This is a genomic window from Sulfitobacter sp. TMED3 (assembly GCF_002167505.1).
Classification (GTDB): domain Bacteria; phylum Pseudomonadota; class Alphaproteobacteria; order Rhodobacterales; family Rhodobacteraceae; genus Sulfitobacter; species Sulfitobacter pontiacus.
This window is the reverse complement of the sequence record NZ_NHBI01000017.1, coordinates 114,362-156,621: the sequence shown is the minus strand read 5'-3', so window position 1 is coordinate 156,621 and position 42,260 is coordinate 114,362. Positions and strand designations below refer to the sequence as shown.

The following is a 42,260-nucleotide window of genomic DNA, read 5'->3' as shown; positions in this document are numbered from 1 at the left end:
ACCTCGCGCGCGCCGACGGGCGCCCACGCGTCGTCGGCGCCGTCCGGCCGCGGCTCGTCGAAGAAGAGGAAGAGCGTCTCGAAGCCGACGGCGAGGTGATCTATCAGGTCAAGGACATGAAGGTCGCGCTGAGCGAGAGCTAAGCCCACCCGTCAGATCATCGCTCGGATCACCTTGCTGATCATCCAGACAGACTGATGACTTGATTTGTCGCCCCATAGGCGGCAAACGGGAAACGAACGTGCGGCCCCGCGACAAGCGTGCGGGCCGCGCAGCATCAAGAGGGCACCCGCCCCACACAGATCAAGGGAGTGCAGCCCATGCGCCGCGTCGTCGTCACAGGATTGGGAATTGTCTCGTCCATCGGAAACAATGCAGAAGAAGTTCTGGCATCGCTGAAAGACGGGACCAGCGGCATCGTCGCCAGCCCCGAAATGGCAGAGCACGGCTTTCGCAGCCGCGTTGCAGGGACGCTCAAGATTGATGTGGCCGACCACATCGACAAACGCGCGCTGCGTTTCATGGGCGGCGGTGCGGCTTATGCCTATATCGCCATGCAGCAGGCCATCGCGGATGCGGGCCTGAGCGAAGACCAGATTAGCAACCCGCGCACCGGCCTTGTGGCGGGCTCTGGCGGGCCGTCGACATCGGCGCTGTTCACCGCGCATAACGTGGTGCGTGACACCGGCGCGACCAAGCGGATCGGGCCGTTTGCCGTGCCGAAATGCATGTCGTCCACCGTCAGCGCGAACCTGTCGACCGCCTTCAAGATCAAGGGCATCAACTATTCCATCACCTCGGCCTGCTCTACCTCGCTGCATTGCATCGGCAACGCGGCGGAACAGATCATGCTGGGCAAACAGGACGTGATGTTCGCGGGCGGCGGCGAAGAGCTTGACTGGACGCTGTCGTGCCTCTTCGACGCCATGGGCGCGATGAGCAGCAAATATAACGACGCCCCCGAAACCGCGAGCCGCGCCTTTGACGCCAACCGCGACGGGTTCGTCATCTCGGGCGGCGGCGGCATGCTGGTGCTCGAAGAGCTTGAGCACGCCAAGGCGCGCGGTGCCACGATCTATGCCGAAGTCACCGGCTATGCGGCCACATCTGACGGTCACGACATGGTAGCGCCCTCTGGCGAAGGCGGCGAACGCGCTATGCGTCTGGCGCTGGAAACCCTGCCCGAGGGCCGCAAGGTCGGCTACATCAACGCGCATGGCACATCCACACCCGTCGGCGACGTGGGCGAGATCGAAGCGGTCCGCCGCGTTTTTGGCCAGGGCAGCACGCCGCCCGTCAGCTCGACCAAGTCGATGACCGGCCACGCCCAAGGCGCTGCCGGCGCGCTCGAGGCGATCTTCTGCCTGCTGATGCTCAAGAATGACTTTATCGCCAAATCCATCAACGTCGTTGATCTGGACCCGAAACTGGACCCGTCCGAAATCGCGCTGGAGCGTGTGGACAATGCCGGTCTGGATTCGGTGATGACCAACTCCTTCGGGTTCGGCGGCACCAACGGATCGATGATCCTTTCCAAATTCCAAGAGTAAGGGCAGCAGATGTCAGACATGCTTAAAGGAAAACGCGGCCTGATCATGGGTGTCGCGAACGAACGCTCCATCGCTTGGGGCATTGCCAAGGCGATGGCCGAAGCCGGTGCGGAACTGGCCTTCACCTATCAGGGCGAGGCCTTTGGGAAGCGTCTTGAACCGCTGGCCGAAAGCGTCGGGTCGGACTTCATGGTCGATGTCGATGTCACCGACGACGCCTCGCTTGATGCCGCGTTCGAGCAGTTGGGCGCGCGTTGGCCCACGATCGATTTCGTCGTCCACGCCATCGCCTTTTCCGACAAGTCCGAGCTGACAGGCCGATTCCTGAACACCAGCCGCGCGAACTTCAAGAACTCGATGGATATCTCGGCCTATTCCTTCATCGAGATCGCCCGCCGTGCGCACCCGCTGATGATCGAGAATGGCGGCACCCTGCTGACGCTGACCTATATGGGATCAAACCGCGTGACGCCCAACTACAACGTCATGGGCGTGGCAAAGGCCGCACTGGAAAGCGCCACGCGCTATCTGGCGAATGATCTGGGCCCCGAAGGCATCCGCGTCAACGCGATCAGCCCCGGCCCGATGAAAACGCTTGCCGGTGCCGCGATTGGCGGGGCGCGCAAGACCTATAAACACACCGACACAAACGCCCCCATGCGCGCCAATGCGACACTGGAAGCGGTTGGCGGCACGGCGGTCTATCTGGCCTCGGATGCCGGTGCTTGCACAACGGGCGAGATCATCCGCGTGGATGGCGGGTTCCATGTGCTGGGGATGCCGCAGGCGGAGAACCTTTGACAGGACTGGCGGACCGGGGCGCTGCCACAAATTCTACTTCCGGGGCGCTGCCACAAAGTTCTATTTACGGGGTTCTGCCCCGGACCCCGGGATTTCAGACCATTTGGAAATGGCGCGGCGCGTCTGGAAAGGGCCGTCGCGTTTAGCGTAGGGGCGGGGTTTGGTAGAGCCAGACCTTCATGCCGCCGTGGGCGATAGCGGGGCCTTGGGGTTTCCACGGCAGGCCGGTAGCTTTGGCCAAGGGCGGCTCGGACGTGACAAGGCCGACGCGCCAGCCTTTAAAGCGGGTCAGCAGCGTTTGGCCGAGCGTACCATACAGCGGATAAAGCAGTTTCTTGTTGCCGATGCGCCCGCCGTAGGGCGGGTTCACCATGACAAGGCCCGGGGGGCCATCGGGCGGGGTCAGCTCGCCCGCGGCATGGTTTTCGAAGGTCACGGCATCGGCCACCCCTGCCCGTTCGGCATTCATACGGCTCATCCGGACGGCACCCGCGTCACGGTCAGAACCATAGAAACGCAGCGGCGTGGATGTGGTGGGGGTGTCGCGCATGGCGGCCCATTGGGCAGCGTCAAAGCTCGCGAGGTCTTCGAAAGCGAAATGGCGCGAGCGGCCGGGGTTGAGGCCCATGGCGATCTCGGCCGCCTCGATTACGAAGGTCCCTGAGCCGCACATCGGATCGACCACCGTCTCGGTGCCCGTGTACCCCGCCTGACGCAGCATCAGATAGGCCAGATTTTCGCGCATCGGCGCTTTGCCCACGGCTTCCTTGTGGCCGCGTTTGTGCAGCGCATCGCCCGAGGTATCGAGGCTGATGGTCACCACATTGTCGTCGATCCGGACCTTGAGCACGAGAGCCGCCTCGGGCGAGATCGTAACCCCGAGGCTTTCGCGCAAGGCGGTTTCAATCCGCTGGGTCGCGGCACCGGCGTGATAGATTTTAGAGGCTTTCGTGGTCACCTGCACCCGCAGCGGCACATCGGCCCGCAGCACATCGCCCCAGGGGAACTTGCGCGCGCGTTTGTCCAGCTGCGCCAGATGGAATGCCATGAAGGACCCGATCCGCGCCAGCACGCGCGAGGCACCGCGCAGTTGCAGGTTCGCGCGCCAGACCTCGGGCCAGCCGCCCTGCACCGTGATCCCGCCGGGCGAGGCCACAGGATTGGCAAAGCCTTTCTCTGTCACCTCGGCGAGAAGCATATCTTCCAGACCGGGGGTGGCCACGATAAAAATGTCGAAGGTGTTTTGACTGTCCATAACCGCTGCTTACTGCGCGGCGCGCGAGGTTTCGAGCGGTTTCTTGGAGCAAGACAGTCCGGCGCGATCAAAAGCGCCGGACAGTATGGGCCTGGTTCAGGCGATTTTTACCAGTTCGATGTCGAACTGCAGGTCTTTGCCCGCCAGTGGGTGGTTGGCGTCAAGGGTCACAGTGGCGTCGTCAACCTCGACAACCATCACCGGCATCGCCTGCCCGTCCGGGGTTTGCATCTGCAACTGCGTGCCGATTTCCAGCGGGATATCCGCAGGGATGCCTTCGCGTGGCACGGCCTGACGCATCTCGGGGTTCACATCGCCGTAGGCCTCTGCGCTGCCGATCTTGACGACTTTCTTGTCGCCGACTTCCATGCCGGGCATCGCGCTGTCGAGGCCGGGGATGATCTGGCCGGACCCGACCGTGAACTCCAAAGGCTCGCGCCCTTCCGAGCTGTCGAAGGTGCTGCCGTCAAGCAGGGTACCAGTGTAGTGAATAGCAACAGTATCGCCGGATTTAACCTGCGTCATAGAAAGCTCCGATCCATAAAGGGAAAATACAGGAGGCCGCGTATCTGCGCGGGTGCTCCGGGTTCGGCGCGCAGTGTTTCAAGCCTGCGTCCCGTCGTAAACCCCCATGAGGCCAGTTTTTCGGCCTTTTCTGTCGTGACGGGTCGTGACAGTCTCGCGGCAGGATATTTCAGGGGGGAAAATCATGGCGATAACAACATGCGTGTTCGATGCATATGGCACCTTGTTCGATGTGGCCGCAGCCGCACGACAAGCCGCGTCAGAGCCGGATTTTGCAGCGATAAAAGACAGCTGGCCGCAGGTCGCCGAACATTGGCGGCAAAAGCAGCTTGGCTATTCCTGGCTGCGCGCTGTCACCGGTGCACACGATGATTTCTGGCAGGTCACTCAAGACGGGTTGGACTGGGCTTTGGCCAAGACCGGAAACGATAACGACCCTGCCCTGCGCGAACGCCTGCTGGCACTTTACTGGGAGCTTCAGGCCTTCCCCGAAGTACCCAAGATGCTGAAAACGCTGAAGGAAGCTGGGTTGAATACCGCGATCTTGTCGAACGGATCACCAGCCATGCTGGACGGTGCGGTTTCCTCCGCCAATCTGGGTGACACGCTGGATGCGGTGCTGTCGGTGGAAAGCGTCGGCGTCTTCAAACCACATGCCAAAGTCTATGAACTGGTCGGACAGCGCTTTGACTGCGCGACCTCCGAGGTGTTGTTTGTCTCGTCCAACGGATGGGATGCGGCGGCGGCCACAGGCTTTGGCTTTACCACCGCTTGGGTCAACCGCGCGGGAGAGCCGATGGACCGGCTGCCGTGGCAACCGGCCCATGTGCTGCAGGACCTCAACGGCATCCCAGAACTGGCAGGCGTATAATGGCTCATTTCACCACATCCGACGGGCTATCGCTCTATTTCACTGACGAAGGGGCGGGTCTGCCGATTCTCTGTCTTGCAGGATTGACCCGGACCACAGCGGATTTCGACTATGTCACCCCCCATTTGAAGGGCGTGCGGCTGATCAAGATGGACTATCGCGGGCGCGGGCAATCTGACTTCGACCCTGACTGGTCACACTATTCCCCCCCTATTGAATGTCGTGATGCGCTGGAACTGCTGGATCATCTTGGCATCGATAAGGCCGCCGTGCTTGGTACCTCGCGCGGGGGGCTGAATGCATTAGGGCTGGCCAAGGGAGCCAAGGATCGGTTGCTGGGCGTCGCCTTTAACGACGTTGGCCCGCATATTGACCCGCAGGGGCTGGATTTCATCATGGGCTATATCGGCCGCAACCCTGCTGCCAAGACCCATGCCGAGGCCGCCGCCGCTATGCCGCGTGTGTTTCCCGAATTTGACGGCGTGCCCGACAGCCGGTGGATGGAAGAAGCGCAAAAGCATTACACCCAGACCGAAAGCGGCTTGCAGATCACGTATGACAAGCACCTGCGCGATGCGGTGGCCAAGGCGTTCTCCGCCCCCTCCCCCGACCTGTGGCCGTTCTTTGACGCGCTTGACGGGCTGCCGATTGCCTGCATCCGTGGCATGGCGTCCAATCTGCTGAGCGAGGAAACTCTGCAAGAGATGGAACGCCGCCGCCCCGATATGGTGGTCGCGCGGGTGCCGGGACGTGGGCATATTCCGTTTCTGGACGAACCAGAGGCGGTTGCGGCCTTGAACGAATGGATCGGGAAGATGCAATGAATATCGACATGATCCGCGCGGCAGCGCGGCGGCTGGAGGGGCACGTGCGGCGCACGCCTTTGCTGAACTCTCCGTTTCTGGATGACATCGCGGGGCGGCGCGTTTGGGTAAAGCCAGAGTGTCTGCAACATACCGGCAGCTTCAAGTTTCGCGGCGGCTGGTCGGCGGTGTCAGCACTGGAGCCCTCCGTGCGCGCCAAGGGGGTTATCGCCTTTTCCAGTGGCAATCATGCCCAAGGGGTCGCCTATGCGGCCAAGCTGCACGGGGTGCCTGCAGTCATCATCATGCCCGCCGATGCGCCGCGGCTGAAGATCGCCAACACCCGCGCACTTGGGGCCGAAGTCGTACTTTATGACCGCATGACCGAGGACCGCGACGCCATCGGCGCGGCTATGGCGGAGGAACGTGGGCTCACGTTGATCAAGCCTTTTGACGACCCGCTGGTGATCGCCGGTCAGGGGACAACGGGGCTCGAAATCGCGCAGCAGGCCGCCGAAGCGGGGATCGCCCGCGCCGATGTGATCGTCTGCTGTGGTGGCGGGGGGCTGACCTCTGGCATCGCGCTGGCGCTTGAAGCCGAGGCACCGGGGCTGCGCGCGCGCACCGCCGAGCCCGAAGGCTTTGACGATGCTGCACGGTCGCTCGCCGCAGGAGAGATCACGCGCAACGCCGCCCTTGGCGGGTCGATCTGCGACGCCATCGTCACACCGCAACCGGGCGATCTGACATTCCCCATCCTCAAGCGGCTGTGCGGCCCCGGGCTTGTGGTCAGCGACGCAGAGGCACTGCAGGCGATTGGCCATGCGTTCAACCGTCTCAAACTTGTGGCCGAACCCGGCGGGGCTGTGGCCCTTGCCGCCGCGCTGTTCCGGCAAGACGAGATCGACGGCGACGATGTGATCGTCACCATCTCGGGCGGGAATGTAGACAGTGATATTTTCTCGCGGGCGCTTGCCACGCTTGACTGACGCCCCACAGGAGGTTCTGACATGAAGATTTTCGATACTGGCGACGTGCGTCTGCATTACCGTGTGGATGGTCCCGAGGATGGCGCGCCTGTGGTCTTTGCCAATTCACTGGGGACTGATTTGCGCCTGTGGGATCCGATCCTGCCGCTGCTGCCCAAGGGCCTGCGCATCATCCGTTTTGACAAACGCGGGCATGGGCTGTCGTCCTGCCCGCCTGCGCCCTATGCGATGGGGGCGCTGATTGGCGATACGGAAAAGCTGCTGGATCATCTGGGGGTAAAGGACTGCGTCTTTGTCGGGCTGTCCATCGGCGGGATGATCGCCCAAGGGCTCGCCACCAAACGGCTGGACCTGATCCGCGCCATGGTGCTGTCCAATACCGCTGCCAAGATCGGTACCAAGGATATGTGGGCAGACCGCGTGCGCGCCGTGCAAGAAAGCGGGATCGAACCGATGGCAGATACCATCATGGAACGCTGGTTCGCCGCCCCCTTCCGTGCCACGCCCGAGCTTGAGCTTTGGCGCAATATGGTCGTACGCCAACCGGCCGAAGGCTATGCCGGTTGCTCTGCCGCGATTTCGGGAACCGATTTCTACACGCCCACGGCGGCGCTGCGCCTGCCAGTGCTGGGGATTGCGGGCTCCGAAGACGGGTCAACGCCCCCTGATCTGGTGCGCGAGACCATCGAGCTAATCCCGGGATCCAAGTTCAAGATCATCCGCAAGGCCGGCCATCTGCCCTGCGTCGAACACCCGCAGGAATATGCGACGCTGCTGACCGAGTTTTTGCAAAGCGTTGGCCATGTCTGACATCCTTTTGGTCCACGGCTCGTGCCACGGCGCGTGGTGCTGGCGTGATCTGATCCCTGCGTTGCAAGAATTGGGCCACAGCCCCCGTGCGATTGACCTGCCCAGCCACGGCGACGACACGACGCCGGTCAACGCGGTCACGCTCGACAGCTATGCCGATGCGGTGCTTGCGGCCTCTACCCCCGATACGGTGGTGGTGGGTCATTCGATGGGCGGTTTTGCCATCGGGGCGGCGGCACAGAAAGATCCAAGCGCCATAGCGCGGCTGATCTATCTATGTGCCTACGTCCCTGCGGCAGGGCTATCGCTGGCCGAGATGCGCAAACAGGCCCCGTCGCAACCGCTGATGCCCGCTGTGTGCCTCGCCCCCAACGGCAAAAGCTTTACCCTTGATCCCGCGATGACAGAGGCGCTGTTCTATCACGACTGCCCGCCGGATGTCGCAGGTTTTGCCGCACCGCGCCTCTGCGCGCAGGCCGTGGCCCCGACGATCAAGCCTCTGCCAAATACTGCCCGTGCGGACGCCATGCCGCGCAGCTATATCCGCTGTATGGACGACCGCACCATCCCGCCCGCCTATCAGGTCACGATGACGAAAGACTGGCCAAGCGCGGATGTTCATGAGATGGCCTGCGGGCATTCACCCTTCTTTACCGATCCCGCCGGTCTGGCGCGGATCATTGACGACATTATCCCGAGGTAACCCATGGCCGCCAGCGTCTTTGACAGCCCCCTGTTCGCACAGATCTTCAACACCGGTGACGCGGGCCGCCTGTTTTCGGACAGCGCTGCGATCCGCGCGATGCTGCTGGTCGAAGGGGCGCTGGCCAAGGTGCAGGGCAGCCTTGGTGTCATCCCCGAGATGAGCGCCGCCGCGATCCACCGCGCCTCTCTCGAGATACAGGTCGACCCCGGGGCGATCGCCGCCTCTACCGGAGAAAACGGCGTGTCCGTGCCGGGTCTTCTGGCCCAATTCCGCGCCGAGATGCAGGCACCGGAATTTGCCCAGCACGTCCATTGGGGCGCGACCAGTCAGGACATCATCGACACGGCGCTGACGCTGCGCCTGCGTCAGGCGCTCAAGCTGGCGGAAACCGATCTGCGCGAGATCATCGCGGCCCTTGCGGCAGGGGCCGAACAGCACCAATCCCTGCCGATGCCTGCCCGCACCTATGGCCAGCACGCCACCCCCACCAGCTGGGGCGCGGTGCTGGCGGAATGGGGCATGCCGCTGTGCGATGCGGTCGACCAGCTTGAGGCGCTGCGAGAAGGGGCGCTGTTCGTGTCCCTGTCGGGGGCGGCGGGGACGGGCTCTGCTCTTGGTCCCAAGGCTGCCGAGACCCGCGCGCAGCTGGCCCAAGCGCTTGGGCTGCAAGACCCCGGGCGCAGCTGGCATGTGGACCGTGGCCCCGTGCTGCGCATCGCCGATTGGCAGGGCCGCGTGATGGCAGCGCTGGCGCATATCGCACACAGCACGCTGGCGCTAACCATGACCGAAACCGCCGAGCTTGCCCTTGGGGCGGCAGGCGCGTCGTCGACCATGCCGCAAAAACAGAACCCCGTGGGGCCCTCGGCGATTGTCGCCCTCGGGCACCAGTTCACCGGCCAGCGCGCCACGCTACAGGCCGCCGCGGCGCATCAGCATCAGCGTGATGGCGGCGCGTGGTTCGCGGAATGGATGGCCGTGCCTCAGCTGGCACTGAGCCTTGCCGCCGCGCTGATCCACACGAAAAGCCTTGTCGCGGGGCTGACGCCGCACCCTGTGAAAATGCACAGCGCGCTGACGGATGGGCTGGGCCTGATCCACGCCGAAGCGCTGAGCTTTGCCCTGGCCGAGACGATGCCCCGCCCCGCGGCCCAAAAGGTCACCAAACAGCTTTGTCAGGACGCGCTGGCCAAACAGGTGCCGCTGGCCGATCTGGTCCACGCGGATTACCCCGACGTGGCCGAGACCCTCTTTGACCCGTCAACCCAGTTGGGACAGGCCCCCGCAGATGCAGCCGCTTTTGTGGCCCGTGCGCGTGCGCTGTAACCGCGCAACCGGCGCGCGATAGCCCATGCGTCCGGCGGTCATATTTATCATCCTGACCGTCATGATCGATGCCATGGGCATTGGTCTGATCATCCCTGTGATGCCGGACCTGATCGCGCAGGTCCAATCCGCCGATCTGTCACGCGCCGCGCTGTGGGGCGGTGTGTTGGCGACGACATTCGCGGTGATGCAATTCCTGTTCAGCCCGCTGGTGGGCAGCCTGTCCGACCGCTTCGGGCGCAGGCCGGTGCTGCTGACCTCGCTGACCGTAATGGTCTGGTGGTCGCCTTGGTGCTCTTCCGGCGCGTGTGTATAAATCCCGCGCATGTGGACTGACATAACGTAAGCCTGACGCAGCGCGGCGCATATAGGCTTGCGGGAGGGGGCAGAGCTTGCCACCCTCCCCAAAACTCACGCGCCCGGAAGGACCCGTTATGCCGTTGATCAAAGCCGCCGTTTGCCATGAATTTGGGGCTCCCCTGAAAATCGAAGATGTAGCACTCCGCGCCCCCGAGGGGGCCGAGGTCGAGGTGACGCTGGATGCCGTAGCGATCTGCCATTCGGACATTTCCTTTGCCAGTGGGGGCTGGGGCGGATCGCTGCCCGCGGTCTATGGTCACGAGGCCGCGGGACGGGTGTCCGCTGTGGGCGACAGCGTAAGCGGTGTCTCGGTCGGGGATAGCGTCGTAGTCACGCTGATCCGCGCCTGCGGCAGCTGCCCCAACTGCGCCAGCGGTCGACCTGTGATCTGCGAAACCCCCTATGACGGCGACACCGGCCCGCTGAAAACCAAGGACGGCGGCAAGCTGCATCAGGCCATGGCATCGGGTGCCTTTGCCGAAAAAGTCGTTGTGGATCAGGCGCAGGTCGTCAGGATCAGCGCCGATATTCCCAAGGATGCCGCCAGCCTGATCGCCTGCGGGGTGATTACCGGCGTCGGTGCGGTGGTCAATGCTGCGCAATTGCGGGCTGGTCAGGACGTTGTGGTCATCGGCGCCGGTGGCGTCGGGCTGAACGCCATTCAGGGCGCGCGCATCGCCGGGGCCCGCCGCATCGTCGCCGTGGATATGAGCGCCGAGAAGCTGGAGATCGCCAAGGAGTTCGGGGCGACGGATGGTATCCTTGCCACCGAAGACAAACCGTGGGGGCAGTTGGAACAGGCGATTGGCCGCAAGGGCGTGGATGCGGTGATCGTGACCGTTGGGGCGATCCCTGCCTATAACGACGCGCCGAAATACCTTGCCGCGGGGGGGCGTGTGGTCATGGTCGGCATGCCTCATATCGGCGACGGCGCGACCTATGATCCCGGCACATTCGCCGCAATGGGTCAGGGCACGGTCGGCTCCAAAATGGGCGACGTGGTGATCCAGCGCGATATTCCGTGGATGGTCGATCTATATGCCCAAGGACGGCTGAAACTGGACGAGCTGATCTCGGGGCGGTGGTCGTTGGAGCAGATCAACGACGCGATCGAGGATACCAAGACCGGTGCCGCGCGGCGCAATGTCATCCTGTTTGACCACTAGCGCCACGGGGGCCAGCCCCCGTACCCCCGGGATTTTGAACCATTTGGAAAAGAGGATCACGCGATGAAATTGCAAGATCTTGAGGTTATCGTCACAGCGCCCCCTGCCCCCGGTTGGGGCGGGCGCTATTGGATATTGGTCAAGCTGATCACGGATACCGGCATTGTGGGCTGGGGCGAATGCTATGCGGCGTCGGTCGGGCCGCAGGCCATGCGCGCAGTGATCGAGGATGTTTTTGCACGGCATATGCAGGGCGAGAATCCCGAAAACATCGAGCTGATGTACCGCCGCGCCTATTCGTCAGGCTTTACCCAACGACCCGACCTGACCGTCATGGGCGCATTTTCGGGGCTGGAAATCGCCTGCTGGGATATTCTGGGCAAGGATCGCGATCGTCCTGTCTATGCCTTGATCGGCGGCAGGATGAACGAACGCGTGCGGGGCTATACCTATCTTTATCCGCTGCCGCATCACGATATGACCGCCTTCTGGACCTCGCCCGAGATGGCGGCGGAATCGGCGCTGGACTGTGTGGCGCGTGGCTATACCGCGATCAAGTTCGATCCGGCGGGGCCCTATACCATGCGCGGCGGGCATATGCCGGCGATGACCGACATCTCGCAATCTGTCGCCTTTTGCAAAGCGATCCGCGCGGCGGTTGGCGACAAGGCCGATCTGCTGTTCGGCACCCACGGGCAATTCACCACCGCAGGCGCAATCCGCTTGGGGAACGCCATCGCTCCCTATAGCCCGCTCTGGTACGAAGAGCCGATCCCGCCGGATGCGGTCGAGCAGATGGCCGCCGTGGCGCGGGCCGTGCCGATCCCGGTCGCAACCGGGGAGCGGCTGACCACCAAGGCCGAGTTCGCGCCTGTGCTGCGGTCCGGGGCAGCCGCGATCCTGCAGCCTGCCTTAGGCCGTGTCGGTGGCATCTGGGAGGCCAAGAAGATCGCCGCCATGGCAGAGGTCTATAACGCGCAAATCGCACCACATCTTTATGCGGGCCCGGTGGAATGGGCGGCCAACATCCATCTGGCCGCGTCGATCCCCAATATCCTGATGTGCGAATGTATCGAGACGCCGTTCCACGACCAGTTGATCAAGAGCACGATCAAGGTGGAGGACGGGTTCATCACAGCCCCCACCGCAGCCGGTTTGGGGCTAGAGGTGGACGAGGCATTGGCCCGCGCGCATCCCTATACCGGCAACGGGCTGCACCTGGAAATGCAGGAAGCGCCTTGTGATTACGTCAACGGGAATGCGTTTGAAGGTGGGGCACCGTCGGTCAAATCCTGACGGGTCCGGTGGTATGAGGGGGCCGAGGCCCCCTCTGCCAGAGATTTAGAAGAACGCCTGCAGGCCGGTCTGGGCGCGGCCCAGGATCAGCGCGTGCACGTCGTGCGTGCCTTCATAGGTGTTCACCGTCTCGAGGTTCATCATGTGGCGGATCACCTGGAATTCGCCGCTGATGCCGTTGCCGCCGTGCATGTCGCGGGACATGCGGGCGATGTCCAGCGCCTTGCCGCAGTTGTTGCGCTTGACGATAGAGATCATTTCCGGCGCAGCGTTGGCGTTGTCCATCAGACGGCCCACTTGCAACGAGGCTTGCAGGCCAAGCGCGATTTCGGTCTGCATATCAGCAAGTTTCTTTTGGAACAGCTGTGTTTGCGCCAGCGGCTTGTTGAACTGTTTGCGGTCCAGACCGTATTGGCGCGAGGCGTGCCAGCANAATTCAGCGGCCCCCANTGCNCCCCAGCTGATGCCATAGCGGGCGCGGTTAAGACAGCCGAACGGGCCTTTCAGACCTTCGACATGGGGCAGCAGGGCATCTTCGCCGACTTCGACGTTGTCCATCACGATCTCGCCTGTGATCGAGGCACGCAGCGACAGTTTGTTGCCGATTTTGGGCGCGGACAGTCCCTTCATGCCTTTTTCAAGGATGAAGCCGCGGATCTTGCCGCCGTGCTCTTCNGACTTGGCCCAGACCACGAAGACATCCGCGATCGGCGCGTTCGANATCCACATTTTNGAGCCGGTCAGCTTGTAGCCNTTGGCGGTTTTCACCGCACGGGTTTTCATGCCCGCAGGNTCNGAGCCCGCATCAGGTTCTGTCAGNCCAAAGCAGCCGATGAATTCGCCGCTGGACAGTTTGGGCAGATACTTCATGCGCTGCTCTTCCGAGCCATAGGCNTAGATCGGNTACATGACGAGGCTGGATTGCACGGACATCATCGANCGATAGCCGCTGTCCACACGTTCNACTTCNCGNGCNACNAGACCGTANGANACATANNTNCCNCCCANNCCGCCNTANTGNTCGGGCACNGTGACNCCCAGAAGGCCCATGTCGCCCATCTCGCGGAAGATCGCGGGGTCGGTGGTTTCGTTGGCAAANGCGTCGATCACGCGGGGCTGCAGCTTTTCCTGCGCATACGCGCGGGCACTTTGCTGGATCATACGCTCGTCTTCGGTCAGCTGTTCGTTCAGGCGAAACGCATCCGCCCAATCAAAGCTGCCCATGTCGGGGGCGTCTTTGGCTTTCAATACGGGCAATTCGGTGCTCATGGTATGTCCTCCTCGGGGTTCGGATTTGGGCGCAGTATTGCAAAGCCCGGCGGCAATGACTATCGCTGGATACTCCTGAACCTATGAGTCAAAGTCATATGATCGCCCCGCGTCGCTTCCTTCCGTCGGTCAACGCCCTGCTCGCATTCGAGGCAGTGGCACGCTTGGGCAGCGCCACATTGGCGGCGCAGGAACTGTCCCTGACGCAAAGCGCGATCAGCCGGCAGCTCAAGACGCTAGAGGCGCAGTTGAATGTGNCGCTGCTGGATCGCCAGGGGCGTCAGCTGGTGCTGACAGAGGCGGGAAAAAGCTATGTTATTCAGGTGCGTGACGTGTTGAACAGGCTGGCTCAGGCATCCATCACCGCGCGCACGAACCCGATTGCNGGGGCGCTGAACCTTGCCATTCTGCCGGGGTTCGGCATGCATTGGCTGGCCCCGCGGCTGCGCGACTTTGCCCAGTCCCACCCGGAGGTGACGGTGAACCTCAGCACGCGGCTGCATCCATTTTCCTTCCAGAACAGCCCCTTTGACGCTGCAATACATTTTGGCAAGGAAGACTGGCCCGGTGTGCGCTATTTGCCGCTNATGCCCGAGACGGTGGTCCCCGTCTGCGCGCCCGANCTGCTNACCGAACCGCTGGAGGATCCCAGCCAGATCCTGCGNTATGCGCTGCTGCATCTGGATACCCGCCCGCGCGGCTGGTCGCGGTGGCTGAGCGCGCTTGGTGTCACGCAAGAACCCCCNGCCGGCATGATGTTCGACCAGTTNTCNACCATGGCGCAGGCGGCGGTGCACGGNTTNGGCGTGGCGCTGCTTCCTACCTTTTCCGCCGAGCCCTATCTGCGCGACGGGCAGCTTGTGCTGGCATCAACGCAGACGACACAGAGCATCGGGAATTACTACCTCGTCTGGCCCGAGGACCGTGCCGAAACCGCGGCCTTGCAGTCGTTCAAGACGTGGCTCGACGGGCAGACGGGTCAGGTTCTTTAGCATAGGCCAAGGTTCTGANGCATATNCGCCCTATTTCCGCCGCAATCCTGNATTAGCACACCCTTCATCAGTTTTAAGGGGGGGGCCCCTTTTGAAAGGGAGCATGGATATGCCAATTTCACTTACCAAACTCGTTTCTGCNGGCGCGACAGCGGTCACACTTGCGGCTGCCACCGCAGCGACCGCGCAAACCCACGACGTCGTGATCTTTGACGACGCCTTCTTTCCTGCCGTGATCTATGTCGATGCCGGGGACGAGCTCCGNTTTGTCAACAACGCCAGCGCCGCGCGCAACGTCAGCGCGGGTGACGGGTCGTGGTCATCCGGCACGCTGGAAACCGGCAGCAGCTTTAGCCAAACGGTAGAGGCAAACAGCCAAGTGACCTTTATCGGCACATCGCTTGGGGAAAACCCCAAAAGCTACTCCGGCGAGATCAGCTTTGACCCCGCACCGCTGAGCGAGTGATCGGGTCCATCCCTGCGATTGTCGCAGGTGCTTGAAATAAAAACGGCGCGCCCCTGTTTCCAGCGGCGCGCCGTTTCGCATTGATATGGCGATGTGGCTTACTTCACCGTGATGCGGCCATCGGTATAGGGCGTATAGGCCCCGTTGGCGGCGATGAATTCAGCCGTCACATCCGCCAGATCGGGACCGTANTCATAGGCGTTCTGCGCAGAGGTAAACGGCGCATAGCCGTCGCCGCCATTGCGCACATAGTTGTTGGACACGACGCCATAGGTTTTTTCGGGATCAAGCGGCATGCCGGATACGGTGACATCGCTGATGCGGCTGCCCGGCTCGGCGCTGGTGTCCACGGTGAAGGTCATGCCCGCCACTTGCGGGAAACGACCTGCGACCTCTTCGATCTGGCTCACGCCATTTTCCAGCGCCTCTACCANTGCCGCACCGGTGACCTGAAAGGTCGACAGGGTGTTCTGGAACGGCAGCACCGCCAGCACTTCGCCCATGGTCACCTCTCCGGCGTCGATGGAAGAGCGCAGGCCGCCGCTGTTCTGGATCGCGACCTCGATCCCCTGATCCGCCACACGGGCCAGCATCGCATCGGCGACGAGATTGCCCATCTGACATTCCTGCACGCGGCAGACCGACCGGTCGCCCTCGATCGGCTCGGTGGTTTCGGCGACGACCTTGCTGCGCAGTTCNTCCAACGGTTGNGCCAGNTCGCCGATACGGGCGACNGTGGTCTCATCCTCTGCGACGCCTGCGTCGATCAGGATCGGATCNCCCGAGGCTTCCTTGATCTTACCNTCGTCATCGAAGGTCACGTTCAGCTCGCCCAGATATTTACCGTAGGCATAGGCCTGCACGATCGCCGTATCCTTGACCATCGTCGGATAGGCCCCTTCGGCTTTTTCATCGGTATTAGACAGCAGCGTATTGGTGTGCCCGCCGACGATCACATCAACACCTGTGGTATTCTCGGCGACCATCTGNTCGACCCCATAGCCNGAGTGGCTGAGCACGATGATCTTGTTGATACCCTGCGCGGTCAGCAGATCGACCTCGCCCTGNACGGCAGCNACGGAATCGGTNAAGACNACGTTGTCTCCGGGGCTCGATAGTTCGTGGGTGTCCTCGGTGGTCAGCCCGATCAGGCCGATCTTTTCACCGCCACGCTCGATCACGGCAGATTTCGCCAGCTTGTCCGCCAGAAGCGGTTCGGCAGAGACATCGGCATTCGACATCAGGATGGGAAAGTCGATCGCCTCCATGAAACCGGCAAGCACTTCAGGGCCATCGTCGAATTCGTGGTTGCCCACAGTCATGCCGTCATAGCCCAGCATGTTCATCATCTCGGCTGCCATCTTGCCCTTGTAGTGGGTGTAGAACAGCGAGCCCTGAAACTGGTCCCCGCCGTCGACCAGCACATGGTTGTTGGTGCGGGCCTTGGCGTCCTTGATCGCGTTGACCAGCCGTGCGGTACCCCCGAAACATTCACCGGCGGTATTGTCCTCGGCGGAACAAGGGCCATCGTATTTGCTGATCGGTTCAAACCGCGCGTGGAAATCATTGGTGTGCAGAATGGTCAGACTATAATCCGCCGCTGCCATGCCCGAGGTCAGCGCAAGCGCTGCCGTGGCTGTCAGGAATCGTTTCATGATGGGTCCCCCCTTTGGGTTGAATTATGCACCTATGGTGACCCCCAGTTTGCCCCCTTGTCAAAGACCATCTGAGCGCAAACCCGCCCTTCCCCAAGGTCACCGCCCTGCGCTGCGGCAAAGCGCACAGCCCTTGACCGTTTGCACCGACCAAGGCATCACAGCGGCTATGTTGATTTACAAAATTTTCCGCTCCGATGAATGGCAGGCCCTGCGCCGCGACGGCTCTACCACGGGCGCGCCGGTTGATGTCGCCGATGGCTATGTGCATTTCTCGACCTCTGAACAAGCGGCTGAAACGGCCGCGAAACACTTTGCCGGTGAGGCAGACCTGTTTCTTCTGGCCGTAGAGACCGACCGTCTTGGCGATGCGCTGAAATGGGAGGTGTCGCGCGGCGGCGCCGAGTTCCCGCATCTGTACCGCATGCTCATGCTAGAGGATGTGGTTTGGGCCCAGCCCCTGCCCTTGCTGAACGGGGCGCATGAATTTCCCGCTGGCTTTAAGGAAGCTTAATGATGACAGGATATATCGACCCGGATCGCGCACAGTTCGACGCCTTCAAGGGGCTGGACCGCGACACGCCGCTGAATATGGTGAACCTTGTCAAACTGCGCGACAAGGCCGCTTACCCCGACGATCACGCGCTGGCCGCCAAGGCGCTGACAGGGGCGCAAGCCTATAAGAACTACGGTGCCGAAAGCGGTCCGGTGCTGGCGGATGTCGGCGGATCGATCCTGTGGCGCGGCCAGTTCGAGGCAACGCTGATCGGCCCCTCGGACGAGGATTGGGATGTGATGTTCATCGCGCAATACCCCAACGCCCACGCCTTTTTGCAGATGATCTCGGACCCGCGGTACAAACAGGCGGTGGTGCACCGTCAGGCCGCGGTTGTGACATCGCGCCTGATCCGCAGCGCACCGCTGCCCCTGACGGATGAATTTGCATGAAGCGCATGGCCGAGCAGCTGGGGCTGCGCGCCCTGCATCAGGTTGACCCCGAAACGGCCCATGGTCTGGCAATCACCGCACTGCGGCTTGGCCTTGCGCCCGCGCCCGGTCCGGTCACATCGAAACGGCTGAAAACCTCGCTTGCCGGGATGAGCCTGCCCAACCCTGTCGGCCTTGCCGCGGGGTTTGACAAGAACGCCACCGCCGTCGCGCCGCTGTCCAACGCGGGTTTCGGCTTTATCGAGGTCGGGGCCGCCACGCCCCTGCCCCAACCCGGCAATGACAAACCCCGACTGTTCCGCCTGACCGAGGACCGCGCGGCGATCAACCGCTTTGGCTTCAACAACGAAGGCATGCAGGCGATCTGCACGCGACTGGCGCGCCGCGGCGCGGGCGTGCCCGTGGGGCTCAACCTTGGGGCCAACAAGACCAGCACCGACCGCGCCGCCGATTTCGCCCGCGTGATGGAGCTTGCCCGCGATCACGTGGATTTCGCGACGGTCAATGTATCCTCGCCCAATACCGAAAAGCTGCGTGACCTGCAGGGCAAGGCCGCCCTCGCAGCACTTCTGGCCGGCGTGATGGAGGTGCGCGGAGATACGCCCGTGTTCCTGAAAATCGCCCCCGATCTCACCGAGGCGGAAATCGCCGATGTGGCAGAGGTCGCCAATGACGCAGATGTTGCCGCGATCATTGCCACGAATACAACGCTGGACCGCACCGGCCTGAAGAACGCGCAGCGTGACCAGATGGGCGGGCTGTCGGGCGCGCCCCTGTTCGAAAAGTCCACCCGCGTGCTGGCGCGCCTGTCGACGCTTACCGATATTCCGCTGGTGGGCGTCGGGGGCATCAGCTCGGCCGAGGATGCCTATGCCAAGATTTGCGCAGGCGCTTCGGCGGTGCAGCTTTATACGGCGCTCGTCTATGGCGGGCTGTCACTGGCGGCGGATATCGCCAAGGGGCTCGACAAACTGCTGAAGCAGGACGGGTTCGATACCGTGGCCGATGCCGTGGGCAGCAACCGCAGCGCTTGGCTTTGACAGGACGCACAGACGGAGATCGGGGCGCTATCCGCGTGACTTCGCCCCGACCCTGCGCGGGCGGGGCCTATCCCGCCGCACGCTCCAACGCGGGGTAGCGCAGCGCCAGCGTGACCCCACGCGCGACAAAGGACACCAGCAGCGAAATCCACAGCCCGTGGTTGCCCAGCCACGGCACCAGCAGCGCAGCACTTGCACAGTAGATCACAAACGACACTGCCATCATGTTGCGCATGTCCCGCGACCGCGTGGCCCCGATAAAGATCCCGTCCAGCATCCATGACGCCCACCCCAGCAGCGGGGCCGCGACCATATAGGGCAAGAACACCCGCGCCTCTTCGCGCACAAGCGGGGCCGTGGTCATGAGGTCGATGATCATACCCCCGCCCCACGCGAAGCCCAGGGTCATCAAGGCACAGGCCAGCAGACCCCAACCGCTGGTCAGCACCGCGCCGCGCCGCAGGACATCACGCTGCTTGCCGCCCATAGCCCGCCCGACCAGCGCCTCGGCCGCAAAGGCGAAACCGTCAAGCGCAAAGGCCGTGATCATCAGAAATTGCAGCAGCACCTGGTTGGCGGCGAGCTTTACATCCCCCAACCCCGATCCCAGAAACAGGAACGAGACGAACACCGCCTGCAACAAAAGCGACCGCACAAGGATGTCGCCGTTGACCTTCATCATGTTGATCCAGCGCGGCCCGTCGAACACCTGCGCCCAGTCCCGCCATGCGGGCACTCCGAAAGCCGCACGGCAGAACCACAGCCCAAGCGCCGCACCCGACCATTCCGCCAGAAAGGTCGCGATGGCGACGCCCTGGATACCCCAGCCGAGCCCCAGCACGAACCACAGGTCCAGCGCGATATTCAGCCCGTTCATCCACAGTTGNACCACCAGCACGGCACGGGTGCGTTCCTGCGCGATCAGCCAGCCGGTGATCGCGTATATCGCAATCGCCGCCGGGGCGGACCAGACGCGGATCCCCATATAGGACCGGGCGAGGTTTTCGACCTCGACGCTGGCAGGAGAGACCTGAAACGCCGCCCAGAACAGCGGTATCTGCAGCATCACCAGCGCAAGGCCCGCCAGCCCGCCGATCAGCAGCCCGCGTGTCAGCAGNGCCGCGACCTCTGCCGCGTCGTTGTTGCCTGCCGCCTGCGCGGTCAGCCCGACGGTGCCCATCCGCAGAAANCCGAANACCCAGTAGAGCGATGACAGGATGATCGCGCCGATGCCCACGGCTCCGATAGGGGCCGCCAGCCCGATCTGCCCGACNACGCCGGTATCCACCGCGCCCAAGATGGGCACNGTGGCGTTGGAGATAACAATCGGGATGGCGATGTTCAGCACGCGGCGGTGGGTCACCACGTCTTTCGCGGATAGTTTGCCTTGGGCGACGGCGCTGACTTCGCCCTTGGGAATCGCGTCAGTCACGGCGTTGGGGCATCAGGAAATGGCCCGTTGCCTGCGCGAAAAGCTTGCTGCGGTTGTCCTGCCACGCCTCGACATGCACCGAGGCATAGCGCCGCCCCGACCGGTTGATCCGCGCGCGCGCATAGGCATCGCGCGGCANGCCCGAGCGCAGNTAATCGACGGTAAAGTCGATGGTCTTGGGCAGNCGTGGCANATGCGTNGCATCCATCTTGTCGACGGCNAGCGCACCGGATTCAAGATCCTCCCACAGGTATTCCCAGCTNAGCGTGATGATCGACGTGACCTCAAGGAACGAGGCCGTGGCCCCACCGTGCAGCGCCTGCANCAGCGGATTGCCGATCAGCTTGTCGGAAAACGGCAGAACGCCGGTCAGCTCGTCGCCACGGCGGTCGAACTCGATCCCCAGAAAGCTGATGTAGGGCACGCCGTCCACCAGCGCGCGCAGTGCCGCATCGCGACGCTTTTTNACGACCTGTACCGCCTCNGGTTTGCTCCGTGTGCTCATCGTTTGCCCTCCACCGTGAAACTGCCGGTGGCGGTGGCGACCGGGCTGCCGTCTTCTTCGTCCTGTGCCGTGGCGCGCACAAAGGCGACATTCCGCGTCACGTGATAACATTCCGCCCGCGCCGTGATCCGTTGACCGGGCACAGCCGCGCGCAGATATTCGATGCGCAAATCAATCGTCGCCGTCCCNCCGGGATTGCTGGGGTGGCTCATCACCGCGGCCCCGCAGCAGGTATCCATCAACGCCGACACGGCCCCGCCATGCAAGACACCNGTGCGCGGNTCGCCGATCAGCCGTTCATCATANGGCATGTCGATCACGGCGACGCCGCCNTCCAGCTCTTGCAGTTCCATCCCCAGGGCACCGCTGTAAGGCAGCGCCGCGATGAACTGCTTGGCGATGCGAAGTTTGTCTGACATTTTTTACTTCCTTGGCGTTATTCTCCCCATATCAACCGAGCGACCAAGCAAGAGCAACCCCAGTGTTGCGCTTGGAAAGTGAACCGCATAGTTTCCGAACTTGAGGAGACCAAGATGACAGACAAACGCCTGAACTTTAAAGAAATGTGTGCGGAGTTTGACGTCACGCCGCGCACGCTGCGCTATTACGAGTACATAGAATTGCTCCACCCCGAGCGCGAAGGCCGGTCCCGCAGCTATGGCGCGCGGGAAATCGCCCGCATGAAGCTGATCATGCGGGGNCGNAAGTTCGGGTATTCGCTGGAAGGCATCCGCCAGTGGCTGCTGATCTATGAAAACGAAGGCACCGAAGCGCAAATGCGCGCTTGGGTCATTAGCGCGGACCGCCAGTTGGGAGAGCTGGCAGAACAGCGCAAGCAGTTGGACGAAGCCATCGCAGAGCTGCAGAAATCTCGCGACGATACAGAGGCCGCATTGGCCAAGCGCGACTGATATTTGCGTAGCGCTTTGGGTTTACGGGGCGCTACCACATCTGACAGCCGCTGGCTGGATGACGCCGTCGTTGGCAGCATCAAGCTATGGTATGAGAAACCGATGCGATGCGGGCCGGCTTACGCCTGCCGCGCGGCCATCCGACCCATCACATCGGAAAGACGGGTAAGATCTGCGGCTGTCACAATCAGTTCTGACAGTGAATCAGCGTCGAGACAGGCAGCAAATTCATACGCCACGTCTTCAACGAGCTTGGCCGCATCCTTGAGCCCCCGCGATGCGGAAGACGCGGAAATCACGGGCCCCTGCGCAAGATCATAGATATTCGGTGTCGTTGAGGGTTTCGGGGGTTTGTTCTGCGCCACGGCCTGTCCACTTACGGTTGAGAATTCGCCACGACTATGCGTCCGACAGGTGATGCGCACGTCCCGTAAGTGCGCGACATCCGGTTGCGCCCCCTTGTATTACGACAGGTTATCCAGCGACGGATCGATCAGCCCAAAGGCCAGCCCCCGCACCGCCGCGCGAGTCCGGTCGGTCACATCCAGTTTGCCAAACAGACGCCGCATGATCGTATCGACCGTGTGNCGCGACACCCCCATGATCTGCGCGATCGAGGTGTTGCTCTTGCCNCGCGCGATCCAACGCAGCAATTCCAGCTCGCGCGGGGACAAGCGCCGATTGGGNGCAGCAGGNCCTGCCACAAGCGCGCAGAACCGCATATGGGCAAACTGGCTGGCGACGTGCAGGTCCAGAACCTCTGCATCGGTCGGGCGCGGCCTGTCGTGGTGGAAGCCGATACTGACCAACGCATTGCGCGCCTGTGGCCCAAAGACCTGACAGACCAGNCCATCGGCAAAGCCGAATTCTCTCGCTNTGTTCAGATAGGCTTTCTGCTTTTCGGTCAAGGTGGTTAGCTGCGGCAGGTCACGCCAGAANAACGGGGTGATCTGTGAGGCCGCAAAGGGGGGNAACGGATCGTCCAGATACAGGTGCTCTTCGGTATACATCCGGTGAAACTCTGCCGGGATACCGATCGCGACAGCGCCAAAGCTGGTGTCCCCAAGCGATTGCACATCGATACTGTGATAGGTGACCGTGCGAAAATCCTGCGCTTTGGCAAAGCGTTGCACCAGCAGCCATAGCGCCGAAACGCTGCTGACCTCGCGCAGACACTCTGTGAATAATCGCGGATCCATATCCTNGGNCATATCACCCCCCCGGCCGATANAACTTGCTNCCCCACATCACTTAGTCGGCGCGAGATACCTATCAATGACCGTCTCGGGAAAATCCCCGTGGGGTTACGCAGATTTACTCAACGTAAAGCAAATGTTTGACGTAGCGTCCAACTTACGTAAGCTTGTTTCTGGGTTATACCGCTCCCAGTTTAGGTGAAGTTGACCGTTCTACAGCAGTGATAGAATAGCGAGTAACTGATATGTCCAACACTACGATGACCATCCGCGAGATGTGCACCGCCTTCGATGTGACCCCGCGCACCNTGCGGTTCTACGAAGCGAAAGAACTGCTTTTCCCCGAACGTCAGGGACAAAAGCGCCTGTTTACCAAACGGGACCGTGCGCGGCTGAAACTGATCCTGCGTGGCAAGCGCTTTGGCTTCAGCCTCGAAGAAATCCGCCAGTTGCTGGACCTGTACCACATGGGCGACCAGCAACAGACCCAATTGGCGCGCACCTATGACATCGCGCGCGAACGTCTGGCCGACCTCGAAGCACAGCGCGAGGATCTGAACAACGCCATCGACGACCTGCAAAACCAGTTGAAATGGGGGGAGAAAATGATCGCCTCCATCAACAGCGCCCGCAACGCGGCAGAATAGGCCCGCAGTCCGGCGCACCCGAACACCTGATACACCGACCCAGATATACTGACCAAACGACGGCCAGATGGCCAAGGGAGAACACCACATGCCGAGCTACACCGCCCCGATCAAGGATATGCAATTCGTCCTGCACGACGTGCTGAACGTCACCGCGTCGTCCACCCCCGGNTACGACGAGCTTGAGGCGGATTTCACCTCTGCCATTCTGGAAGAAGCAGGCAANCTGACCTCCGAAGTCCTCGCNCCGCTGAACGCGGTNGGTGATCAGGAAGGCTGCCGTCTGGAGAACGGCGTCGTCTACACCCCCAAAGGGTTCAAGGACGCCTTTGCGAAGGTCAAGGANGGCGGCTGGACCGGTCTGGACATGCCAGAGCAATACGGCGGCCAGAACATGCCCTATATCCTCGGCACCGCCGTGGGCGAGATGTTCTCGGCGTCCAACCAGGCGTTCACCATGTATCAGGGCCTGACCCACGGTGCGGCCTCGGCGATCCTCGCNCACGGCTCTGACGCCCAAAAGGATACATATCTGCCCAACATGGTGTCCTGCGAATGGACCGGCACCATGAACCTGACAGAGCCCCACTGCGGCACCGATCTGGGCCTGATGCGNACCAANGCAGCGCCNCAGGAAGACGGCAGCTATAAGATCACCGGCCAGAAGATCTTTATCTCGTCCGGTGAACACGACATGGCCGATAACATCATCCATCTGGTGCTGGCCAAGATCGAAGGCGGCCCCGAAGGCATCAAGGGCGTATCGCTGTTCATCGTGCCCAAGTTCATGGTCAAGGAAGACGGCTCGCTTGGNGAACGCAACGCGGTGTCCGTCGGCTCCATCGAAGAGAAAATGGGCATCCACGGCAACTCTACCTGTGTGATGAACTATGATGGCGCGGTCGGCTACCTGCTGGGNGACGAACACAAAGGCATGCGCGCGATGTTCACCATGATGAACGAAGCCCGCGTGGGCGTCGGCATGCAGGGTCTGGCGCAGGCCGATGTGGCCTATCAGAACGCGCTGGCCTACGCNAAGGACCGCCTGCAAGGCCGTGCCGTCACNGGNACAGAGCACCCCGACAAGCCTGCCGATCCGTTGATCGTGCACCCCGATATCCGTCGCAGCCTGATGGAGCAGAAATCCTTTGTCGAAGGGGCGCGGGCGTTCATCCTCTGGGGGGCCAGCCTGATCGACGCGGCACACCGCGCGGANGACAAGGATGCCGACGGGCTTGTCTCGCTGATGACCCCCGTCATCAAAGGCTTCCTGACCGACATCGGCTATGACATGACGGTCAAGGCNCAGCAGGTCTATGGCGGCCACGGCTATATCGAGGAATGGGGCATGTCCCAGTTCACCCGCGACGCCCGNATCGCCNNGATCTACGAAGGNGCNAATGGCGTTCAGGCGCTNGACCTCGTGGGCCGCAANCTGGCGCAGGACGGNGGCAAACANGTNATGGCNTTCTTTGATNTGGTCAANNNCTTCATCAAGGAAAACGCAGGCCAGGACGCCGAGTTCGACGCCAGCTTTATGGAGCCTCTGAAGGCTGCCAGCAAAGACCTGCAGTCGGCGGGCATGTACTTCATGCAGAACGGCATGAAGAACCCCAACAACGCGCTCTCGGGGTCGAATGACTTCATGCATATGTTCGGGCATGTCTGTCTGGGCCTGATGTGGGCAAAAATGGGTCTGGCCGCGAAGAAAGCGCTGAAAAATGGCACCGGCGACGCGTCCTTCTACGAGACCAAGCTGGAAACCGGCCGTTTTTACATGGCCCGCCAGCTGCCCGCGACTTCGCTGCACCTCAAGCGGATCGAAACCGGCGCGGATACTGTGATGGCGCTGGACGCGGCAAACTTCTAGGTTGCACCGGGGTGGGGACATCCCCCACCCCGATGATGACTGAAAGGACGCCCGATGCCCAAACGTTTCCGCCTGACCCGCCGCTTCCCTGTCGCCATGACCGAAGACGGCTACCGCCGCCTGAAGAAATTCGCGGCAGAGGCCGGATTGGATGAAGGCGAAGCGCTGTCGTTTCTCTTCGAGAACTTCAACAGCGTGATCGACGAAGAGAACCTGACCGCGCGACTGCGGCTGTTCAACGCGGAACTGGACGGACGAAAGAGGTAGCACACCACCACACCCCGAACGCCCTGCCGAACCCGACCCTTCGGGGAGAGTTTAAGGGCAAAATGAAGCGCGAACACCCTGCCCTGATCCTGCGACCCGCACGACCAAAGCAGGGCTTCACTTTGCACGCGGCTCAGCTCTCCAGCCTGCCGCGCGGGGGTTGAATACGACAGGATGATTAGTAACTGATTAACGCAAACCCGCGCATCTTCATTTTGCCGGATAAACTCCACGGGGGTGTGGGGGTGTGAAACCCCCACGGGACGACGATCGATACACAGGACTTGAGGGAGGGTTCAGATGACCATCAAACTGCATTGCTTCGGCGAAAGCGGAAACGCCTATAAGGCGGCGCTTGCGCTGCAGCTGTCGGGGCTCGACTGGGAGCCAGTGAAAGTTGATTTCTTCGGCGGCGAAACCCGCACGCAGGATTACCGCACGACGATCAATAACATGGGCGAAGCGCCGGTGATGATTGATGGTGACATCCGTCTGACCCAATCCGGCGTGATCCAGGATTATGTCTCGGAACAATCCGGCAAATTCGGCGGGGGCAATCCCGAAGAGCGCCGCGAGATCCTGCGGTGGGTGCTGTGGGACAACCACAAGCTCAGCTCGAACGCCGGTATGACGCGTTTTTTGATGAACTTCCTGCCTGAAGACAAGCAACCCAAAGAAGTCATCGGCTTTATGCAGGGGCGTTTGTCTGCGGCCTATGCCGTGCTGAACGACCATCTGAACGGCCGCGACTGGATTGTCGGCGACGGGATCACCAACGCCGATCTGAGCTGCTGCGGCTATCTGTATTACCCCGAGCCTTTCGGCTTTGTCCGCAAGGACTGGCCCCATATCGACGCGTGGCTCACGCGTCTGAGCGACACACCGGGCTGGAAAGCCCCCTACGACCTGATGCCCGGCAGCCCTGCTGACCGCGCCTGACCCAAAGGGAGACACCACATGACCGAAGCATATATCTACGACGCCCTGCGCACCCCGCGTGGCAAGGGCCGCAAAGACGGCGCCCTGCACGAGCTGACTTCGTTGCGCCTGTCCGCGCTGACGCTCAACGCTGTAAAAGAGCGCAACAATCTTGAAGGCCATGCCGTCGAGGACGTGATCTGGGGCAACGTGACCCAGGTGATGGAGCAAGGCGGCTGTCTGGCGCGCTCTGCCGTGCTGGCGTCCGATCTGGATGAACGCATCCCCGGCCTTGCCATCAACCGTTTCTGTGCCTCTGGCATGGAAGCTGTGAACCTTGCCGCCAACCAGGTGCGCGGTGGCGCAGGCATGGGCTATATCGCCGGTGGCGTTGAAATGATGGGCCGCGTGGCCATGGGCAGCGACGGCGCGGCGATTGCCGTTGATCCCTCGCTCGCGATGGAGCGGTATTTCGTGCCGCAGGGCATCTCGGCTGACATCATCGCGACCGAATACGGCTTTACCCGTGACGAGGCCGACAAGCTGGCGATGCAGTCGCAGCAGCGTGCCAAGAAAGCCTGGGACGAAGGGCGCTTTGATAGATCCGTGATCGAGATCAAGGACCAGAACGGTCTGTCGATCCTCAGCCATGACGAATACATGCGCCCCCAGACCGACATGCAGTCGCTCGGGTCTCTGAACCCTGCGTTCCAGCAGATGGGCGAGGTCATGCCCGGCTTTGATAAGGTCGCGCTGATGAAATATCCGCACCTCGAGAAGATCAACCACATCCACCACGCGGGGAACTCCTCGGGCATCGTGGACGGTGCGGCGGCTGTGCTGATCGGGAACAAGGAGTTCGGCGAGAAACACGGTCTCAAGCCACGCGCGCGTATTCGTGCGACCGCCAAGATCGGGACCGACCCGACCATCATGCTGACCGGCCCAGTTCCCGTGACCGAAAAGATCCTTGCCGACAATGGCATGAACATCAACGACATCGATCTGTTCGAGGTCAACGAGGCCTTTGCCGCTGTGGTCATGCGCTTCATGCAGGCGTTCGACGTCGATGAAAGCAAGGTCAACGTGAACGGCGGGTCGATCGCCATGGGTCACCCCTTGGGGGCCACCGGCGCGATGATCATCGGCACGCTGCTGGACGAGCTTGAGCGTTCGGACAAGGAAGTCGGGATGGCCACGCTTTGCATCGCCTCCGGCATGGGTGCCGCCACCATCATCGAGCGCGTTTGATGGGCGACCAGCCGCATCCTTTCCACGCCGTGGCCGTTCTGGCAGCGCGGCGTGGGCTGAGGGACCTTAAGCTCGCAGAGGACCGCGGGGGGCAATATGTGCGCCTGTATCAGGCCACGCCGCCGCTGTTCTTCAAGCATCGCAACGATCCAAGCGACAGCTATGACCGCGAGCGGTTCAAGGACTTCAAACGGATACTGCTAAGCGAGGAAGACTGCGACAAAGGCCCCGAAGCCACCATCGCCTTGATCCGCTCACTGCTTGAAAAATTCGCTGACTATACGCCTCAGCGCTCGTAACACACTCCAAATCAGGGAGAGATTTAAATGACCGATTTCACCATGAAGACAGACGCCGACGGCGTCGCCATCATCACCTGGGACGTGCCCGGAAAATCCATGAACGTCATGTCGATCGAGGGCCTGTCCGAGCTGGACAGCGTCATCGACACGGTCCTGTCCGACGACGCCATCAAGGGGGCCGTGATCACCTCCGGCAAGGACGGGTCTTTTGCCGGTGGTATGGACCTGAACCTGCTTGCCAAGATGCGCGAAGACGCAGGCGATGATCCGGCGCAAGGGCTGTTTGACGGCACGATGAAAATGCACGCCCTGCTGCGCAAGATCGAACGCGCGGGCATGGACGCCAAGACCAACAAGGGCGGCAAGCCGATTGCCTCTGCCCTACCCGGCACCGCCGCGGGCATCGGGCTTGAACTGCCGCTGGCCACGCACCGCATCTTTGTCGCAGACAACCCCAAGGCGCGTATCGGCCTGCCCGAGATCATGGTCGGTATCTTCCCCGGCGCGGGCGGCACCACCCGTCTGGCGCGCAAACTCGGCGCGATGGCCGCATCGCCCTTCTTGCTGGAAGGCAAGATGGTTGCCCCTGCTGCTGCGAAATCTGCCGGTTTGATCGACGAAGTTGTCGCTGATCCGGTAGCCGCCGCGAAAGAATGGGTGCTGAATGCCAAGGATGCGGACATTCTGAAACCCTGGGACGCCAAGGGCTACAAGATGCCCGGTGGTGCCCCCTATCACCCTGCGGGCTTCATGACGTTTGTCGGGGCCAATGCGATGGTCAACGGCAAGACCCAAGGTGCCTTCCCTGCAGCCAAGGCCCTGCTGAGCGCCGTTTACGAGGGCTCGCTTGTGCCCTTCGATACCGCGCTGAAGATCGAGGCGCGCTGGTTCACCAACATCCTGCTGAACCCGTCCTCCTCTGCCATGATCCGGTCGCTGTTCCTGAACAAGGAAGCGCTGGAAAAAGGCGCGGTACGTCCCGAAGGCGTTGCCGATCAGCGCGTCAAGAAACTGGGCGTTCTGGGGGCTGGCATGATGGGTGCGGGCATCACGCTTGTTTCCGTCCAAGCCGGGATCGAGGTCGTGTTGATCGACCAGACCCAAGAAGCCGCCGACAAGGGCAAAGCCTATTCCGCCAGCTTCTTTGACAAGGGAATCGCGCGCAAGAAATCCACCGAGGAAAAGAAAGCCGCAGCCCTTGATCTGATCACCGCGACCACCGATCTGGACGCGCTGAAAGGCTGTGACCTGATCATCGAAGCCGTCTTCGAAGACCCTGCCGTCAAGGCCGAGATGACCAAGAAGGTCGAAGCCGTGATCCCCGAGGATTGCATCTTTGCCTCCAACACCTCGACCCTGCCGATCACCGAGCTGGCCAAAGCCTCCAGCCGCGCGGATCAATTCATCGGCATCCACTTCTTCTCGCCCGTCGAGAAAATGGCGCTGGTCGAGATCATCAAGGGTGCTGAAACGGGCGACCGTGCGGTAGCCAAATCGCTCGATTATGTGCGTCAGATCCGCAAGACGCCGATCGTGGTCAACGACGCGCGGTTCTTCTATGCCAACCGCTGCATCATCCCCTATGCCAACGAAGGCGCGCGGATGATCACCGAAGGGGCGGCACCGCAACTGGTCGATCACGCGGCGCAGCTTTTGGGCTTCCCTGTGGGGCCGGTGCAGCTGACCGATGAGACCTCGATCGATCTGGGGGCCAAGATTGCCCGCGCGACCAAGGCGGCCATGGGCAATGCCTATCCTGCCAGCCAAGCGGATGATCTGATCTTCTGGATGGAAGATCTGGGTCGTCTGGGCCGCAAGGCGAACGCGGGCTTCTTTGACTATGACGAAAAGGGCAAGCGTCAGGGCTATTGGAAGGGGATGCACGACAAGTTCCCGCTGGCCGAAGAACAGCCCGACCTGCGCGATGTGCAGGACCGTCTGATGTTCGTTCAGGTGCTCGAAGCGGTACGTGCACTGGAAGAAGGCGTGCTGGAAGACATCCGCGAAGGCGATGTGGGCGCGATCCTTGGCTGGGGCTTTGCGCCCTGGTCCGGCGGCCCGTTCAGCTGGCTCGACATCATCGGCACGCCCTATGCCGCGGAACGTTGTGACCAGTTGGAAGCGCAGTTCGGCGAGCGGTTCAAATGCCCTGACCTGCTGCGTGAAATGGCCGAGAAGAACCAGACCTTCTATGGTCGCTTCGGGCCGGACGCCAAAGCCGCTTAAGCCGGAAACGCCCGATAGAGAAAACGGAAACGGCCAGCAGATCTTGCTGGCCGTTTTGCTTTGCTGGGTGATGTACCGCCCGCGCTCTCAGCCGTCGAAACTGTAGCCGAAACGCGCGATATCCTCGGCGCAGGTCGTGGCGATCAGGTCGCGTGTTTCGGGGGTATAGTGGTCCCGATAGCCCGCCGCGCGGTCCGACGCATTCGCATGCGGCAACGTCAGATCAAAGCCCAGATGGTCGAACAGCGGCTGCGCGTCCTGCGCGAAATGCTCGATCCGGATGAACAGGTTGCTTTGATCCTCGCCTGCGCCGTCACGCAGATATGACCCGTAGGGAGAGGCCAGAAGGCTGCCCTGCACGGTAGGCGTCTGCACGAAGGCGTCAAACGCCAGCGACTTGGCAAGCCCCACGGCGGGATGATCGAACCCCTGCGCGCGCAGCCAATGGTAATAGCTGACCATCCGGTCCCACGGGTTACGCACCAGCGCAAAGGCGAACATCCGGGCAATCTCTTGGCGGGTGACCACGCCTTCGATATCGGCGATGGTCGCGTGTTTCCAAAGCCGCCCTGCCGACGCTGCCCCTGCCAGACGCTTGCGCCGCTTGACCGCCTTGGGCGTGTCGCCCAGCATCAGATCGTCCTTCATCGCCCGTGCTTCCAGCGCGAGAGCAAGGGACGTGCCTCCGGTCTTGGGGATATGCACAAAGATATAGTTGCGCCCGCGGCTGATGATCATGACCGCCCCGCCGCATCTGTGATTGGCCGCTTTACGCTCGTGCCCATATCCTGCCTTTGCCTTGCTTTTATCATCCTTCCCAAAACGGGGGATGCTGCGCAATAGTAACCGGGACAAAGCGAAAAAAGACAGGGTGCGCCATGGGCTGGATGACGAACGAAGACGGGTTGGACAAATGCGCCGCGAATTACGTGCCGCTCACGCCACTGTCGCACCTGAAGCGCGCGGCCCATGTCTTTGCCGATGTGACAGCGGTGATCTACGGCGCGCATCGGGTGAGCTATGCGCAGTACCATGCGCGCTGTTCGCAGCTTGCTTCGGCCTTGGCGGCGGCGGGGGTTGAACCGGGTCAGGTTGTGGCGACGATCCTGCCCAATATCCCCGCGCAGGCAGAGGCGCATTTCGGCGTGCCCGCCTGCGGTGCCGTGCTTAACACCATCAACACGCGGCTGGATGTGGATACGGTGGGCTACATTCTCGACCACGGCGAAGCGCGGGTGCTGCTGGTCGATACGCAGTTCGTCGATCTGGCAGAGGCGGCATGTGCAACCCTCGACGGCCCGCCCCCGCTGCTGATCGAAGTCCCTGATCCCGCGGCGGGGTTTCCGGCAACGGGTCGCCACACCAGATATGATGATTTCATCGCCACCGGCGACCCTGCGTTCAACTGGATCATGCCGCAGGACGAATGGGAAAGCCTTGCGCTCAACTATACCTCTGGCACGACGGGGCGTCCCAAAGGCGTGGTCTATCACCATCGCGGGGCCTATCTGATGACCATGGGCACGGTGGTCAGCTGGCGTATGGTGATGCGGCCCGTGTTCATGCAGATCGTACCGCTGTTTCACTGCAACGGCTGGAACCACACCTGGATGATGCCCCTCTTGGGGGGCACACTGGTCTGCTGCCGCGACATCACTGCCGCCGCGATCTATGACGCCATTGGCGACGAAGGCGTGACCCATTTTGGCGGTGCCCCCATCGTGCTGAACATGATGGTGAACGCGACGGAAGCGGAACGCCGCGCCTTTGACCATCAGGTGGAGGTCTTTACCGCCGGTGCGCCCCCTGCCCCTGCCACCCTGTCCAAGATCGAAGCTTTGGGGTTCAACGTCACACAGGTCTACGGGCTGACCGAGACCTACGGCCATGTCACTGAATGTCTGTGGGACCCCGCATGGGACAGCGCCCAAGGGGCCGAGCGCGCCGCGATCAAGGCCCGTCAGGGCGTCGCCATGCCGATGATGGAAGAGATCACCGTCATGGATAGCAAAATGGCCCAAGTCCCGCTGGACGCTGCCACACAGGGAGAGATCATGATCCGCGGCAATTCGGTGATGAAAGGGTATTTCAAGAACCCCGCCGCCACGCGCGCGGCCTTTGCGGGCGGGTATTTCCATTCGGGCGATCTGGCGGTGCAGCATCCAAACGGACATATGCAGATCGCCGACCGCGCCAAGGACATCATCATCTCGGGCGGCGAGAACATCTCGTCCGTCGAGGTCGAAGGCGTATTGATGGGCCATCCGGATGTGAACCTCGCCGCCGTTGTCGCGCAACCAGACGAGAAATGGGGCGAAGTGCCCTGTGCTTTTGTCGAGCTGAAACCGGGCCGGAGCGGAGATGAAGCCGCCATGATCGCCTTTGCGCGCGACACGCTTGCGGGGTTCAAAGCACCCAAACGCGTGGTGTTTCGAGAGCTGCCGAAGACCTCGACCGGGAAGATCCAGAAATTCGAACTGCGCGCGCAGGCCGCCAGGCTTTAGTGCGGTCTACATCGCGCGCTGCGTGACAACCGGATCGGCGACGATCACCGCCTCTGCCTGCTCTTGCGGGCCGAGCCGTTTTTCGTACCGCCAAACGTCGATCTGCAACGGCCCCTCGCCGGTTTCGACCTCGTAGGGGATCGTGCCCGCCTGCACCCAGCCGCAGGCCTCATAGAACCGCGCGGCGCGGGTGTTGCCAACCGAACAGGCCAGCCATTTCAACCCATGCCCCAGTTCTGCTTCGGTCGCCGCCATCATCTGCTGCGCCAGACCGCTGCCCTGAAAGGCATCGCTGACGTAGAACTGGTAGATCTCGTCATGGTCCACCATGAAGAACCCCGCGATCTGCCCTTCGACCCAGACCACCTGCGTATGCTTAAGGTGCACACGCATCCGCATCGTGAACTCTTCGAAACTGCGCAGGGCGGTCAAGGCGGGCGGCACGACATCGGCATGGGCCTGATGCCAACCACGATACCATATCTCGACAAGTCTGGCGGCATCATCGGGATGTGCGGGCTTGATCTGCATGGGACGCTCCTTTCGAATTCTCCTATGCTGTCTTAAGTCCACCCATTGCTCAACCCGTGTCAGGTGGTAAACTATCCAAAACAGTTAGGCACTATACTTCAGGATATGACAGCCCTTTCCAAATACGCCCGGTTGGAAGCAACCGGACTATGGCGTTCGGCCCCCGATGCCCAACGTCGCGAGGTCATCGTGTCGATCGGCGATGCGACACTGGTGATTTCCGACCTCAAGGATCAGGCGCTGACCCATTGGTCACTGGCGGCTTTGGCGCGGTCAAACCCTGGCACCCGCCCTGCGATTTTCCACCCCGATGGCGACCCCAGTGAAACGCTGGAAATCCCCGACAGCGAGGGAGAGATGATCGACGCCATCGAAACCCTGCGCCGCGTGGTCGAACGCCGTCGCCCCCGCCCGGGGCGGCTGCGCTTTGCCGGGGTGCTGACCTCGGCGCTGGTGGTGGCGGCGGTGGCGCTGTTCTGGCTGCCGGGCGCGCTGCAAGATCACACGCTGCGGGTGGTACCCAAGGTCAAACGCGCCTCCATCGGGGCGGCGCTGCTGAAAAAGATCGAACGGGTGTCCGGCCCCGCCTGTACCAACGCCCGCGGGCGCACGGCGCTGGCAAAGCTCGGCGCGCGGCTGTCGTCTGATCCGATGGTGGTGCTGCCCGCCATGACCCGCCCCAGCCTGCACCTGCCCGGCGGGCTGATCGTGCTGAACAAGACCCTCTTCGAGGATTACGAGTCCCCCGATATCGCGGGCGGCTATATTCTGGCGGAGCAAGCGAAACGCGCCGTCACAGACCCGCTTGAACATATGCTCGCCACCATCGGCATCCGCGAAAACTTCCGCCTGCTGACCACCGGCGATGTGTCGGATGCGGCCCTCACCCGCTACGCCGAACATCTGATGGCCGAACCCGCGCCGGAACCGCCCGTTGACGCCCTGCTTGCCCGTTTCGAAAAACAGCGCCTGCACAGCACGCCTTACGCGCAAGCCCGCGACATCACCGGAGAGACGGTGCTGCCCCTGATCGAAGCCGATCCGATGAACGGCAAGGAAACCGACCCACTGCTGAACGATGCCGACTGGCTGCGCCTGCAAAATATCTGCGGCGGCTAAGGCAGAGATACACACTCCGACCTTCAACGCAAAAGGCCAGCCGGATCGCCCCGACTGGCCTTTTGTCTGTACTGTCGTGCGGATGCGTCAGCGGATGTAGGCATCCCCGTAACCGGCACCGCGCAATTTACCCAAAGCCGCCGGTGCAGCGGACGCGCCAAAGGGCCCTGCCTGCACCGACAGATAGGTCTTGCCGCCGCGGGTGGACTTACCGATGCGCGCGCCCATCCCCATCCGCGCGATACGTTGTGCCGCGCGCTGCGCGTTCGCGCTGTCTCCATAGACGCCGATCTGCACATAGGTCTTACCTGCGGCACGCGGGGCCGCTGGGGCTGTGGCGACTGGCTTGGGAGTCGAACGGCTGGAGTAGACCGGCTTGCGCGCGGCAGGCGCTGCGTTCTTGTTGCGGACGATACGTTTAACCAGCTGGCCGTTGCGCTTGGCAAAGCTCACCTCGCCCAACTCGCGGCGCTGCTGCTCNACCGAGGTATAGGGGTAGACCAGCGGCAAACGCGCGGTCATGTCCCGCCCTGTGCTTTGGTTCACTAGACGGCGCGGCACGGTGTTGGTCCAGATCAACAACATCTTGGACCGCCCCTCAAGGTTCTGTTCGGCCCGCTTGGGGTTCAGACGGTCGTCTTCCCACACGGGGCGNTATCCTTTGGGCACCGAGACGTTGGCATAGGTGTTCTGGCGGTTGATCGCGACATGTTTCGGCACGATCCGCGTATGCGCATGCGCCGCTGCGGGGGCCNCAGTGGCCGCGACGCTGCCTGNGGNTGCCCCATAGGACGGCGCAGATGCCACGGCCCCGACCTGCGCGGTGGAGGGCAGGATCGGCGCGGTTTGCGGGCCGCANCGCACGGCGAGCCCCTTGGTCCGCGACCCGGAGTATTGCTGGCTGATGGCAGAGCGTCCGGCACAGGTGGTCGGCACCTGCGCCACCGCCACCGGCGCTTGCGCGCGCGGTGCGGCNGGCACGTCGACCGAGCGTGGNACCGGCTGGCGCACCGGCTTGGGTGCTTTCTGGCGTACAACAACCGGCTTGGCCTTGCGCTGTGGCAGAGGGCGTGCCGCAACCGTGGGCTGTTTGGCCGCGGCGGGCGCGNTGTTCACGGTGATCTGCACCGGCGCNTCAGCACCACCGGCAGGCGCGCTGGCCGCTGTCTGCACATTGGTCGGCTTGAANCCGCAGACNCCCTGACGCTTGCGCGACACGCGCGGCACCCAGGTCACATTGCCGTCGATACCGGCCCGAATAAACACACAGCCTTTGCTGTCGACATATTGCTTGCCCTTGTACGAGGCCGACGGGAATTCCGCCGGTTGATCGCGAAAGCTTTGCGCTTGGGAAATACCTGCCCCAAACGTCGTCATCAATGCCGCAACTGCCACAATACTAGTAAATTTCATCTGCGCCCCCACACAATGTAGTACATAAACCATGCGCGATCCCGGTTTCAGAGTAAAGTACCCTGATCACCGGATCGCCCATTTTGCGCCTTACTTGGTCCCGAACATCCGGTCACCGGCGTCACCAAGCCCGGGAATAATATACCCTTGCTCGTTCAGCTTCTCGTCGACCGCCGCGGTGACGATCGGCACATCGGGATGCGCCTCTTTCATGCGGGCCACGCCTTCGGGGGCCGCCAGCAGACACAGGAAGCGNATATTGGTCGCACCGGCTTTCTTCAGCATGTCGATCGCNGCCACGGATGAATTACCGGTGGCGAGCATCGGGTCCACGGCGATNACCAGACGGTCGTCCATACCCTCGGGCACCTTGAAATAGTATTCCACCGGCTGCAATGTTTCCTCGTCACGATACAGGCCAACAAAGCCTACCCGTGCCGACGGGATCAGCTCCAGCACGCCATCCATCAACCCGTTGCCCGCCCGCAGGATAGAGATCAGCGCCAGCTTCTTGCCGTCCAGCGTAGGTGCGTCCATCGGCTGCATCGGCGTGTCGATCCGCNTGGTCGTCATCGGCAGGCCGCGGGTCACCTCATAGGCCANAAGCTGGCTGATCTCGCGCAGCAACTGNCGGAACGCCGCGGTCGATGTGGATTTATCCCGCATGATTGTCAGCTTGTGCTGCACCAGCGGATGATTAACGACGGTCAGGTGTTCAACGATATCGGACATCGGGGCGCTCTCCATATTACTTGGCTGAACTCATGCCCCGAAAAGCCGTGCCCCGCAACCATCGCATCTTCGCCAGCTTCATTTTGCCAGTCAAACTCCGGGGGGATCGCGGCCCNGCCGCGATGGGGGCTGGCCCCCANAACCGACCGATACGCCGCCGAACAGAGTTNAGTCGGGCACCGNAACCCCAAGATGCCGCGCCACCAGCCCAGCGACATCGCGAAAGCCGATCTGCCCCAAGCTGCCAGCACCCTGCCCTGCCACCAGAACCGGGGCCCGTTCGCGGGTGTGGTCGGTGCCCACCCANGTCGGGTCGTTCCCGTGATCTGCGGTCAGCACCAGCANATCCCCGTCNCGCANTTGCCCCAGCAGCTTACCNATCTCGGCATCAAACCACTCAAGCGCGCGGGCATAGCCCGACACATCGCGCCGATGCCCATAAAGACTGTCAAACTCCACAAAATTCGCAAACGTCAGGCTGCCGTCTTCGGCGCTCTCGACCAGATCGCCAAGATGGCCCATCAATGTCTCGTCAGACCCTTTGCGCACCTCATCAAAACCGGTCATCGAAAAAATGTCACCGATCTTTCCAACGGCATACACACGGGCACCACTGTCCTGCACCCAGTTGCTCAGCACCGGCGCGGGTGGCGTGATCGCGAAATCACGACGGTTGGTGGTGCGGGTAAAACCGCTTTGCGCATCCCCGATGAAGGGACGCGCGATCACCCGCCCGACTTTCATCTCATGCGCGATCGGGGCCATGTTTTCGCATAGGTCCAACAGCCGTTGCAGGCCGAAACTCTCTTCATGCGCGGCGATCTGCAACACGCTGTCGGCCGAGGTATAGCAGATCGGGAAACCGGTCTTGATATGCTGCGCGCCGAACTCCTCGATAATGGCGGTGCCGGGGGCGTGGCAATTCCCCAAAATCTCGTCCGTGCCGGCAAAGGCCGCAAGCTGCGCAACAAGCGCAGGCGGAAAGGACTTCGACACATCGGGAAAGTAGTGCCACTCCCACGGGACCGGCAAACCGGCCAATTCCCAATGGCCCGAAGGCGTATCCTTGCCGCGCGAGATTTCTGTCGCCGCGCCCCATGTGCCGCTGACGGTGCCATCAAGGCTTGCGATATGCAGCCCGCTGGCCAGTTCAATCGCGGGGCCAAGCCCCAGCGACGCCATATGCGGCACGTTCAAAGGGCCGCTGCGCCCGTCTTCTGCACGGCCCTCCGCACAGGCCTGCGCGATATGACCAAGGGTATTCGCGCCGGTGTCCGGCACACGCCCGTTAAAGAAGGTGTCCGCATCGGGGGCACCGCCGATACCGACGGAATCCATCACAACCAGAAAAGCACGCGCCATCAGCCGACCCTCTCTACAATCAAATCCGGCACGGCGACCGGCTTCGGGCCGATGGTAATCGCACCGCGCACCGCCTGTGCGGCCCGCTCTGCGTCACCGGCGCGGGCGCCATGAACAACCGCCAACGGCCCTTTGGACGATACTTTCGCCCCAAGGCGGACCACATCCGAAATCCCCACGGCAGGGTTGATCTGGTCCGTCTCGACCGCGCGCCCGCCGCCCAAAGCGACGACGGCAAGGCCCAAGGCCTCCCCATCAATCGCGGTCACATATCCGGTTTTCGGTGCGGGAACCTCTCCGATGATCGTCGCCTCGGGCAGGAACCGCGTCCAGTTTTCGACAAACTTCGCAGGCCCGCCCATGGCCGCGATCATCACGCCAAAGCGTTCCGCCGCGCGGCCCGACCGGATCGCCTGCACGATCATATCCGCCCCGACCTGCACATCGCCCGCCAGCCCTGCATTGGCCAGCAACACCCCGCCAAGCGCCGCACAGACCGAGACAATCGGCCCCTTGTTGTGCCCCGTCAGCACGCGCATCACCTCGGCCACTTCCAGCGCGTTCCCGAGGCTCGGCACCAAGGGCTGGCTCATATCGCTGATCACCGCCGTCGTCCGGCACCCGCTGGCGTTTGCGGTCTTGGTCAGCGCCGTCGCCAGCGCCTGCGCCTGCGCCAGATCTTTCATGAAGGCACCGCTGCCGACCTTGACGTCCAAGACCAAACCATCCAGCCCCGCCGCCAGCTTCTTCGACAGGATCGACGCGGTGATCAGATCAAGGCTGTCCACGGTCGAGGACACATCGCGCACCGCATAAAGCCGCTTGTCCGCGGGGGCGATACCGTCGGTCGCACTGACAATCGCACAGCCTGCCTTCGCCACCACGGCGCGAAACTGCGCCTCGTCCAATGTGGTATTCACACCCGGAATGGCCTCGAGCTTATCCAGCGTCCCGCCGGTATGCCCCAGCCCACGCCCCGAAATCATTGGCACATAGGCCCCGCAGGCGGCCAAGGCAGGGGCCAGCACAAGGCTGACGCAATCGCCCACACCGCCCGTCGAATGTTTATCCAGCACCGGCCCGTTCAGATCCCAGTCGAACACCCGCCCGCTGTCGCGCATGGCAAGCGTCAGGGCCACGCGGCCCACATCGCTCAGCCCGACCTGACAGACCCCCATCGCAAAGGCCCCCGCCTGCGCGTCACTGACCCGCCCGTCGGCAAGGGCCATCGCGAACCAGACAAGCTCTTCTCGGTTCAGCGACCGCCGGTGCCGCAGTTTGGACAGGATCGCGCGGGCATCCATGGCTTAGCCCTCCATATGCGCGCGGCCAAAGGCACCGGGCAACAGCTCGGCCATCGTCATCACCTCTTCAACGCCCGACAGGGTCGCCATGGTCACCCGCGCGTCCCCCTCACCGAATTCAGCCAGTTTTTGACGGCAGCCGCCACAGGGGGTGACGGGCGTGGGGCTGCCCGCGATCACATAGGCCTCGACAAAAGCCGTCTCGCCCGCCGCGATCATGGCGGCGATGGCACCGGCTTCGGCACAGGTGCCTTCCGGGTANGCGACNTTTTCCACGTTGCAGCCNACAAACACCGCNCCCGAGGCCGTGCGCAACGCGGCCCCCACCTTGAAATTGGAATAGGGCGCATAGGCATTTTCCTGCACGGCGCTGGCGTGCTGTCGCAAATCACTGGTCATAATTCCCCCAAGTTTCACAAAACTATAAAAACCTTTCGCCAAAGTTGCGATGCCAAAAGCGGAAAAATGCCATGCTTCATTTTGCCAGACAAACTCCGGGGGAATCGTGGCCTGCCACGATGGGGGCTGGCCCCCTTCCCGCCCCANAATCTGCGCCGCATGGGCGGTGACACGCNCCGCTCCAAAAGTCGTGTTGGCGCGGCTGGCAAAATAGTTTAACGCTAAACTACTCTCTTAAAGGACCGCCAAAACATGACCGATGCGCCCAATCTGCGCCAAGCCGCACTTGACTATCACGCNTTCCCCAAGCCCGGAAAACTCGAAGTGCGCGCGACCAAACCACTGGCGAACGGCCGCGATCTGGCGCGCGCCTATTCCCCCGGCGTGGCNGANGCCTGCCTTGAGATCAAGGCNGACCCGACCACAGCCGCGCATTACACCACCCGCGCGAACCTTGTGGGTGTGGTNACCAATGGCACGGCGGTTCTGGGGCTNGGCAACATCGGCGCGCTGGCCTCCAAACCGGTGATGGAGGGCAAGGCCGTCCTTTTCAAGAAATTCGCCAATATCGATTGNTTCGACATCGAGCTGGACCAGAATGACCCCGAAAAGCTCGCTGAACTGGTNTGCGCGCTAGAGCCGACCTTCGGCGCGATCAACCTCGAAGACATCAAGGCCCCCGANTGCTTTACCGTCGAACGCATNTGCCGCGAGCGGATGAACATTCCGGTTTTCCACGACGACCAGCACGGCACNGCGATTGTCGTTGGGGCCGCCGTGAAGAACGCGCTTTTCGTGGCGGGCAAGAAGTTCNNGGACATCAAGATCGTATCCACAGGCGGCGGCGCNGCGGGCATTGCTTGTCTGAACATGCTGCTGAAACTCGGCGTGAAGCGCGAGAACGTCTGGCTTTGTGACATTCACGGTCTGGTCTACGAGGGCCGTGAGATCGACATGAACCCGATCAAATCGGAATACGCGCAGAAATCCGACCTGCGTGATCTGGCCGATGTGATCCATGANGCCGANCTGTTCCTCGGCCTCTCTGGTCCCGGTGTCCTGAGCCCCGAAATGGTGCAGAAAATGGCGCCGCAGCCGATCATCTTTGCGCTGGCCAACCCCACGCCGGAAATCATGCCCGATCTGGCCCGTGCNGTGGCNNCTGATGCGATTATCGCNACNGGACGGTCGGATTTTCCCAATCAGGTCAACAACGTATTGTGCTTCCCCTTTATCTTCCGCGGTGCGCTGGATGTGGGGGCAACCACGATCAATGACGAGATGAAGATCGCCTGTATCGACGGGATCGCCGCGCTTGCCCGTGCCACCACCTCGGCCGAGGCTGCCGCCGCCTATCAGGGCGAACAGCTGACCTTTGGCCCCGACTACCTGATCCCCAAACCCTTTGACCCGCGCCTGATCGGNGTCGTGTCTACNGCCGTCGCGAAAGCNGCGATGGACACCGGCGTCGCCACCCGCCCGATCGAGGATCTGGCCGCNTATCGCCACAAGCTGGACAGCTCGGTCTTCAAATCGTCGATGCTGATGCGCCCCGTGTTCGAGGCCGCGCGCGTGGCCCCGCGCNGGATCGTCTTTGCCGAAGGCGAAGACGAACGCGTGCTGCGCGCCGCCCAGGCCATGGTGGAGGAAACCAAGGAACGCCCGATCCTGATCGGCCGCCCCGAGGTGATCGAACGGCGCATCGAAAAGGCTGGTCTGACCATCAAGCTGGGCGANACGGTGGATCTGGTGAACCCCGAAAACGACCCGCGCTACCGCGACTATTGGGAGACCTANCACAACCTGATGGCCCGCCGCGGCGTGTCACCTGATATCGCACGCGCCATCATGCGCACCAATACCACCGCCATCGGCGCGGTGATGGTGCACCGCGAAGAGGCCGACAGCCTGATCTGCGGCACCTTCGGGGAATTCCGCTGGCATATGAATTATATCGAACAGGTTCTCGGTCGCGACGGGCGNCGCCCCCANGGGGCCNTGTCGCTGATGATCCTGGAAGATGGGCCNNTGTTTATCGCGGATACGCAGGTGCATCTGCACCCCACCCCCGAACAGATCGCCGAGATCGCCATCGGTGCNGCNCGNCANGTGCAACGTTTCGGCATCGANCCCAAGATCGCCCTGTGTTCGCAAAGCCAGTTCGGCAATCAGGGCGAAGGGTCNGGCAAACGTCTGCGCGCGGCGCTGCGGCTGCTGGATGCGGGCAACCATGATTTCTGCTATGAGGGCGAGATGAACATCGATGCCGCACTCGACCCCGAGCTGCGCAGCCGTCTGCTGCCCTCGAACCGGATGGAAGGTGCTGCGAATGTTCTTGTCTTTGCCCATGCGGATGCGGCATCGGGCGTGCGCAATATTCTGAAGATGAAGGGAGGCGGGCTTGAGGTTGGGCCGATCCTGATGGGGATGGGCAACCGTGCACATATCGTCTCTCCGTCGATCACCGCGCGCGGGCTGCTGAACGTCGGTGCNATCGCNGGTACGCCGGTCGCCGAATACGGNTGACGCCNNGCGTGAAAACG

At 62.3% G+C, this 42,260-nt stretch carries 41 protein-coding genes and 2 pseudogenes; 27 read left to right on the top strand and 16 right to left on the bottom strand.

What is annotated here, in order from left to right; genetic code table 11:
• Positions 1 to 77 precede the first annotated feature (77 nt).
• The 3 genes and pseudogenes from CBB63_RS05640 to CBB63_RS05630 form a co-directional block, all read left to right on the top strand.
• Positions 78 to 143: pseudogene (locus CBB63_RS05640) on the top strand (beta-hydroxydecanoyl-ACP dehydratase); the annotation flags it as partial.
• Positions 144 to 320: 177 nt separating this feature from the next.
• Positions 321 to 1,550 carry a beta-ketoacyl-ACP synthase I gene (fabB, locus tag CBB63_RS05635; RefSeq protein ID WP_286698459.1) on the top strand — a complete coding sequence of 410 codons (1,230 nt, stop codon included), beginning with the start codon at positions 321 to 323 and terminating at the stop codon, positions 1,548 to 1,550.
• 9 nt (positions 1,551 to 1,559) lie between these two features.
• Positions 1,560 to 2,351, top strand: coding sequence for an enoyl-ACP reductase FabI (locus CBB63_RS05630; RefSeq protein ID WP_286698458.1), 792 nt, complete (start codon positions 1,560 to 1,562; stop codon positions 2,349 to 2,351).
• 142 nt (positions 2,352 to 2,493) lie between these two features.
• Here CBB63_RS05630 and CBB63_RS05625 read toward each other — a convergent pair whose 3' ends face one another.
• Together CBB63_RS05625 and CBB63_RS05620 are read right to left on the bottom strand one after the other, a co-directional pair.
• Complete coding sequence (locus CBB63_RS05625; protein ID WP_286698457.1) at positions 2,494 to 3,606, bottom strand: THUMP domain-containing class I SAM-dependent RNA methyltransferase; 1,113 nt, start codon at positions 3,604 to 3,606, stop codon at positions 2,494 to 2,496.
• A 96-nt stretch (positions 3,607 to 3,702) separates the two neighbouring features.
• Positions 3,703 to 4,131: an FKBP-type peptidyl-prolyl cis-trans isomerase gene (locus tag CBB63_RS05620; RefSeq protein ID WP_005849439.1), complete on the bottom strand. Its 429-nt coding sequence runs from the start codon at positions 4,129 to 4,131 to the stop codon at positions 3,703 to 3,705.
• Positions 4,132 to 4,315: 184 nt separating this feature from the next.
• Here CBB63_RS05620 and CBB63_RS05615 point away from each other — a divergent pair, with 184 nt between their 5' ends.
• The 9 genes and pseudogenes from CBB63_RS05615 to CBB63_RS05575 all read left to right on the top strand — a co-directional run bounded on the left by CBB63_RS05615 (position 4,316) and on the right by CBB63_RS05575 (position 12,458).
• The gene (locus tag CBB63_RS05615) at positions 4,316 to 5,002 is read left to right on the top strand and encodes a haloacid dehalogenase type II (protein WP_009825134.1); all 687 of its coding nucleotides are present in this window, start codon (positions 4,316 to 4,318) and stop codon (positions 5,000 to 5,002) included.
• Complete coding sequence (locus CBB63_RS05610) at positions 5,002 to 5,826, top strand: alpha/beta fold hydrolase (protein ID WP_114865379.1); 825 nt, start codon at positions 5,002 to 5,004, stop codon at positions 5,824 to 5,826. The genes CBB63_RS05615 and CBB63_RS05610 overlap by 1 nt, the downstream gene beginning before the upstream one ends.
• Complete coding sequence (locus CBB63_RS05605) at positions 5,823 to 6,794, top strand: threonine ammonia-lyase (RefSeq protein ID WP_286698456.1); 972 nt, start codon at positions 5,823 to 5,825, stop codon at positions 6,792 to 6,794. The genes CBB63_RS05610 and CBB63_RS05605 overlap by 4 nt, the downstream gene beginning before the upstream one ends.
• Before the next feature lie 21 nt (positions 6,795 to 6,815).
• Complete coding sequence (pcaD, locus tag CBB63_RS05600; protein ID WP_286698455.1) at positions 6,816 to 7,604, top strand: 3-oxoadipate enol-lactonase; 789 nt, start codon at positions 6,816 to 6,818, stop codon at positions 7,602 to 7,604.
• Entirely contained in the window at positions 7,597 to 8,307 is a 711-nt protein-coding gene (locus CBB63_RS05595; protein WP_286698454.1) for an alpha/beta fold hydrolase, read from the top strand. Before pcaD ends, CBB63_RS05595 begins: the two co-directional genes overlap by 8 nt.
• Before the next feature lie 3 nt (positions 8,308 to 8,310).
• The gene (locus CBB63_RS05590; protein ID WP_286698453.1) at positions 8,311 to 9,636 is read left to right on the top strand and encodes a lyase family protein; all 1,326 of its coding nucleotides are present in this window, start codon (positions 8,311 to 8,313) and stop codon (positions 9,634 to 9,636) included.
• Positions 9,637 to 9,661: 25 nt separating this feature from the next.
• Positions 9,662 to 9,910, top strand: a pseudogene (locus CBB63_RS05585) (MFS transporter); the annotation flags it as partial.
• A 160-nt stretch (positions 9,911 to 10,070) separates the two neighbouring features.
• Complete coding sequence (locus CBB63_RS05580) at positions 10,071 to 11,162, top strand: zinc-binding dehydrogenase (RefSeq protein ID WP_286698452.1); 1,092 nt, start codon at positions 10,071 to 10,073, stop codon at positions 11,160 to 11,162.
• A gap of 63 nt (positions 11,163 to 11,225) precedes the next feature.
• Positions 11,226 to 12,458, top strand: coding sequence for a mandelate racemase/muconate lactonizing enzyme family protein (locus CBB63_RS05575; protein WP_286698451.1), 1,233 nt, complete (start codon positions 11,226 to 11,228; stop codon positions 12,456 to 12,458).
• A 45-nt stretch (positions 12,459 to 12,503) separates the two neighbouring features.
• Here the strand turns inward: CBB63_RS05575 and CBB63_RS05570 are convergent, their stop codons facing one another.
• Positions 12,504 to 13,727 (bottom strand): acyl-CoA dehydrogenase, encoded by a 1,224-nt coding sequence (locus CBB63_RS05570; protein WP_286698450.1) that lies wholly within the window; start codon positions 13,725 to 13,727, stop codon positions 12,504 to 12,506.
• Between the two features lie 98 nt (positions 13,728 to 13,825).
• On the opposite strand from CBB63_RS05570, the gene CBB63_RS05565 reads away from it, so the two are divergent.
• Entirely contained in the window at positions 13,826 to 14,719 is an 894-nt protein-coding gene (locus tag CBB63_RS05565) for a LysR substrate-binding domain-containing protein (protein WP_286698449.1), read from the top strand.
• A gap of 564 nt (positions 14,720 to 15,283) precedes the next feature.
• Here CBB63_RS05565 and CBB63_RS05555 read toward each other — a convergent pair.
• Positions 15,284 to 16,840 (bottom strand): bifunctional metallophosphatase/5'-nucleotidase, encoded by a 1,557-nt coding sequence (locus CBB63_RS05555; protein WP_286698448.1) that lies wholly within the window; start codon positions 16,838 to 16,840, stop codon positions 15,284 to 15,286.
• Between the two features lie 169 nt (positions 16,841 to 17,009).
• Between CBB63_RS05555 and CBB63_RS05550 the strand changes: the two genes are divergently transcribed.
• Genes CBB63_RS05550 through CBB63_RS05540 form a run of 3 tightly spaced genes read left to right on the top strand, consistent with a single transcriptional unit; the run spans position 17,010 to position 18,828 of the window.
• The gene (locus CBB63_RS05550) at positions 17,010 to 17,354 is read left to right on the top strand and encodes a DUF952 domain-containing protein (protein WP_286698447.1); all 345 of its coding nucleotides are present in this window, start codon (positions 17,010 to 17,012) and stop codon (positions 17,352 to 17,354) included.
• Positions 17,355 to 17,356: 2 nt separating this feature from the next.
• Positions 17,357 to 17,788: a DUF1330 domain-containing protein gene (locus tag CBB63_RS05545; protein WP_037954495.1), complete on the top strand. Its 432-nt coding sequence runs from the start codon at positions 17,357 to 17,359 to the stop codon at positions 17,786 to 17,788.
• The gene (locus tag CBB63_RS05540) at positions 17,785 to 18,828 is read left to right on the top strand and encodes a quinone-dependent dihydroorotate dehydrogenase (RefSeq protein ID WP_286698446.1); all 1,044 of its coding nucleotides are present in this window, start codon (positions 17,785 to 17,787) and stop codon (positions 18,826 to 18,828) included. Before CBB63_RS05545 ends, CBB63_RS05540 begins: the two co-directional genes overlap by 4 nt.
• A gap of 67 nt (positions 18,829 to 18,895) precedes the next feature.
• On the opposite strand, the gene CBB63_RS05535 is transcribed toward CBB63_RS05540, so the two are convergent.
• The 3 genes from CBB63_RS05535 to CBB63_RS05525 all read right to left on the bottom strand — a co-directional run bounded on the left by CBB63_RS05535 (position 18,896) and on the right by CBB63_RS05525 (position 21,184).
• Entirely contained in the window at positions 18,896 to 20,260 is a 1,365-nt protein-coding gene (locus tag CBB63_RS05535; protein WP_286698445.1) for an MATE family efflux transporter, read from the bottom strand.
• Positions 20,253 to 20,765 (bottom strand): PaaI family thioesterase, encoded by a 513-nt coding sequence (locus tag CBB63_RS05530; RefSeq protein ID WP_286698444.1) that lies wholly within the window; start codon positions 20,763 to 20,765, stop codon positions 20,253 to 20,255. The genes CBB63_RS05535 and CBB63_RS05530 overlap by 8 nt, the downstream gene beginning before the upstream one ends.
• Positions 20,762 to 21,184, bottom strand: coding sequence for a PaaI family thioesterase (locus CBB63_RS05525; protein WP_286698443.1), 423 nt, complete (start codon positions 21,182 to 21,184; stop codon positions 20,762 to 20,764). Before CBB63_RS05525 ends, CBB63_RS05530 begins: the two co-directional genes overlap by 4 nt.
• Positions 21,185 to 21,298: 114 nt before the next feature.
• Between CBB63_RS05525 and CBB63_RS05520 the strand changes: the two genes are divergently transcribed.
• Positions 21,299 to 21,676, top strand: a complete 378-nt coding sequence (locus tag CBB63_RS05520) for a MerR family transcriptional regulator (protein ID WP_009825151.1) — start codon at positions 21,299 to 21,301, stop codon at positions 21,674 to 21,676.
• A 119-nt stretch (positions 21,677 to 21,795) separates the two neighbouring features.
• Here the strand turns inward: CBB63_RS05520 and CBB63_RS05515 are convergent, their stop codons facing one another.
• Both CBB63_RS05515 and CBB63_RS05510 read right to left on the bottom strand, forming a co-directional pair.
• Positions 21,796 to 22,041, bottom strand: a complete 246-nt coding sequence (locus tag CBB63_RS05515; protein WP_286698442.1) for a hypothetical protein — start codon at positions 22,039 to 22,041, stop codon at positions 21,796 to 21,798.
• 99 nt (positions 22,042 to 22,140) lie between these two features.
• Positions 22,141 to 22,875 carry a helix-turn-helix transcriptional regulator gene (locus CBB63_RS05510; RefSeq protein WP_286698441.1) on the bottom strand — a complete coding sequence of 245 codons (735 nt, stop codon included), beginning with the start codon at positions 22,873 to 22,875 and terminating at the stop codon, positions 22,141 to 22,143.
• Between the two features lie 242 nt (positions 22,876 to 23,117).
• On the opposite strand from CBB63_RS05510, the gene CBB63_RS05505 reads away from it, so the two are divergent.
• The 7 genes from CBB63_RS05505 (at position 23,118) to CBB63_RS05475 (ending at position 30,353) form a co-directional block, all read left to right on the top strand.
• The gene (locus CBB63_RS05505) at positions 23,118 to 23,519 is read left to right on the top strand and encodes a MerR family transcriptional regulator (RefSeq protein WP_286698440.1); all 402 of its coding nucleotides are present in this window, start codon (positions 23,118 to 23,120) and stop codon (positions 23,517 to 23,519) included.
• Between the two features lie 88 nt (positions 23,520 to 23,607).
• A complete protein-coding gene (locus CBB63_RS05500) occupies positions 23,608 to 25,389 on the top strand; it encodes an acyl-CoA dehydrogenase C-terminal domain-containing protein (protein ID WP_286698439.1) in 1,782 nt (593 codons plus the stop codon).
• 54 nt (positions 25,390 to 25,443) lie between these two features.
• The gene (locus CBB63_RS05495) at positions 25,444 to 25,656 is read left to right on the top strand and encodes a hypothetical protein (RefSeq protein WP_005849464.1); all 213 of its coding nucleotides are present in this window, start codon (positions 25,444 to 25,446) and stop codon (positions 25,654 to 25,656) included.
• A 300-nt stretch (positions 25,657 to 25,956) separates the two neighbouring features.
• The gene (locus CBB63_RS05490; RefSeq protein WP_074634677.1) at positions 25,957 to 26,595 is read left to right on the top strand and encodes a glutathione S-transferase family protein; all 639 of its coding nucleotides are present in this window, start codon (positions 25,957 to 25,959) and stop codon (positions 26,593 to 26,595) included.
• Positions 26,596 to 26,613: 18 nt separating this feature from the next.
• On the top strand, positions 26,614 to 27,825 hold the full coding sequence (locus CBB63_RS05485) for an acetyl-CoA C-acetyltransferase (RefSeq protein ID WP_286698438.1): 1,212 nt from the start codon (positions 26,614 to 26,616) through the stop codon (positions 27,823 to 27,825).
• Positions 27,825 to 28,124 carry an acetyl-CoA acetyltransferase gene (locus tag CBB63_RS05480; RefSeq protein WP_286698437.1) on the top strand — a complete coding sequence of 100 codons (300 nt, stop codon included), beginning with the start codon at positions 27,825 to 27,827 and terminating at the stop codon, positions 28,122 to 28,124. The genes CBB63_RS05485 and CBB63_RS05480 overlap by 1 nt, the downstream gene beginning before the upstream one ends.
• A gap of 27 nt (positions 28,125 to 28,151) precedes the next feature.
• On the top strand, positions 28,152 to 30,353 hold the full coding sequence (locus CBB63_RS05475) for a 3-hydroxyacyl-CoA dehydrogenase NAD-binding domain-containing protein (protein WP_286698436.1): 2,202 nt from the start codon (positions 28,152 to 28,154) through the stop codon (positions 30,351 to 30,353).
• 87 nt (positions 30,354 to 30,440) lie between these two features.
• Here CBB63_RS05475 and CBB63_RS05470 read toward each other — a convergent pair whose 3' ends face one another.
• Positions 30,441 to 31,091: a sulfotransferase family 2 domain-containing protein gene (locus tag CBB63_RS05470; RefSeq protein WP_286698435.1), complete on the bottom strand. Its 651-nt coding sequence runs from the start codon at positions 31,089 to 31,091 to the stop codon at positions 30,441 to 30,443.
• Positions 31,092 to 31,231: 140 nt separating this feature from the next.
• On the opposite strand from CBB63_RS05470, the gene CBB63_RS05465 reads away from it, so the two are divergent.
• Complete coding sequence (locus tag CBB63_RS05465; protein ID WP_286698434.1) at positions 31,232 to 32,857, top strand: AMP-binding protein; 1,626 nt, start codon at positions 31,232 to 31,234, stop codon at positions 32,855 to 32,857.
• 6 nt (positions 32,858 to 32,863) lie between these two features.
• Here the strand turns inward: CBB63_RS05465 and CBB63_RS05460 are convergent, their stop codons facing one another.
• Positions 32,864 to 33,388, bottom strand: a complete 525-nt coding sequence (locus tag CBB63_RS05460; protein WP_005849471.1) for a GNAT family N-acetyltransferase — start codon at positions 33,386 to 33,388, stop codon at positions 32,864 to 32,866.
• 105 nt (positions 33,389 to 33,493) lie between these two features.
• On the opposite strand from CBB63_RS05460, the gene CBB63_RS05455 reads away from it, so the two are divergent.
• Positions 33,494 to 34,507: a hypothetical protein gene (locus CBB63_RS05455; protein WP_286698433.1), complete on the top strand. Its 1,014-nt coding sequence runs from the start codon at positions 33,494 to 33,496 to the stop codon at positions 34,505 to 34,507.
• Positions 34,508 to 34,594: 87 nt separating this feature from the next.
• On the opposite strand, the gene CBB63_RS16400 is transcribed toward CBB63_RS05455, so the two are convergent.
• From CBB63_RS16400 to CBB63_RS05430, 5 genes are all read right to left on the bottom strand, one after another.
• Positions 34,595 to 35,029, bottom strand: a complete 435-nt coding sequence (locus CBB63_RS16400) for an SPOR domain-containing protein (protein WP_502695863.1) — start codon at positions 35,027 to 35,029, stop codon at positions 34,595 to 34,597.
• 981 nt (positions 35,030 to 36,010) lie between these two features.
• Positions 36,011 to 36,652 (bottom strand): uracil phosphoribosyltransferase, encoded by a 642-nt coding sequence (gene upp, locus CBB63_RS05445; RefSeq protein ID WP_286698431.1) that lies wholly within the window; start codon positions 36,650 to 36,652, stop codon positions 36,011 to 36,013.
• A 90-nt stretch (positions 36,653 to 36,742) separates the two neighbouring features.
• Positions 36,743 to 38,014, bottom strand: coding sequence for a phosphopentomutase (locus CBB63_RS05440; RefSeq protein WP_286698430.1), 1,272 nt, complete (start codon positions 38,012 to 38,014; stop codon positions 36,743 to 36,745).
• Positions 38,014 to 39,318, bottom strand: a complete 1,305-nt coding sequence (locus tag CBB63_RS05435; protein WP_286698429.1) for a thymidine phosphorylase — start codon at positions 39,316 to 39,318, stop codon at positions 38,014 to 38,016. Before CBB63_RS05435 ends, CBB63_RS05440 begins: the two co-directional genes overlap by 1 nt.
• Positions 39,319 to 39,321: 3 nt before the next feature.
• Positions 39,322 to 39,717, bottom strand: coding sequence for a cytidine deaminase (locus CBB63_RS05430; RefSeq protein ID WP_286698428.1), 396 nt, complete (start codon positions 39,715 to 39,717; stop codon positions 39,322 to 39,324).
• Positions 39,718 to 39,969: 252 nt separating this feature from the next.
• Here CBB63_RS05430 and CBB63_RS05425 point away from each other — a divergent pair, with 252 nt between their 5' ends.
• A complete protein-coding gene (locus tag CBB63_RS05425) occupies positions 39,970 to 42,243 on the top strand; it encodes an NADP-dependent malic enzyme (RefSeq protein WP_286698427.1) in 2,274 nt (757 codons plus the stop codon).
• Positions 42,244 to 42,260: the final 17 nt, after the last annotated feature.

What these genes read in the sequence shown, in the direction of transcription:
- fabB (WP_286698459.1), top strand. Translation starts at nt 321, where the DNA reads ATGCGCCGCGTCGTCGTCACAGGATTGGGAATTGTCTCGTCCATCGGA.
- CBB63_RS05630 (WP_286698458.1), top strand. Translation starts at nt 1,560, where the DNA reads ATGTCAGACATGCTTAAAGGAAAACGCGGCCTGATCATGGGTGTCGCG.
- CBB63_RS05625 (WP_286698457.1), bottom strand. Translation starts at nt 3,606, where the DNA reads ATGGACAGTCAAAACACCTTCGACATTTTTATCGTGGCCACCCCCGGT.
- CBB63_RS05620 (WP_005849439.1), bottom strand. Translation starts at nt 4,131, where the DNA reads ATGACGCAGGTTAAATCCGGCGATACTGTTGCTATTCACTACACTGGT.
- CBB63_RS05615 (WP_009825134.1), top strand. Translation starts at nt 4,316, where the DNA reads ATGGCGATAACAACATGCGTGTTCGATGCATATGGCACCTTGTTCGAT.
- CBB63_RS05610 (WP_114865379.1), top strand. Translation starts at nt 5,002, where the DNA reads ATGGCTCATTTCACCACATCCGACGGGCTATCGCTCTATTTCACTGAC.
- CBB63_RS05605 (WP_286698456.1), top strand. Translation starts at nt 5,823, where the DNA reads ATGAATATCGACATGATCCGCGCGGCAGCGCGGCGGCTGGAGGGGCAC.
- pcaD (WP_286698455.1), top strand. Translation starts at nt 6,816, where the DNA reads ATGAAGATTTTCGATACTGGCGACGTGCGTCTGCATTACCGTGTGGAT.
- CBB63_RS05595 (WP_286698454.1), top strand. Translation starts at nt 7,597, where the DNA reads ATGTCTGACATCCTTTTGGTCCACGGCTCGTGCCACGGCGCGTGGTGC.
- CBB63_RS05590 (WP_286698453.1), top strand. Translation starts at nt 8,311, where the DNA reads ATGGCCGCCAGCGTCTTTGACAGCCCCCTGTTCGCACAGATCTTCAAC.
- CBB63_RS05580 (WP_286698452.1), top strand. Translation starts at nt 10,071, where the DNA reads ATGCCGTTGATCAAAGCCGCCGTTTGCCATGAATTTGGGGCTCCCCTG.
- CBB63_RS05575 (WP_286698451.1), top strand. Translation starts at nt 11,226, where the DNA reads ATGAAATTGCAAGATCTTGAGGTTATCGTCACAGCGCCCCCTGCCCCC.
- CBB63_RS05550 (WP_286698447.1), top strand. Translation starts at nt 17,010, where the DNA reads ATGTTGATTTACAAAATTTTCCGCTCCGATGAATGGCAGGCCCTGCGC.
- CBB63_RS05545 (WP_037954495.1), top strand. Translation starts at nt 17,357, where the DNA reads ATGACAGGATATATCGACCCGGATCGCGCACAGTTCGACGCCTTCAAG.
- CBB63_RS05540 (WP_286698446.1), top strand. Translation starts at nt 17,785, where the DNA reads ATGAAGCGCATGGCCGAGCAGCTGGGGCTGCGCGCCCTGCATCAGGTT.
- CBB63_RS05495 (WP_005849464.1), top strand. Translation starts at nt 25,444, where the DNA reads ATGCCCAAACGTTTCCGCCTGACCCGCCGCTTCCCTGTCGCCATGACC.
- CBB63_RS05490 (WP_074634677.1), top strand. Translation starts at nt 25,957, where the DNA reads ATGACCATCAAACTGCATTGCTTCGGCGAAAGCGGAAACGCCTATAAG.
- CBB63_RS05485 (WP_286698438.1), top strand. Translation starts at nt 26,614, where the DNA reads ATGACCGAAGCATATATCTACGACGCCCTGCGCACCCCGCGTGGCAAG.
- CBB63_RS05480 (WP_286698437.1), top strand. Translation starts at nt 27,825, where the DNA reads ATGGGCGACCAGCCGCATCCTTTCCACGCCGTGGCCGTTCTGGCAGCG.
- CBB63_RS05475 (WP_286698436.1), top strand. Translation starts at nt 28,152, where the DNA reads ATGACCGATTTCACCATGAAGACAGACGCCGACGGCGTCGCCATCATC.
- CBB63_RS05470 (WP_286698435.1), bottom strand. Translation starts at nt 31,091, where the DNA reads ATGATCATCAGCCGCGGGCGCAACTATATCTTTGTGCATATCCCCAAG.
- CBB63_RS05465 (WP_286698434.1), top strand. Translation starts at nt 31,232, where the DNA reads ATGGGCTGGATGACGAACGAAGACGGGTTGGACAAATGCGCCGCGAAT.
- CBB63_RS05460 (WP_005849471.1), bottom strand. Translation starts at nt 33,388, where the DNA reads ATGCAGATCAAGCCCGCACATCCCGATGATGCCGCCAGACTTGTCGAG.
- CBB63_RS05455 (WP_286698433.1), top strand. Translation starts at nt 33,494, where the DNA reads ATGACAGCCCTTTCCAAATACGCCCGGTTGGAAGCAACCGGACTATGG.
- CBB63_RS05435 (WP_286698429.1), bottom strand. Translation starts at nt 39,318, where the DNA reads ATGGATGCCCGCGCGATCCTGTCCAAACTGCGGCACCGGCGGTCGCTG.